The organism is Pantoea rwandensis (genome assembly GCF_002095475.1).
GTDB lineage: Bacteria > Pseudomonadota > Gammaproteobacteria > Enterobacterales > Enterobacteriaceae > Pantoea > Pantoea rwandensis.
Genome location: NZ_MLFR01000003.1, coordinates 1 through 57,671, shown reverse-complemented (window position 1 = coordinate 57,671; position 57,671 = coordinate 1). Strand labels below are relative to the sequence as shown.

Here is a 57,671-nt window from a genome sequence, read left to right as displayed (position 1 = left end):
GCGCTCACACAACTCCGCTTCGGCGGGCAACGCAGCACCTGGCACATACTTCCCTGCGACAATTTCTTCACCCAGCGTAAGGATGATGCGCTCGGTTTTGCTTAATTGTTCTTGCGTCATGATGTTCCATTCAGTGAAAGACGGTAGCTCACCAGATTACTGCTTTCGACACGTGAAAACTAACCGCCACCTCACGCCATGACGCAGATTGTAGTACTAACAATATAAGTTGTACTACAATCTGGATCACATAATAGACAATTCGTGGGCGCATGAATGCGCACCCGGCAAAATCGAGCCGATTATGGGGTGGTGCATCACTTAGGGTGTATGAATAAACACTCGCGGAAACGGGAACGATCATTCCGTAGTGTTGCTGTTGATGTCGACCAATGGACACAACTCAGAGAGACGGACAGCAGTGCGCTGCCCGCAGAGTAGAGGATTACAGCACTAACTCTTCAATAGCGTGCGCGACACCATCTTCCATATTGGTTTTCGTCACGAACTGCGCAATGCTTTTTACCGAATCAATCGCATTACCCATCGCTACGCCGGTTCCGGCATATTCAATCATCGCCAGATCGTTTTCCTGATCACCAATCGCCATCACTTCCGACTGCTGCAGACCCAGTTTATCGGCCAGCATTTTCACGCCGTAGCCTTTATTGACCAGCGGATTAAGAATTTCCAGGTAATAAGGTGCGCTTTTCAGGATGGTGTAGCTATCACGGGCGCGCGCAGGCAGATCAGCAATCGCCTTATCCAGCAGATGTGGCTTGTCGATCATCATCAGTTTCGGGAAGCGCGTGGCGGGGTCCATCTCTTCCACCGCACGGTAACGCACCGGAATGCCGGTCAAACTGGCTTCGTGAATGGTGTATTCGCTGATGTCTTTGTTTGGCGTGTAGAGGAAGGATTTGTCGAACGCCTGGAAATGCACGCCGAGGTCGCGCGCCAGCTGCTCAATATAAAGATAGTCATCAAAACTGAGCGTCTGTTCGGCCACGACATCACCGTTAACCGCGTTGTGCACCAAAGCCCCGTTGTTGCTGATGCAATACTGGCCGGGCTGCTGCATATCCAGTTCCATCAGATAGCGCTCAATGCCGACCAACGGGCGACCGGTTGCCAGCACAATCGACACACCTTTATCGCGTGCACGACCAATGGCCGATTTTACTGCCGCCGTCACTTCGTGCTGCGGGTTGAGCAGCGTGCCGTCCATATCGATCGCAATCAATTTAATCGCCATAACATCCTCGGTTAAGTCAGAGTTTGTTTAATGCTAGCGCGATTCAGCTCACATTGACCAGTTAATCGACGATAGACGGCACTTCAGGCTATTTTACGGCAAGTGGCTTACGCACAAACAAGCCATAGCTCAACGCGCCGAGCATCAGCAAACCCGCCCCCAGCAAGAATACATTGGTAAATTTGCCGGTGGTATCGAGAATAATACCCGTGACGATCGGTGCCATTGCCGCGCCAAGGAAACCGCCAAAGTTCTGGATCGCGCCCAGAGAGGCGACCTGAGATTTGGGTGCGATATCACTGGCCAGCGTCCAAAGCGCGCCTTGTGGCATCTGCGAGCAGAAGTACCCCATGGCCAGCAACGCAATGGCTAATGGCGTGCTATCCACAAACGGAATTGGTGCCACAAAGCAGGCCGCCAGCGCTGCGCCGGTGACAATCGGCACTTTACGCGCAGTAATCGCACGGACACCGCGGCGCACCAAGCGATCGGACAGCATACCGCCCACCAGCACCCCTAAAATCCCGGCGAAGAAGGGAATGGAGGCGATCCACCCTGTTGCCTTCAGACTGAAGCCCAAGGATTTTTCCAGATAGCCCGGCAGCCAGGTGAGATACACCCAGATTGTAAACATGATGGAGAAGTTGCCGATCACCATAAACCACGTGGTGCTGTGGCGGAACAAGGCACCCCAACTGGACTGCGCTTTCTCATCCGGCGAGGCCACGCTGCGATGGCCCGCATGCAACAGCGCATCTTCACGCGCATTCGGGTCGCGGTAAAACTTCCACCATGCCAGCAGCAAAGGGATCCCCATTAAACCAATCGCAACAAACATGCCGCGCCAGCCCAATGTCAGCAGCAGTACGGTGAGAATCGGTGGCGCAATCGCATTGGCGATTTGCGAACCAGTATTGATGATTGCCGTGGGTAATCCGCGTTCGTTATCACCAAACCAGCGATGGGTGATCTTGATGCCTGAGGTGAAAAAGGGTGATTCGGCAATACCCAACATCATGCGTAAGCCATAGAAGAAGCTGTAGCTATTCACAAACGATGCCAGCACGGTAAAGGTGGACCATAATCCCAGCGCCCATGAAAACATTCTTTTCGGGCCAAACTTATCGACTAACCAGCCAGCAGGGAGGTTCGCCAGCGCATAAGGCCAGAGAAACGCCGACAGTAACATTCCCATTTCGGTTTGCGAGAAGCCAAACTCGGCAGCAATGGTGGTATTGGCGATACTGAGGTTGGCGCGATCAAGGTAGTTAACCACCGCCGCCAACAGTAAAAGCAACACAATGCCCCAACGCAGTTTGCTTACTACCGGGGTTGGCGCGAGGGTCGCATCGGATAACGTATGCGCGGAGGGTTTCATGACGCCTCCTGCGGGGCAGAGAACAAGTCGAGATGGATTTTCATCACCGCTTTGCGAATCCGCTGTACTTCGGGCGCGGCACAACACGGACGATGGACATCGTGCGGGAAAAACAGCGCAAACTGGCCCGGCGTCAGCGTAATCATCGACTCATCAATGGTGTCCTGATAAAACACAACGTCGCGCTCACTGCGCAGATCTTCAGTAATGACGTGCTGCGGATGGGCACGCGCCACGCCAATATTCTCACGCCCTTCCAGTAAATACTGGATATCAACATAGTTAAAATGCGACTCCGCACGGCGTGCGCTTGCCGGCTCAGTCTCCATTTCCTGCACCAGACAGAACATCTGGTTGTTGGGCAATAAATCGTATTTCCCTGCTTCCAGCTGGCTGAAATCAGTATCCGCAATCCAGCGAATAGCCTGGTCAACTATGGGATGAAAAGCGTGGCGCTCGCGCGGCCAGTCCAGTCGATCGCATACAATCATGATGTTTTCCCGTGTCGTTATCGTTAGTGGGTTCAGGTACAGCGGGAGGATAAATATCCTCCCTTCAGAGGATTTATTTGGCTACGCGCGGCTGCCATAACGCGGTGCCATCACGGATTTGATCGAGCAGTACGCTTAGGCCCCAGAATTTTTCCAGCACGTCATCTTTGTTCACGCGGCAGTGCTCGCTAGCAAAAGTCCCGAGGCGCTGGTGATAGATTTTGGCGTTTTTCGGATAGCCGAGGGTCTCGGTCACCGCGCTCAGTGACAGGAACAGAGACAGCTCATGGGCTTTATCCGGCTGCTGTGCACCTTGGTGGTACAGCCAGTGATACAGGCCCGGATGGAAATTGGTGAACACGCCACTGAAACCTTTTGAACCTGCCTGCATCGCCGGCCAGGCAATCGCGGCATTCGCATTGATGATCGCCAGTGGCGTGCCCTCTGCCAGCTTGACGCGACGCTCAACGGTGGGCAGATCACAACTCACATCTTTCAGAACCACGAAACGACCGCTGTTAGCACAGAAGCTGAACTCGTCATCGGTTAACAGACGGCGATAAGGTGCCGGGCACTCATACAGACCCAACGGTAAATCGGCTGGCAATGCCTCCAGCAGATGGTTGATGTGAGCATAAAATGTTTCACTGCCCTGATTCTTCGGATCAAGATGATTGGTTACTAACACCAGCGCATCAATGCCCGTTTTGGCCATGGCTTGCAGCTCGGTAGTCTGTTCGGTCAGGTCGTCGCTAATATGACCAGAGGCGATCACCGGGACACGGCCCTGCACTTTTTCTACTACAAAGCGTGCCAGCTCAACGCGTTCCTCAAGGCTGAGATACTGCATCTCACTCGACTGACACACCGCGAACAGTGCATCGACGCCCTCTTGCAAATACCAGCCGATCAACTTTTCCAGGCCGGGATAATCAATCTGGTTATCCGGGGTAAACGGGGTCAACATGACCGGTACAATGCCTTCAATCTTTTTCATCATCTCTCCTGCCAGCGGAATACCGCTGTGATTCATTATTGGATTTATCGTTGTTGAAGTCGGGTCAGCACCTGCTGACGGTCGGGCATGTTGCTGGCCCCTTCTCGCTCTACTGCCAGCGAAGCAAAGGCCGATGCCCAGGTTGCGGCCTGTAGCAGACTTTGTCCCTGGGCTAATGCCGCAGCCAGCGCGCCATTGAAGGCATCCCCTGCGCCCGTGGTATCAACACTGAGCGCTGGAAAAGCCGGAATGTGGTGGAATTGTTGGTTATCAAACAGCAGCGCGCCGCGCGATCCCATGGTGATGATCACGCGCCTGGCACCCAGTGCGACAATCGCCTGCGCGGCCGCACGCGCACTCGGCAGGTCAAGGATTTCAATCCCCGACAGGCGCGAAGCTTCCGTTTCGTTCGGCGTGAGGACATCAATCATCGCCAAGCAGCTCACCACGTCAGCGGAAAACGGTGCAGGGTTCATGATGACGCGAACGCCTAAGGTGTGCGCGAGACGGATGGCGCTGCGGGTGGCCTCAAAGTTGTTCTCCAGTTGCAGCAACATCACATCCGCATCGGTTAATTCGTGCGTGAGTTCGGCAATCTCTTCATCAGTGACGGTTTTATTGGCACCCGAGTAGATCGCAATCATGTTCTCGCCATTTTCCTGCGAGACATAAATGATGGCGCTGCCAGTGGGTTCGGTGTCTGTTTGGTAAAGACGGAAAGAGTGAATGTCGGATGCAGACAGGTGATCGAACGCGAACTGGCTGAACTGGTCAGTCCCCACCTTGGCCACAAAATGGACGCGAGTGCCGGCACAGCTGGCCGCCATCGCCTGGTTTGCCCCTTTGCCGCCCGGTCCCAGGGTGCTTCCGAGGGCCATCAGCGATTCGCCACTTTGCGGAAAGCGCGCCACTTTCGCCACGATATCAACGTTAAATGCACCAAGGATGCAGACTTTCCCCTGCTTTCCTGACGACTTTCCCGATGCTTTGCGTGACTGAAGGCGCTGCAATAACACTTCAAAATTACCGCTTTCGCTGATCAGTTTTTCCTGCATATTGCGGCGCAACGCAATAGCACCGCCATAGCAGCGCTGCACTAATCCCTGTTGCGCCAATGCGCTGAGATCGGTGCGAATGGTTTCCCGTGTCACACCAAGCTGGCTAGCCAGTCCATTCACCGTGACGCGTTCGTGTTCATCCAGCCACTGCAAAATCTGGCTACGTCGTTCTTCCAAAAACATGCGCTCTCCTCCGCTTCGCACGCAAGCGTAAGGGAGACGGCGATTTATGAAAGTGATACGGATCTCAGCACTCGGGGAAAAACGGAAGCAAACAAAAACTAACGCAGATGTTTTTTAAGGAAAAAGAAGATTGTCAGGCGAATAGCAAAATGCGGGGAATTAAAAACCCTTCCCGGTTGGGAAGGGTTGAACAGATTAGATATCGATGTTGGCCGCTTTCAGCGCGTTCTCTTCAATGAAGGCACGGCGTGGTTCAACCGCATCGCCCATCAGCGTGGTGAACAGCTGGTCAGCCGCGATGGCATCTTTAATGGTGACGCGCAGCATGCGGCGGCTGTCTGGATCCATGGTGGTTTCCCACAGCTGCTCTGGGTTCATTTCGCCCAGACCTTTGTAACGCTGGACTGACAAACCACGACGCGACTCTTTCACCAGCCACTCAATTGCCTGCTCGAAGCTGGTCACTGGCTGACGGCGATCACCACGTTCGATAAACGCATCTTCTTCAATCAGGCCGCGCAGTTGCTCGCCCAGACCACAGATTTTGCGATACTCCGGTCCATCGATGAACTCGTTATCCATTGGATAGTCGGTATCAACACCGTGCGTACGCACACGTAATACCGGTTCGAACACGTTCAGTTCGCTATTGGTGCGCACGTGCGCCATATAGCTGCTGCCGTGCGCTTCACGCTCGGTCAGGTATGCAACTAAACCTTCAATCCAGCCTTTAACCGCGGCTTCATTGCTGAGATCGCTCAGGGTTGGATGATAGATCAGGCCACGCAGCATTGCCGTTGGGAAACGGCGTTCCATACGCTTGATCATGCGCTGGGTGCTGTTGAAATCACCCACCAGATTTTCCAGCGGCTGGCCACCCAGCGCCGGAGCACTGGCGTTGGTGTGCAGCGTTGCACCATCAAGCGCGATAGCGATCTGGTACTGATCCATCGCTTCGTCATCTTTAATGTACTGTTCTTGCTTGCCTTTCTTCACTTTATACAGTGGCGGCTGAGCAATATAAACATGACCACGTTCGACGATTTCCGGCATCTGACGATAGAAGAAGGTCAACAGCAGCGTACGAATGTGCGAACCATCGACGTCAGCATCGGTCATGATGATGATGCTGTGATAACGCAGTTTGTCCGGGTTATATTCGTCGCGTCCGATACCACAACCGAGTGCGGTGATAAGCGTAGCCACTTCCTGAGAAGAGAGCATCTTATCGAAACGCGCTTTCTCAACGTTGAGGATTTTACCTTTCAACGGCAGGATCGCCTGGTTCTTACGGTTACGTCCCTGCTTCGCAGAGCCGCCCGCTGAGTCCCCTTCCACTAAGTAGATTTCAGACAGTGCAGGGTCGCGTTCCTGGCAATCTGCCAGCTTGCCCGGCAGACCAGCCAAATCCAGTGCGCCTTTACGGCGAGTCATTTCACGTGCGCGGCGTGCCGCTTCACGTGCACGCGCAGCATCAATAATTTTGCCAACCACGATTTTCGCGTCTGACGGGTTTTCCAGCAGGTATTCGCTCAGCAGTTCGTTCATCTGCTGCTCAACCGCCGATTTAACCTCAGAGGAGACCAGCTTGTCTTTGGTCTGTGAAGAGAACTTCGGATCCGGCACTTTCACCGAAACCACGGCAATCAGGCCTTCACGCGCATCATCACCGGTGGCGCTAACTTTGGCTTTTTTGCTGTAGCCTTCTTTATCCATGTAAGCATTCAGCGTACGCGTCATTGCCGCACGGAAACCGGCCAGGTGCGTACCGCCATCGCGCTGTGGAATATTGTTGGTGAAGCAGTAAATGTTTTCCTGGAAACCATCGTTCCACTGCAGCGCCACTTCTACGCCGATACCGTCTTTCTCGGTAGAGAAATAGAACACGGTTGGGTGAATCGGGGTTTTGTTCTTGTTGAGATACTCAACAAACGCACGAATCCCCCCTTCGTAGTGATAATGGTCGCTCCTGCCATCACGTTTATCTTCCAGACGAATCGACACGCCCGAGTTCAGGAACGACAGTTCACGCAGGCGTTTTGCCAGGATGTCGTATTCGAATTCGATGACGTTGGTGAAGGTTTCATAGCTCGGCCAGAAGCGGACACGCGTACCGGTGGCTTCGGTATCACCGGATACGGCAAGCGGTGCCTGCGGCACACCGTGCTGGTAAATCTGCTGATGCACTTTACCTTCGCGGCGAATCGTCAGCTCCAGTTTCTGCGACAAGGCGTTAACCACTGAAACACCCACGCCGTGCAGACCACCGGACACTTTATACGAGTTATCGTCGAATTTACCGCCGGCGTGCAGGACGGTCATGATCACTTCCGCCGCAGACACACCCTCTTCCGGGTGAATGCCGGTCGGAATACCACGGCCATCATCTTGAACAGACACAGAATTGTCCGCATGGATGGTCACTACAATGTCACTACAGTGACCCGCGAGCGCTTCGTCGATTGCGTTATCCACGACCTCGAATACCATGTGATGCAGACCGGTGCCGTCATCCGTATCGCCGATGTACATGCCCGGGCGTTTGCGTACCGCATCAAGCCCTTTAAGAACTTTGATACTTGAGGAGTCATAAGAATTCGACATCAACGTTTCTCGCTCATTTAATCTTCAGGTTGAACCGCTATTTTACCCTGTTCCACGCGGAACATCTTGCCCTTTTCGTCACTCATGTCGATTACATGTTCGACACCAATGGCACTGACAAACACCTGAGCCTGCGTGGCTTTCAGGCGCTCGGCAAGCAGCCGACGACGTGAATCGTCCAGCTCCGAAGCAAAGTCATCAATCAGGTACAAACAGCGACGTCCGCTGCTGCGCGTCAGATATTCGCCCTGCGCTAAACGCAGTGCACACATCAGCAGCTTTAATTGACCGCGTGAGAGTAAATCTTCCACCGGCGTGCCTTCTGCACGAATGCGAAAATCGGCTTTGTGCGGGCCGCTGGCGGTATAGGTGAGCGCGCGATCGCGCTCGAAATTGCGTTCCAGCAGTTCGGCAAAGTCGCTCTCTTTATCCCAACCACGTTGGAACGAAAACGACAGCTCAAACTCTGGTAAAAATTGACCACAGGTGGCGATAATCTCTTTCGAGATCGCCGCACTGTACTCGGCGCGCCATTGGCTAATTTGTTCGGCCAAAGGCACTAATTCTTGATCCCATGGGCGGATCTGGCTGTAGCGCGAAACTTGTCGCAATGCAGCATTGCGCTGTTTCATCAAGCGTCGCAAATTGTTCCAGGCATTGAAAAAACCTGGCGCAGAGTGGAAACAGCCCCAATCAACATAGGCCCTACGGTATTTGGGGCCGCCGTTGAGCAAAGTAAACCCCTCGGGGGTAATCAACTGCATCGGCAACAGCTGCGCTAATTCCGCGACTTTATGGCCATCACTGCCGTCGATGCGTACTTTACTGTCGCCTGCACGGTTTTTGGTGAGCCCCACGGCCAATTCGCGCTCGCTGCCTTCAATACGGCCGTGCAGGACAAATGCATCCTGATCGTGGCGGATCACGCGCCCGGCCTGCAAACTGCGAAACGCACGACCATGTCCGAGGGTGTAAATCGCCTCGAGCACACTGGTTTTACCGCTGCCGTTAGCACCCACCAGGAAATTAAAGCCCGGTGCCAACGTGAGATCGGCCTGCTCAATATTACGGAAATCTTTAATCAGGAGGCGGGTTAAAGCCATGACGTGTTCCGGGGATCAACGTAGGGGAGCCATTAATGGCTCCCGAAGTGGTGCAAAAATCAGCCAGGTCGCATAAATGCCGACCCTACAATCTCATAGGCATAACGACGTAGGCCGCTGCTGGGCTGGCGACATCTTCAATTTGCACACTGGAAACCGAATCGGTCAGCAGCAAACGCACGTTCTCGCACTTCAGCGCATTGAGCACATCCAGCACGTAACTGACGTTGAAACCAATCTCCAGCTCGGTGCCGCTGTACGATACATCCAGCATCTCTTCCGCTTCTTCCTGTTCAGGGTTATTAGCAGTGATCTTGAGCTGATTTTCGGTGATATAGATGCGAACACCGCGGAACTTCTCATTAGAGAGGATCGCTGCACGGGCAAACGCCTGCTTCAGCAAATCGCAACCAGCTTCCAACGCTTTGTCTGGGTTTTTCGGCAATACGCGACGATAATCCGGGAAACGGCCATCAACCAGCTTAGACGTGAAGATAAAGTCACCGACGTGCGCGCGAATGTTGCTGCTGCCAATTTGCACTTGCAACGGGGTTTCGCCACCATCTAGCAGACGTACCAGCTCAATCACACCTTTACGTGGCACGATCACCGAATGGTTAGGCAGTGCTTGACCAATCGGCATAGAACACACGGCCAGGCGGTGCCCATCGGTGGCGACGGTACGCAATTCTTCACCTTCGGTCTCAAACAGCATGCCGTTAAGGTAATAACGCACATCCTGATGTGCCATGGAGAACTGAGTCGCTTCGATCAGACGTTTCAGCGTGGCCTGCGGCAAGGTGAATTCGACCTCGCTCTGCCAGTCATCCAGATTCGGGAAGTCAGTGGCGGGCAGCGTCGATAATGAAAAACGACTGCGGCCAGAACGCACCAGCATTCTGTCACCTTCCAGCGTCAGGCTGATTTCAGCGCCTTCCGGAAGGCCGCGGCAAATATCCAGGAATTTGCGGGCAGGAACGGTTGTCGCACCGGGCTCATGCGGCTGCGTCAATGCAACGCGCGCCACCATCTCCATTTCCAAGTCGGTGCCCGTCAGCCTCAGCGAACCTTCACTGACCTGCAGCAGTAAATTTCCTAGGATGGGTAAAGTGGGTCGTCCGCCAAGCGGGCCACTCACCTGTTGCAGTGGTTTCAGCAACTGCTCACGTTCTACAATAAATTTCATATGCGTCAGGAAGATAAGGTTCGAATGAGGTTAGAAAAATCTTCTTTGATGTCGTGGCTCTCTTCGCGCAACTGCTCGATTTTACGGCAGGCGTGGAGCACGGTGGTATGGTCGCGGCCACCAAACGCATCACCAATTTCAGGCAGACTATGGTTGGTTAGCTCTTTTGCCATTGCCATCGCCATCTGACGCGGACGTGCCACTGAGCGCGAACGACGCTTCGACAGCAAATCCGCCACTTTAATCTTGTAGTACTCGGCCACCGTTTTCTGAATATTGTCGATAGTGACGAGCTTTTCCTGTAACGCCAGCAGATCGCGCAGCGCTTCACGGACGAAATCAATGGTAATGGCGCGGCCAGTAAAATTGGCATTGGCGATAACGCGGTTCAGCGCCCCTTCCAACTCACGCACATTAGAACGCAGACGCTTAGCAATAAAGAAGGCGACTTCACCTGGCAGACGAATATCATTTTCGTCGGCTTTCTTCATTAGGATCGCCACGCGCGTTTCCAGCTCAGGCGGCTCGATCGCGACAGTTAAGCCCCAGCCAAAGCGGGACTTCAGGCGATCTTCCACGCCGTTGATCTCTTTCGGGTAGCGATCCGAGGTCAGAATGATCTGTTGGTTGCCTTCCAGCAGCGCATTAAAGGTATGGAAAAACTCCTCCTGCGAGCGCTCTTTATTGGCAAAGAATTGAATGTCATCGATTAACAGCGCATCGACGGAGCGGTAGTAACGCTTAAACTCTTCAATGGCATTGTTTTGCAGCGCTTTTACCATGTCCTGCACAAAGCGCTCGGAGTGCATGTAAACCACTTTGGCATTCGGCTTGCGCGCAATAATGCCATTACCCACCGCGTGCAATAGGTGAGTTTTACCCAAACCTGTGCCGCCATAAAGGAAGAGTGGGTTATAAGCGCCGCCGGGATTATCCGCCACCTGACGTGCCGCCGCGCGTGCCAACTGGTTAGATTTACCTTCAACAAAGTTGTCGAAGTTATGGCGGTTATTCACATTGGAACGGTAAGTCACGTCTGCGGGTGCTGGCACCGAATCCCAACTTGGACGCAGAATTTGCGCCGGAGCAGGACGATTTTCAACCGGTGCAGGCGTGCTGTAGCTCGCCATTACAGGCTGAGTGGTTGCCATTTGCGCAGCCGGGCGCGTGCCCACTTCAAAACGCAGCAAAGGCACATTCGGACCGCAGAATTCATTCAGCAGCCCATTGATACTATTGAGATATTTATCCCGAACCCAGTCGAGTACAAACCGATTTGGTGCATACAAGGTCAGCGTATTGTCGTTTAATTCAGCCTGCAGCGGACGAATCCACATGCTGAATTCGGTGGCAGGAAGCTCATCCTGCAAACGGGCAAGACACTGTTGCCAAAGCGTAAGTGACACGGCGGACTCCACTCGTACAAAATCGATAAGAATTTCAGGCGCTAAAATATTAGAAACTGTCTTTTTTGACACAGGCGGTCAGAAAGCGCCTGCGACCGCTATGCGCGGTAGTCATCCCCGGCGATCGCAGTTGAGGATCGTCAGCGGAAGGGCGGATCATAGCGCAAAGCGGCACAGAGATCTTCCCTTTCTACACAGTTTTGATCCAATTTATCCACAGGCTACTGAAGCGCTAATGAGTTTACGCTTTCTGCGGAAAAAGCGAGCGGTGATCTCGCTGAAAGCTGCAATTTTTCTGGTCGCCTCTCGTTTCCGCGCAATAAATCTGCAAATTGATCGCAAGAAGATCCTGCGCGATCCTTGCGCTTTACCCCATAGCCCGTATAATTCCCCACCCGGCATTATTGCGTGAAGCCTTGATGCCCGGAATCAGCGGGCTGTATCTGGGTTTCCAGGTGCCGCGAACTGCGAAGTAAATTGACTCCGGACTGTACAATTATTACAATCCCGCCTCTTTATTAAAGACACATTGAGGCGTTGGTCGATTTACTGGCCCGAAAACGCGTCACCCAGTGAAAATTTTCAAGTTTAGGTAGAAATCGCCATGAAACGCACTTTTCAACCGTCCGTACTGAAGCGCAACCGTTCACACGGTTTCCGTGCTCGTATGGCAACAAAAAATGGTCGTCAGGTTCTGGCACGTCGTCGTGCTAAAGGCCGTTCTCGTCTGACCGTTTCTAAGTAATAAAGCTAACCCTAGTGGTTAAGCTCGCATTTCCCAGGGAGTTACGTTTGTTAACTCCCACTCATTTCACTTTCGTCTTCCAGCAGCCACAAAGAGCCGGTACGCCGCAAATCACCATCCTCGGCCGACTTAATTCGCTGGGGCATCCCCGCATCGGTCTTACCGTCGCTAAAAAGCATGTGAAACGCGCCCATGAACGCAACCGGATCAAGCGATTGACCCGCGAAAGCTTTCGTCTGCGCCAACACGAGCTGCCTGCGATGGATTTTGTCATCGTGGCGAAAAAAGGGATTGCTGACCTCGATAACCGTGCGTTAACGGAAGCGTTGGAGAAACTATGGCGTCGTCACTGTCGCCTGGCTCGCGGCTCCTGATCGCCCTGATACGCGTTTATCAACGCGCCATCAGCCCACTGCTGGGACCTCATTGTCGGTTCCATCCCACCTGCTCGCAGTATGGGATTGAGGCTTTACGACGCTTTGGTGTTGTAAAAGGCAGTTGGTTGACGATTAAACGCGTATTAAAATGCCACCCTTTGAACCCGGGTGGTGACGATCCTGTGCCGCCAAAAACCTTTGATACCAGAGAACATTAACGATGGATTCGCAACGTAATCTCTTTCTCATCGCTTTTCTGTTCGTGTCTTTTATGATCTGGCAAGCTTGGCAGACGGACCACGCTCCGCAGCCACAGCAGACTCAGACCACGCAGAACACAAGCAGCGCAGCGGGTGATGCCGCCACTTCCGGCGTGCCGGCTAGCGGTCAGGGCCAAACGATCACCGTTAAGACTGATGTCCTGTCACTCAACATCAATACTCGCGGTGGCGATATTGAGCAGGCACTGCTGCTGACCTACCCGGACAAACTGGGTTCTGACGCACCGTTCCAGCTGCTGGAAACCACTCCAGCCTTCGTTTATCAGGCGCAAAGTGGCTTAACCGGCCGTAACGGTCCGGATAACCCGAACAATGGCGCACGTCCGCTGTTCACCACTACACAAGATCATTTCGAGATGGCCGATGGCCAGACCGAACTGCGCGTGCCGCTCACCTGGACTGACGAAAAAGGTGTGGTTTACACCAAAACCTTCGTCTTCAAGCGTGGCGAATTCGCGGTTAACGTTGACTACAACATCAATAACGCCTCTCAGCAGCCGCTGGAAGTGTCGATGTTTGGTCAGCTGAAGCAGACTATTGATCTGCCGAAGCACCGTGATACGGGCAGCAATAACTTTGCACTGCACACCTTCCGTGGCGCAGCGTACTCGACCAGCGAAGCGAAATACGAAAAGTATAAATTCGATACTATCGCGGAAAACGAGAACCTGAACGCGACCACCAGCAATGGTTGGGTTGCGATGCTGCAGCAATATTTCGCTACGGCTTGGGTGCCACGTACTCAGGGCAACAACACCCTGTACACCAGCAACCTGGGCAACGGCATTGCGGCAATCGGTTATAAATCTTCACCGGTCACCGTCGCAGCAGGCGCACAGCAAGATCTCGGCGCGACCCTGTGGTTAGGCCCGGAAATCCAGGACAAAATGGCGGCTATCGCGCCTCACCTGGATCTGACCGTGGACTACGGATGGTTGTGGTTCATCTCTCAGCCACTGTTTAAGCTGCTGAAGTTCATTCACAGCTTTATCGGTAACTGGGGCTTCTCGATTATCGTTATCACCTTCATCGTTCGTGGCATCATGTACCCGCTGACTAAAGCGCAGTACACCTCCATGGCGAAGATGCGTATGCTGCAGCCGAAGATTCAGGCGATGCGTGAGCGTCTGGGCGATGACAAGCAGAAGCAGAGCCAGGAAATGATGGCGCTGTATAAAGCAGAGAAAGTGAACCCACTGGGTGGCTGCTTACCGCTGGTTATCCAGATGCCAATCTTCCTGGCCTTGTACTACATGCTGTCAGGTTCGATTGAACTGCGTCATGCACCGTTCATTCTGTGGATTCATGACCTGTCCGCGCAGGACCCGTACTACATCCTGCCGGTTATCATGGGTATCACCATGTTCTTCATTCAGAAGATGTCACCGACCACCGTGACCGATCCGATGCAGCAGAAGATCATGACCTACATGCCGGTTATCTTTACCGTGTTCTTCCTGTGGTTCCCTGCGGGTCTGGTGCTGTACTACATCGTTAGTAACCTGGTGACCATTCTCCAGCAGCAGCTGATTTATCGCGGTCTGGAAAAACGTGGCCTGCACAGCCGCGACAAGAAGAAAGCGTAACTTCTGACTGCAACAGCAGCAGCGTATACTCAAGGGGCGGCATTTATGTCGCCCTGTTTTTTTTCAAAATTTGTACCCTAAATAATTCGAGCTGCAGCAACGAGGCAAGCGAAAGAATCTTCAGGAGCTTACTCAAGTAAGTAACTGAGATGAATGAGCGCAGCCAATGCCGCTGCGGCTTGAAGTCTGACGGATAAGAGAGAGAATCATGAGCCACAGCGATACCATCGTTGCCCAGGCGACGCCTCCCGGTCGTGGCGGCGTCGGCATTCTGCGTATTTCAGGCGCCAAAGCCGCAGACGTCGCGCAAGCCGTGCTCGGTAAATTGCCGAAACCGCGCTATGCCGACTATTTGCCGTTCAACGATGCGGATGGCAGCGTACTGGATCAAGGGATTGCGCTGTGGTTTCCCGGCCCTAACTCCTTTACAGGCGAAGACGTACTGGAGCTGCAAGGTCACGGCGGTCCGGTGATTCTTGATCTGCTGCTCAAGCGTATTGTTGCCCTTTCAGGTGTGCGTATCGCGCAGCCGGGTGAATTCTCTGAACGCGCCTTCCTAAACGATAAACTCGATCTGGCGCAGGCAGAAGCTATTGCCGACCTAATCGATGCCAGTTCAGAGCAGGCGGCGCGTTCCGCAGTGAACTCACTACAAGGCGCATTTTCCCTGCGCATCAATACGCTTGTGGAAGCACTGACTCACCTGCGCATCTATGTGGAAGCCGCCATCGACTTCCCGGATGAGGAGATCGACTTCCTGTCTGACGGCAAAATCGAAGGCCAGCTGAATGTGGTGATCGGTGACCTTGATAACGTGCGCGCCGAAGCGCGTCAGGGCAGCCTGCTGCGTGAAGGAATGAAAGTGGTGATTGCCGGTCGCCCTAACGCCGGTAAATCCAGCTTGCTTAACGCCCTTGCCGGTCGTGAAGCCGCGATTGTCACCGATATCGCCGGTACTACCCGCGACGTGCTGCGCGAGCACATTCATATCGACGGCATGCCGCTACACATCATTGATACCGCCGGTTTACGTGAAGCCAGTGATGAAGTCGAACGTATTGGGATTGAACGTGCGTGGCAGGAAATCGAACAGGCTGACCGGGTGCTGTTCATGGTAGATGGTACCACCACCGATGCCACCGAAGCCGCCGCTATCTGGCCTGATTTCGTGGCACGTTTACCGGACCAATTGCCGATTACCGTAGTGCGTAACAAAGCCGATATGACCGGCGAAGTGCTGGGCCTGACAGAAGTGAATGATCACTCACTGATTCGCCTCTCTGCACGTACCGGCGAAGGCGTGGATGCACTGCGCGATCATCTGAAACAGAGCATGGGCTTCTCCGGCAATATGGAAGGTGGCTTCCTGGCACGTCGACGCCATCTGCAGGCATTGGAGTTGGCGGCCACTCACTTACAGCAGGGTAAAGACCAGCTTCTGGGTGCCTGGGCGGGTGAACTGCTGGCGGAAGAGTTGCGCCTGGCACAACAGGCACTGAGTGAAATCACTGGGGAGTTCACCTCCGACGATCTGCTCGGCAGGATTTTCTCCAGCTTCTGCATTGGTAAATAGTACCGACTTTGGTCGCCATCAATGGCGCCCCTACAATCTGTCTACGCGATTCTGTAGGGTGCGCATTGATGCGCACTGGGTTCGCTGTAAACATGCATCTTTGTTATTTGGCACCCCCTCTCCTTTGCAGTATAACGATCGCTGGCACGTGCTAAAGCGCACCGGCCACATCGACTATTCATGCTAAAAATCAGGCGCGACTGGCCGCCTGAACAGGAGAGACACATGAGTATACCGCTCGACAGCGTGGCGCTGAACGCGCTGTTTAATGACGCTCGCACGCACAGCTATTGGCAGGACAAACCCCTTTCCCACGACGTGCTGCAGCAGCTCTACAGCCTGACCGCACTCGGCCCAACTTCAGCCAACTGCTCACCGGGACGTTTCGTGTTTGTCACTTCTCAGGAAGGCAAAGAAAAGCTGAAGCCCGCGCTCTCCTCTGGCAACGTGGATAAAACCATGGCGGCACCCGCGACGGTGATTGTGGCGTGGGACCCAGAATTTTATGAGGCATTACCAAAACTCTTCCCACACGGTGATGCGCGCAGCTGGTTCACCAGCAGTCCAGATTTGGCTAAAGAGACCGCATTCCGCAACAGCAGCCTGCAAGCAGGCTACCTGATCCTGGCAGCACGCTCATTGGGCCTGGATGCCGGTCCAATGTCTGGCTTTGATCCAGCAAAAGTGAACGAAGCTTTCTTTAGCGAAAGCAAATGGCAGGTGAATTTACTGATTAACCTTGGCTACGGTGAAGCCAGCAAACTGCATGAGCGTTTGCCGCGTTTAGGCTTCGACGAAGCCAGCAAATTTGCCTGATTGAAAACGGGCGTCGCGATGAATACTCGACGCCTGCTCTTCTCGCTTAACCCAGCGAGTGAAAACCGCTGTTAAAGTACACCATCGGCTCTGCGGCTTCGCCCGGTAAGGCGATACCGACAATACGCGCCAGCAGGACGCTGTGCGTATTCCACTCCACCACTTTTTCCAGCTGGCAGTCAAAGCTCACTAGTGCATCGGCCAATACCGGAGCACCGGTATTCAGCGTGTGCCATTCACCGCTCTGAAAACGTTCTGCACGACGCGCAGACTGGCTAAACTGGGCGCATAAATCATCATGCTGCTCACGCAAGACGTTAACGGCAAAGTGGCCCGCGTTAACGAAAGCATCGTGGCTGGACGCGCTACGATTGACGCACACCAACAGGCTTGGCGGCTCAGCAGCCAGTGAGCTAACCGAGGTGGCAATCAGCCCCAGCTTTTCGCCCTGGAACTCAGTGGTCACCAATGAAACACCTGCAGTTAAGCGGCGCATGCCATGACGAAATTCATCCAGAGAGATCGATTCCTGGCGAGTAAGTGAGGTTACTGACATAAGAAACTCCAACGTGCATGCAACGGCGATGGGCACGATTTCTTGAGGTGGATTGTTTGCGCACTTCGATGTGCTGTTTTGCTGCCCAAATCCTACACCACATCACGCTTCACGACACCCTTTCTGGGCAGAATCCGCAAAAGCGTTATATACAAAGTTGCGGAGTGGGATAAGACATCGCTTCGGCGTTATCTGAAATTTCTCACAATCAATGTTATGGCGGATGCAAACCCATGAGAAAATTCTTACAATAGACTTGATGATTATCTGACCATTTTCACGGAGCGACAGATGGCTAGTCATTTTGTACGTTGGATGGGAAATTCGCGGCTCTCTCCAGAGTCACCGCGAGTTTCACAGGATGTGATTAACAGCGCTGAGCACTTCCCTGATAAGCGCCGCAGTCGTTTTCTTGCTGCTCGTGAGTTGCTGGCACAACTGTTGCTGCGCGTCTACGGCATTCGAGAACTGCCGCCACTCGTCACCACCAGCAGTGGACGCCCCTGTTTTGCCGATCCTAACCTCCCTGATTTCAGCATTGCTTATGCAGGCAATATGGTGGGCGTACTGCTGGCAGAAGAGGGTGGTCGTGCAGGGTTGGATATGGAGATCGTGCGGGCCCATAGTCGTCAAACACAGGATATGCTGACACAGGATCTCTCATCTGGAGAGAAAGCCTGGATCAATGCACAGCAAGACTTTATGGAAGCCGTGACGCAGATATGGACGCTACGCCAAAGCATTCTCAAACTCACGGGTGAGGCGAGTGGCATTGGTTCATTGCAGCTGCACCCAGCCGCAGGTCGCCTGCGTTCGAGCGTATTCCCGGATATTCAAGCAGTATGCGATGCGGAGCCTATGTTGGTATGGTCTTGCGCCCTGTCACCCGGCACCGAACGCTTATGTCTGTGGGAGATTGATGCACAGCAACAGTGGCAGCCGCTGCGCGATGTCGAGATGAGTAAGCCGAATATTGGCCCACGTTCACTGCGGCTGACTAGCCTGGCCAGCGCACCACAGGAAATCGGGCATCTGTAATAAAACAGGCCGCAATCGCGGCCTGTTCTTTTAGTGCGCGTCGATAAACGCGATTTTCAGTACAAACAGCAGTGCGACGACCACTACGCACGGGCTGATTTCGCGCCAGCGTCCGGTGCCGAGTTTCATCACACAATAAGAGATAAAGCCCAGTGCAATCCCTTCGGTGATCGAGAAGCTAAACGGCATCATCGCTGCCGTGACAAACGCGGGTACCGCTTCGGTGAGGTCGTCCCAACGCACGCGCGACAGCGACGCCGTCATCAGTACACCCACATAGATCAGCGCACCTGCTGCCGCATAAGAAGGCACCATGGCAGCCAGCGGTGACAGGAACATCACCAGCAGGAAGAGAATACCGGTGATCACCGCCATCAGACCCGTACGGCCACCAATGGCTACTCCCGACGAACTCTCAATGTATGCCGTGACAGAGGAGGTTCCGATCAGCGAGCCGGTGACTGAGCTAATGCTATCCACATACAGTGCCTGCTTCATGCGCGGGAAAGTGCCCTTCTCATCGGTTAATCCCGCTTTATCGGTGACGCCGATCAGTGTGCCGGAGGAGTCAAACAGGTTCACCAGCATAAAGGAGAAGATGACGCCCGCCATGCCGATGTTAAATGCGCCTTTGATATCGACCTGGCCCACCACCGAGGTGATGGCGGGCGGAGCGGCAAACACGCCACTGAACTTTACATCGCCAATCGCTAAGCCGATCACCGTAGTGACCACAATCGACACCAGCACTGCGGCATGAATATTACGTGAGGCCAAAATCGCGATGATGAAGAAACCCAGTGCGCCAAGCAATACGCTATGCGAAGTCAGGTTGCCCACCGTCACGATGGTATCGGCATTTGGCACAATAATACCGGCGTTCTTTAGTCCCATCATGGCGATAAACAGACCGATACCGGCAGTAATGCCGACACGCAGACTCATCGGGATATTGGCAATCATCCAATAGCGGACACGCAGCAGGGTCAAGATCAGCAGACCCAGCGCCCCCCAGAAGATCGCGCCCATGCCGATCTGCCACGAATAACCCATTGCGCCCACTACCACAAAGGCAAAGAAAGCATTCAAGCCCATCGCCGGTGCCAGCGCGACCGGCAGATTTGCCACCAGCCCCATCATGATGCTGCCAAAAGCGGCGATCAAACAGGTGGTGACAAACACCGCCTGCGTATCCATGCCCGCTACGCCAAGGATCTGCGGGTTTACAAAGACGATGTACACCATCGTCAGGAAAGTCGTGAAACCGGCTATCACTTCAGTGCGCGCGGTTGTGCCGTGTTCCTGCAGCTTAAACATGCGCTGCAACAAGCCCTGATTGTTCATTCAACTGTCCCGGAAAAAAATTTATCGCCGCGTATCCTATAGATTTTAGCGCAGCAAAACACTGATTATTCGCAACCGGTTGCTCAGGGTCGCTTTCTGCGCTCAGTGCGTTAGAGTGTCAGCTGGTTGTTTAACAAAAGGATGATGTGCGATGTCAGTTGAATGTGTTTTTTCGATTGCGACGGTACGCTGGTCGACAGTGAAGTGATCTGTACGCAATCTTACGTCAACACCTTTGCCCAATACGGTATTGAGCTCTCTTTGCAGCAGATGTTTGAGCAGTACAAAGGGGTAAAGCTTTATGACATCGTGCGGGATGTACTGGCACAGCATCAGAAAGAGGTGCCCATCGAAGAGTTCGAAACCGCCTATCGTGCTGATGTCGCCCGCCTGTTTGACCTTGACCTGAAGCCAATTGCCGGTGCTAAAGCGCTGGTGGAGAGCGTGAAAGTGCCGATGTGCGTAGTCTCAAACGGTACAGTGAAGAAGATGCAGCACTCGCTGGGATTAACCGGCATGCTGCCGTATCTTGATGGTCGGCTGTACAGCGGTTACGACATTAACCACTGGAAGCCCGATCCCGAGCTGATGTACCACGCGGCAGAACAAATGCAGGTGCCGATTGAGAAATGCATTCTGGTGGATGATTCCGAAGCAGGCGCCCGCGCGGGAATCGCAGCAGGTATTCCGGTATTTTACTACTGTGCCGATGCGCACAATCCAGAATTGGATCACCCACTGGTGACGCGTTTTGATGATATGGCGCAACTGCCGGCGCTGTGGCGCGCCAGAGGGTGGGATTTGGTGTAAACCAGGGCGGCATGAATGCCGCCCCTACAGAAACCGGCGCATGATGACCGGACAATCTATCATCCGAATCGACTGACCATAATGGTGTTACCTATGTGGTCGGTCTGATCTGTTACCTGTGTGCCAGGGCGGCATGAATGCCGCCCCTACAGAAACCGAGGCATGGTGACCGGACAATCTATCATCCGAATCGACTGACCATAATAGTGTTACCTATGTGGTCGGTCTGATCTGTTACCTGTGTGCCAGGGCGGCATGAATGCCGCCATTACAGAGAGCGACGTACGATTTTGATCAGCACGCAGATAAGATCCACACATGTTTTCGTAGGGTGCGCATTTATGCGCACCAGGTAACCCAAACGCTTTAACCAATCGCGCCCAGTGAATCCTCGTTGCTCTGTTTCTTCGGCAACAGGAACAGCGTCGCAACGATATCCAGTAGATAAATCAGCGCCAGCAGCGTGATCGCCGCGGTAAACGAAATTTTCGCCGCCAGCAGGCCGATCACTAGCGGACCAAAGCCACCCACGCCGCGCCCAAGGTTGAACAACACATTCTGCGCGGTCGCACGCGCCTGCGGTGGAAAGGTGTCAGAGATCAGCGCACCGTAGCCACCAATCATACCGTTCACAAACATCCCCATGATCGCCCCGGTAAACAGCATTACTGTGGGATCGCGCAGCTGTGCATACACCACCACCATCACCACAGCACCAAACTGGTACAGCAGGAAAATCTTCCAGCGCGCGAAGCGATCGGCCAATACCCCAAACAACCAGATACCAAAGGTCATGCCGACCACGGTGACGGCTGTCCACAAGCCGGACTTAGTGAGGCTAAAGCCAAAATTCGATGACAGATAGCTCGGCATCCAAATCATCAGACCGTAATAACCAAAGTTCTGCACGGAGCAGAGGATGAAAATCCCGAGACTGGCTTTGCTGGTGGCACGGTCAGCGAACAGCAGTTTGATGCGCGCGGTAAATGACAATTGCGGCGTTTTTTCCACATGCTGAGTAAAGCCTTCCGGTTCGCCCATGCTACGACGGATCACAAACGACACCAGCGCAGGCAGCAGGCCCACCAGGAACATGCCGCGCCAGCCGATCACGCTAAGCAACGGCGGAGTGATAAATGCCGCCAGCAGCACGCCAAGCTGCCAACCCATGCCGACCCATGCCGATGCGCGATTGCGCTTCTCTTTCGGCCAGGCTTCAGCAATCAACGCCATGCCGATACCAAATTCACCGCCCAAACCCACACCCGCTAAGGTGCGGTAAGCCAATAAATCCCAGTAACCTTGCGCCACGGCGCACAGTCCGGTGAAGATGGAGAACATCAGGATGGTGACGGTGAGAATGCGGATACGGCCATAGCGATCGCTGAGATGGCCAAACACGATGCCACCGATCACCGCGCCAATCAGCGTCCAGGTGACCAGCGAACCGGCCTGAGAAGGATCGAGCGCCAGCGAGACGCTGATTGCCGGTAACATAAAGCCCAGAATTAACAGATCAAATCCGTCCATCGCGTAGCCACTGATGGCGGCCAGCATCGCTTTAGCCGGCGTGACGGCATTTTTTTTAGGTTTTGCGGAAGACATGTAACAGCACCTGGCAGTAAAAAGTGCGCCAAGTATAAAGAGAGGGAATCGCGGAGACCAATCAGAAATGAGGATGGCTGCCTGTGTGCCTCAGTGGCAACAGGCAGCCGAAACAGCAATTAAGAGGGTTTATTGCTGCCGTCATCACCTGACAGCAGTTCATCCAACTTGTCGCCGCCAACGTGACGGAAATCCTGACCTTTAACGAAATAGAAGATAATTTCGCAGATGTTTTGGCAGCGGTCACCGATACGCTCAATGGCGCGAGCACAGAACAGGGCCGTCAGTACGCTTGGGATGGTGCGTGGATCTTCCATCATGTAGGTCATCAGCTGACGCACAATGCCTTCGTACTCTTTATCAACCTTTTTGTCTTCGCGGTAGATCTTAATCGCTTCATTAAGGTCCATACGCGCGAAGGCATCCAGCACGTCATGCAGCATCTGCACGGTGTGGCGGCCGAGAGATTCAAGGCTGACCAGCAAAGGCAGGTGCTGCTGGCTGAACTTCTCGAGTGCGGTGCGGCTTATTTTCTCCGCAACGTCACCGATACGTTCCAGCTCAGAGATGGTTTTGATAATCGCCATCACCAGACGCAAATCAATCGCGGTGGGCTGGCGTTTGGCGATGATGCGCACGCAGGCTTCATCAATCTCCACTTCCATCATGTTGACCTTCTGGTCGCCGTCGATCACGCGACGTGCCAGCTCGCCATCTTGGTTATGCATCGCGGTAATGGCGTCGGTGAGCTGCTGCTCCACCATGCCACCCATGATCATGACCTGAGTGCGAATGTGTTCCAGCTCCGCGTTGAACTGACCGGAGATGTGTTTATTCAGATTCAAATTGTCCATGTGCGTCTCCTGAATCAGCCGTAACGGCCGGTGATGTAATCTTCGGTCTGTTTCTGCGCGGGCTTGGTAAACAGTGTATCGGTATCGCTGAATTCAATCAGCTCACCCAGATACATGAACGCGGTATGATCAGAACAACGAGCAGCCTGCTGCATGTTGTGCGTCACGATCACCACGGTGTAATCCTGCTTCAGCTCGGTGATCAGCTCTTCGATACGACCCGTAGAGATCGGGTCGAGTGCTGAACATGGCTCATCCAGCAACAGCACTTCCGGGCGAATGGCGATGCCGCGTGCAATGCACAGACGCTGCTGCTGACCACCAGAGAGACTGTAACCGCTCTGATGCAGCTTGTCTTTGGTTTCATTCCACAGCGCCGCTTTGGTCAGCGCCCACTGCACACGCTCGTCCATATCAGCACGGGACAGTTTTTCAAACAGACGCACGCCGAATGCGATGTTGTCATAAATCGACATCGGGAACGGCGTTGGCTTCTGGAACACCATGCCAACGCGCGCGCGCAGCAGGGCGATATCCTGATGGGAAGCCAGAATATTGTCGCCATCCAACAGAATGTCACCTTCAGCACGCTGCTCTGGATAGAGCGAGTACATTTTGTTGAAGGTGCGCAGCAGGGTGGATTTACCACAACCTGATGGTCCGATGAAGGCGGTCACCTGGTTCTTAGCGATATCCAGGTTAATGTTCTTCAGAGCGTGAAACTTTCCGTAATAGAAGTTCAGATTGCGAACCTGAATTTTACCGGCAGAAGTCGTTGCCATACTCATTGCTCATCTCTCATGTGCAGCGCCGCCGAAGCCGCGCCGGGAAATTAATGTTTGCCCTTGGCGAAAACCACTCGCGCGACAATGTTCAGCAGCAGCACGCACAGGGTAATGATCAACACACCCGCCCATGCCAGGCTTTGCCACTCGGCAAATGGACTCATGGCGAATTTGAAAATCGTCACCGGCAAGTTCGCGATTGGCTGCATCATGTCGGTGCTCCAGAACTGGTTCGACAGCGCCGTAAACAGCAGCGGTGCGGTTTCGCCCGCGATACGTGCCACAGCCAGCAATACACCGGTAATGATGCCGGAGACCGAGGCTTTTAGCGTAATGGCCGAAATCATCTTCCATTTCGGCGTACCCAGCGCATAAGCCGCTTCACGCATGCTGTCTGGTACCAGACGCAGCATGTTTTCTGAGGTACGAATCACGATGGGAATCTGCAACAGTGCCAGCGCCACTACCCCGGCCCAGCCAGAGAAGTGCTGCATTTGTGCGACCACAATGGTGTAGACAAATAGACCGACCACAATGGAGGGTGCAGAAAGCAGGATGTCGTTGATAAAACGAATCACTTCCGCCAGCCAGTGCTTACGACCATATTCTGCCAGGTAAATGCCCGCCATGATGCCCAGCGGCGTACCGATTACCGTTGACCACAGAATCAATAATCCACTGCCCACCAGGGCGTTGGCTAAACCACCGCCCGCGGTGTTCGGCGGCGGCGTGGATTCAGTGAACAGTGACCAGCTCAGACCATCAATGCCTTTGGTGACGGTGGTGAACAGAATCCACACCAGCCAGAACAGGCCAAAGGCCATGGTCAGCATCGATAAGGTCAGCGCGATTTTGTTTTTGGTACTGCGCCACGCCTGCATTTTGCGGCGAGAGGCTTCCAGCTCAGCACGAGCCTGCATTTCAATAGCTGTCATGAACGGGCTCCTTCACTCTTCGCCAGGCGCAGGATCATCAGTTTAGAGATCGCCAGCACGATAAAGGTAATCACGAACAGGATCAGGCCCAGCTCCATCAGCGCCGCCACATGGACACCTGATTCGGCTTCAGCGAACTCGTTCGCCAGCGCAGAAGTGATACTGTTGCCCGGCATAAACAGCGAGGCGCTGTCGAGCTGGTAGGTGTTACCGATGATGAAAGTCACTGCCATGGTTTCACCCAGCGCACGGCCCAGACCCAACATCACACCACCGATCACACCGTTTTTGGTGAACGGCAGTACGATGCGCCAGATCACTTCCCACGTGGTGCAACCAATGCCGTAAGCGGACTCTTTCATCATCACCGGCGTCTGCTCAAACACATCACGCATCACCGAAGCGATGTAAGGGATGATCATGATGGCGAGGATAACGCCCGCGGCCAGGATACCGATACCGAATGCCGGGCCTGAGAACAGGGTGCCCACAATCGGAATGTTCGACATCACGTTGCCGACCGGTGTTTGGAAGTACTCTGCAAACAGTGGCGCGAAGATAAACAGGCCCCACATGCCGTAAACGATACTCGGGATCGCAGCCAGCAGTTCAATCGCGGTACCCAGCGGGCGACGTAGCCAGTTAGGCGACAGCTCCGTCAGGAACAGCGCAATGCCAAAGCTCACCGGCACAGCGATGATCAGAGCAATAATCGAGGTGACGAGGGTGCCGTAAATCGGTACCAGCGCACCAAATTGTTCGTTTGGCGCATCCCAGGTTTTGGTCCATAAGAAGGAAAAACCAAATTTCTGGATGCTAGGCCAAGAGGAGAAAATCAGGGAGACGATAATGCCACCCATCAACAACAACACGATAAGCGCGGACAGTTTAACCAGCGCGCCGAAAATCATGTCGCCTTGTTTGCCAGGGGCTTTGAACGTCGGCTTAGTGGCAGCCATAGAATTCTCGGTTCTCAGAGGGAGTTCAGGGCGGCATCAAATGCCGCCCATCGGGTTGGTCAGTCAGGTAGGCTGACCGGGTTATTCACTTACTTGTAAATCGCTTTGCCGGCGCTGTCTTTGATGTTCGCTTTCCAGGCAGTACGAATCTGGTTAGCAACGCTTTCTGGCAGCGCGGCGTAATCCAGTGCGGTTGCAGTTTTGCTGCCACCTTTATAAGCCCAGTCGAAGAACTTCATCACTTCTGCACCTTTAGCCGCATCAGCCTGCTCTTTGTAGATCAGGATGAAGGTGGTAGAAGAGATTGGCCATGCATCTGCACCTTTCTGGAAGGTCAGGTCTTGAGCGAAAGATTTGCTCCAGTCTGCGCCTTTAGCAGAGTTTGAGAAGCTGGTTTCGCTCGGAGCAACTGGCTTGCCATCTGCATCCATCAGTTTGGTGTAGGTCAGGTTGTTCTGCTTAGCGTACGCATACTCTACGTAGCCGATTGAACCTGGCAGACGCTGCACGAAGGCTGCTACGCCATCGTTACCTTTACCGCCCAGACCGGTTGGCCAGTTAACGGTGTTACCTTTACCAATTTTGCTGTTCCAGTCTGCGTTTACTTTAGACAGGTAGCTGGTGAACACGAAAGAAGTACCTGAACCATCAGCACGGCGAACCACGTTGATGTTGGTGTCTGGCAGTTTCACGCCTGGGTTCAGTTTAGTGATCGCCGGGTCGTTCCACTTTTTGATGTTACCCAGGTAGATGTCGCCAACGGTTTTGCCGTCCAGCGTCAGTTCGCCTGATTTCACGCCTGGGATGTTAACGGCCAGCACCACGCCACCGATAACGGTAGGGAACTGGAACAGGCCATTTTTTTCCAAATCGGCATCAGCCATCGGCGCATCTGACGCACCGAAATCAACGGTTTTAGCGATGATCTGCTTAACGCCGCCTGAAGAACCAATACCCTGATAGTTCACTTTGCTACCGGTGGCTTGCTGGTATTCTGCTGCCCACTTGGCATAAACCGGTGCCGGGAATGTACCGCCAGCGCCAGTCAGGTCGGTCGCTGCAAATGCAGATACCGCGCTTACTGCGAAGGTGGCGGCGAGGATTCGGGCTACGGATGTACGCATCAGTGTCATGTTCCCTCCAGGGGATTTAAAGAAAATCAGGCTCATTGCCTTTTTTAGTAGGAGTCAGTGATTGCTGCTGGAGGGAAAATAGGACAGTTTGATGACAGTGAAATGTACGAAATATGACAGTTATATGACACCGATTAAAATCTAAGCGGGCCCCTTGCAGGCCCGCCATTTTTACTGATTATTCAACGGTAACCGATTTTGCCAGGTTACGTGGCTGGTCAACATCTGTCCCTTTAATCAGCGCAACGTGATACGAAAGCAGCTGTAACGGTACGGTGTAGAAGATCGGTGCAATGACTTCTTCAACGTGTGGCAGAGAGATGATTTTCATGCCATCGCTGTCGGTGAAACCCGCATCCTGGTCGGCAAACACATACAGCAGACCGCCGCGTGCACGTACCTCTTCGATGTTGGATTTTAGCTTCTCCAGCAGCTCGTTATTTGGCGCCACCACGATGACCGGCATATCGGCATCAATCAGCGCCAGCGGACCGTGTTTCAGCTCTCCGGCGGCGTAGGCTTCAGCGTGGATATAGGAGATCTCCTTCAGCTTCAGCGCGCCTTCCATCGCGATCGGATACTGATCGCCACGACCCAGGAACAACGCATGATGCTTGTCCGAGAAACCTTCGGCCAGGCTTTCAATCACTTTATCCTGCGCCAACATCTGCTCAATGCGGCTTGGCAATGCCTGCAGCGCATGCACGATCTCATGCTCTGTTTCCGGCTTCATACCGTGCAGACGGCCGAGTTTTGCCACCAGCATCAGCAACACCGCCAACTGGGTGGTAAAGGCTTTGGTCGAGGCCACACCAATTTCGGTGCCGGCTTTGGTCATCAGCGCCAGATCGGATTCACGCACCAGCGAAGAGCCGGCAACGTTACAGATAGCCAGCGAACCGAGATAACCCAGTTCTTTTGACAGACGCAGCGCGGCCAGCGTATCGGCAGTTTCACCCGATTGCGACAGAGTGATCAGCAAGCTGTTTTTACGCACAGCGGATTTGCGATAGCGGAATTCAGAGGCGATTTCCACATCGCAAGGAAGGTTGGCCAGCGACTCAAACCAGTAGCGTGACACCATCCCAGAGTTATACGAAGTGCCGCAGGCGATAATCTGGATGTGCTCAACCTTGCTCAGCAAGGCTTCTGCATTGGCACCCAGTTCGCTGAGATCGATTTGCCCATGATTAAAACGACCGCTAATGGTGTTTTTAATCGCGTTTGGCTGCTCGTAGATCTCTTTCTGCATGTAGTGGCGATAAGTCCCCTTATCACCGGCATCGTACTGCGCCGTTGACTCGATTTCCGCGCGTTTTGCTGGCTTGCCATCACGATCGATGATGGTGACTTCACGGCGAGTAATCTCCGCAATATCGCCCTCTTCAAGGTACATAAAGCGGCGGGTCACCGGCAATAGCGCCAGTTGGTCAGAAGCGATAAAGTTCTCGCCCACGCCACGGCCAATCACCAAGGGGCTACCTGAACGGGCGGCCACCAGCACGGACGGATCGCGACTGTCCATGATCACCATGCCATAAGCACCACGCAGTTGCGGGATCACGCGCAGCACCACTTCGCGCAACGTGCCTCCCTGCTTCTGCTCCCAATGCACCAGATGCGCCACCACTTCGGTGTCGGTTTCTGAGGCAAAGCGGTAGCCGCGTTCGATCATCTGCGCACGCAATGGCTCATGATTTTCGATAATACCGTTGTGCACAATAATGATGTGCTCAGAGATATGCGGGTGCGCATTGGCTTCTGACGGCTCACCATGAGTGGCCCAACGCGTATGAGCAATACCCGTTCCGCCCACCAGCGGCTGCTGCTCTGCCGCTTCTGCCAGATTTGCCACTTTCCCCAGACGACGCAGACGCGTCATATGGCCCTGCGCGTCAACCACTGCGAGACCGGCAGAGTCATAACCGCGATATTCAAGACGACGCAGACCTTCCAGCAGAATTTCTGCGATGTCACGCTGCGCTACTGCACCAACAATTCCACACATAATAGTTTCCTGACTTCATGGCTTTCGGCCATTGCGTTGTCATCTGACCTGATTTCCCCCGAGCCTTGTAGAGAGTGGGGGGATCTACCCTTCATACTTCAAATTTCAGGTACATGGGCTACATGCATTCACCTCAGTCACTTGCTTCAGTAAACTCCTGAGGATTCATGTAGCTGCCACCTTCCTGCAACTCGAATTATTTTGGGTAGTTTTTTCCTACGAGCCGATCTTTGCCGACCCTTAAAATTTATTTTTTCTTAACCGGACGTTGCCAGCCAGACTTCTGATTTTGTTCTTTACGGTTATAGACCAGATCGTCAGCCAGGACGTCTTTCATTACCGTGGTGCCTGCTGCAATAGTGGCGCCCGCCGCGACCGTAACCGGTGCGACCAATTGCGTATCGGACCCAACAAACACGTTATCGCCGATGATAGTTTTGAATTTGTTGGCGCCATCGTAGTTGCAGGTAATGGTGCCCGCTCCTATGTTCACGCCCGCACCAATTTCAGCATCGCCAAGATAGGAGAGATGGCCGGCTTTAGATCCTTTGCCCAGCGTGGCTTTTTTCATCTCAACGAAATTGCCCACGTGCGCCTCTTCCGCCAGCTCACTGCCCGGGCGCAGACGCGCGAACGGCCCAACGGTACAAGCTGCAGCCAATGTGGCATCTTCGATCACTGAATAAGGGCTGATTTCACAATCATCAGCTATCACGCTGTTTTTGATGATGCAACCAGCGCCTATCTTCACGCGGTTGCCCAATGACACCGTGCCTTCAATGATAACGTTGGTATCGATCTCAACGTCACGTCCATGTTGCAGCGTACCGCGCAGGTCGAAACGTGCAGGATCGCGCAGCATGACACCCGCCAGCAGCAGTTGTTCTGCCCGCTCGCTCTGATATGCGCGCTCAAGCGTGGCCAACTGCAGACGATTGTTCACGCCATCGGTTTCGCTGTTACGCGCCGGGTGCACCGCGTTGATGACGCGACCTTCGTGGTGCGCCATGGCAATGATGTCGGTGATGTAGAATTCACCCTGCGCATTATTGTTGTTGAGCTGTGCCAGCCAGCGTTTCAAATCGCCGCCGTTGGCAATCAGAATACCGGTGTTGATCTCCGGGATTGTCAGCTGTTCAGCTGATGCATCTTTCTGCTCGATGATGCCGGTCACGGTGCCGTTCTCACGCACGATGCGACCATAGCCGGTTGGATTGTCTAGCACTACGGTCAGGAGGCCGATTCCGCCTTCCGGTTTGGCATCACGCAGGCGTTGCAATGTCGGTTGGGAGATCAGCGGCACATCGCCGTACAGCATCAGAATATCTTCGTCATCGGCAAAGAACAGTGCCGCCTGCTGCATCGCATGGCCGGTACCCAGTTGCTCGGACTGCAAAACCCAGTTCAGGGTGTTGTGGGCCAGTTTCTCTTGCAGCAGATCGCCGCCGTGACCGTACACCAGATGCACCTGTTGGGCTCCGAGGCCAGTCGCTGCATCGATCACATGCTGAACCATCGGTTTGCATGCCAGGGTATGCAGAACTTTTGGCAGATCGGAATACATTCGGGTGCCTTTGCCAGCGGCCAGGATCACCACACTCATCGCGCTTGTAGACATAACTATCCAGACTCAATTTAACTTTCGAAAGTGTAAGGTTTACCCCTGAGATTACTACATTTTTCTCGGAACGAAATTAGCGGATAAAGATGAAAGGATGATCGGAGATAAAACGACGCGCCGACTTAGACGTCGAGCAATAAATTGCGCGCAAAAAAATGCCAACCCAATGGGCTGGCATTTCGTGACGCATAAAGCCTGATTACATCGCTTTCTTGGTCAGCTCGATTACACGCAGTTTCGCGATAGCTTTCGCCAGTTCCGCAGAGGCCTGAGCATAGTCCACGTCACCGTGGCTGCTGTTCATGTGCTCTTCTGCTTTACGTTTCGCTTCCAGCGCGCGCGCTTCGTCGAGGTCTTCACCGCGAATCGCAGTGTCGGCCAGAACGGTCGTGCTGCCCGGCTGTACTTCCAGCACGCCGCCAGAGAGGTAGATATACTCCTCTTCGCCGTGCTGTTTCACGATGCGAATCATACCAGGCTTGATGGCTGTCAGCAGTGGGGCGTGGCCAGGATGAATACCCAGCTCACCTTCACTACCTGACACCTGGATACGCTGAACCAGACCGGAGAACATTTGCTGCTCCGCGCTGACAACATCCAGATGATAAGTCATAGCCATACTATTCCTCCTGGGAAACCGTTATTACAGTTTCTTCGCTTTTTCTACGGCTTCTTCGATAGCGCCGACCATGTAGAACGCCTGCTCTGGCAGGTGGTCGAATTCGCCTTCCATGATGCCTTTGAAGCCACGAATCGTGTCTTTCAGGGTCACGTACTTACCTGGAGAACCGGTGAAGACTTCAGCAACGAAGAACGGCTGAGACAGGAAGCGCTGAATCTTACGCGCACGTGCCACCAACAGTTTGTCTTCTTCAGACAGTTCGTCCATACCAAGGATGGCGATGATGTCTTTCAGTTCCTGGTAACGCTGCAGCAGAGACTGCACGCCACGTGCAACGTCATAGTGCTCCTGACCCACGATGAGTGGATCCAGCTGACGGCTGGTTGAATCCAGCGGGTCAACGGCTGGGTAGATACCCAGAGAGGCGATCTGACGGCTCAGCGTAACGGTTGAGTCCAAGTGAGCAAAGGTGGTTGCTGGTGACGGGTCAGTCAAGTCATCCGCAGGAACGTAAACGGCCTGAACAGAGGTGATTGAACCAGTCTTGGTGGAGGTAATACGCTCCTGCAACACACCCATCTCTTCTGCCAGCGTTGGCTGGTAGCCTACCGCAGATGGCATACGACCCAGCAGTGCTGATACTTCAGTACCGGCCAGGGTGTAACGATAGATGTTGTCGATGAACAGCAGAACGTCACGGCCTTCATCACGGAATTTCTCCGCCATGGTCAGACCGGTCAGTGCTACGCGCAGACGGTTACCCGGCGGCTCGTTCATCTGGCCATACACCAGCGCTACTTTATCGATAACGTTGGAGTCAGTCATTTCGTGGTAGAAGTCGTTACCCTCACGAGTACGTTCACCCACGCCAGCAAAGACCGAATAACCTGAGTGCTCAGCCGCGATGTTACGGATCAGCTCCATCATGTTTACGGTTTTACCTACACCCGCACCACCGAACAGACCGACTTTACCGCCCTTAGCGAACGGACACATCAGGTCGATAACCTTGATGCCGGTTTCCAGCAGCTCTTGCGAGTTAGACTGATCTTCATAAGAAGGCGCTGCACGGTGAATAGAGGAAACCTCTACAACACTGCCGTCTTCATTCTGCAGGTCGCCTTTCATGTCGATTGGTTCACCCAATACGTTCATGATACGGCCGAGGGTTGGTTTACCAACCGGTACCTGGATCGGTTTTTTCAGGTCGGCTACTTGCAGACCGCGCTTCAGGCCGTCAGAAGTACCCATGGCGATGGTACGTACCACGCCACCACCCAGCTGCTGCTGAACTTCCAGCACCAGACGAGCGTCACCATTTTGAACCTCAAGCGCGCTATATACCTGCGGTACCGCGTCCTGAGGGAATTCGACGTCAACTACGGCGCCGATAATCTGGACAATCTTTCCAGCTGCCATCTTGAATCCTCTACCTAATACGAGAATATCCGGCCGCGCTCGCGCGACAGGATATATGCCTGGTTAAACCGCGGAGGCTCCCGAGACGATCTCGGTAAGTTCCTGGGTGATGCTGGCCTGACGAGCTTTGTTGTAAACCAACTGCAGCTCTTTGATCAGGTTTCCGCCGTTATCGGTTGCAGCTTTCATTGCCACCATACGTGCGGCCTGCTCACTGGCCAGGTTTTCCACCACACCCTGATAAACCTGCGATTCGACATAACGGCGCAGCAGGGTATCCAGCAGCGCTTTCGGATCGGGTTCGTACAGGTAATCCCAGGTCTTCGCCTTCATCTCTTCTTCACCTTCCGCTGGCGGTAACGGCAGCAGTTGGGTAATGGTCGGAGTCTGAGACATGGTGTTATTAAACTTGTTGCCGACGATATACAGCTTGTCGATGCGGCCTTCATCATAGGCCTGCAACATCACTTTTACTGGGCCGATAAGATCAGACAGTGCAGGCTTATCGCCCATACCGGTAACCTGTGCCACGATGTTGCCACCTACAGAGCCGAAGAATGAATTGCCTTTAGAACCGATAATCGCCAGATCGCTCTGCACGCCTTTATCAGCCCAGCCTTTCATATCTGCCAGCAATTTCTTGAACAAGTTAATGTTCAAACCACCACAAAGCCCGCGGTCAGTCGAAACGACCAGGTAGCCGACGCGCTTAACGTCACGCTCATCCAGGTAAGGGTGCTTGTATTCCAGATTGCCAAGTGCAAGGTGACCAATCACTTTGCGCATGGTATCTGCATACGGACGGCTGGCCGCCATGCGTTCCTGCGTTTTACGCATTTTGGAGGCGGCGACCATTTCCATCGCTTTGGTGATCTTCTGCGTATTTTTTACGCTTCCGATCTTACTACGTATTTCTTTTGCGCCGGCCATTAGCTTCTCCTCAAAGCCTTGCGGCCTGCCTTTTCAGACAAGCCGCCAGACATTACCAGGACTGGGTTGCTTTAAACGTCTCGAGCAAGCTTTTCAGCTTCGCTTCGATATCGTTGTTAAAGTTGCCCGCTTGGTTGATTTCAGCCATCAGCTCAGCGTGGTCGCGATCCGCGAACGCCAGCAGAGCGGCTTCGAAGCTGCCGATTTTCGCCAGTTCAACGTCGTTCAGGAAGCCGCGCTCAGCAGCAAACAGCACCAGACCCTGTTGCGCGACTGACATCGGCGCATACTGTTTCTGTTTCAGCAACTCGGTCACTTTCTGACCGTGGCTCAGCTGTTTACGCGTTGCATCGTCCAGATCTGAAGCGAACTGCGAGAACGCAGCCAGTTCACGATACTGTGCCAAAGCGGTACGAATACCACCGGACAGTTTCTTGATGATCTTGGTCTGTGCAGCACCACCAACACGGGATACAGAGATACCCGGGTTAACGGCCGGACGAATACCGGAGTTGAACAGGTTTGATTCCAGGAAGATCTGACCATCAGTAATCGAGATTACGTTGGTCGGAACGAACGCAGAAACGTCACCCGCCTGAGTTTCGATGATTGGCAGCGCGGTCAGAGAACCGGTCTGGCCTTTCACTTCACCTTTGGTGAAGCGCTCAACGTAGTCAGCGCTAACGCGTGATGCACGCTCCAGCAGACGAGAGTGGAGATAGAACACGTCGCCTGGGAATGCTTCACGACCTGGTGGACGGCGCAGCAGCAGTGAAATCTGACGATAAGCAATAGCCTGCTTAGACAGGTCATCGTATACGATCAGCGCATCTTCACCGCGGTCACGGAAGTACTCACCCATCGCACAACCGGCGTAAGGTGACAGGTACTGCAGTGCTGCTGATTCAGAAGCAGAAGCAACAACCACGATGGTGTTAGACAGCGCACCGTGCTCTTCCAGCTTACGTACCACGTTAGAAATGGTTGACGCTTTCTGACCAATCGCAACGTAGACACACTTGATGCCTGAATCGCGCTGGTTGATGATGGCGTCGATTGCCATTGCGGTTTTACCGGTCTGACGGTCACCGATGATCAGCTCACGCTGGCCACGGCCGATTGGAATCATCGCATCGACAGATTTGTAACCGGTTTGAACAGGCTGGTCTACTGACTGACGGTCGATAACGCCCGGTGCAATCATTTCAACAGGCGAGAAGCCGTCGTTTTCGATTGCGCCTTTACCGTCGATCGGTGCACCCAGGGTGTTCACCACACGGCCCAGCAGGCCACGGCCAACTGGAACTTCAAGAATACGGCCAGTACATTTAACCTTCATGCCTTCGGCGAGGTCAGCGTACGGACCCATCACTACTGCACCAACCGAGTCACGCTCGAGGTTCAGTGCGATAGCGTAACGGTTACCCGGCAGGGCAATCATCTCACCCTGCATGACATCGGCCAGGCCGTGTACGCGGATGATACCGTCACTTACAGAAACAATAGTACCTTCGTTGTGAGCTTCGCTCACCACATTGAACTGAGCAATGCGCTGCTTGATCAGTTCGCTGATTTCGGTGGAATTCAGTTGCATATATGCTCCAGTCCCCTTAAGACTGCAAGACGTCTGCCAGACGGTCAAGACGGCCGCGGACGCTGCCATCAATAACCAGATCACCCGTACGGATGATCACACCTGCCATTACGGACTTGTCAATTTTGCAATTCAGCTTAACTTTGCGTGACAGACGTTTTTCCATCGCGGCGCTGATTTTATTCAGCTGACTGTCACTCAGCGTAAGGGCAGAAATCACATCAACTTCGGCTGTCGCTTCATAAGCGTCGCGTAGTTGAATGAACTGCTCCAGTACCGCTGGAAGCGCTGTCAAACGTCCGTTTTCCGCCATTACCTTAATCAGGTTTTGAGCGGGTTCATCAAGTTGATCGCCACATACCGCGTTGAAAGATGCAGATAACGCTTCCGGCGCAATAGCACCGGAAAGAAGATCTGCCATCTGTTCGTTGCGAGCCACTTCTGCGGCAAACGCCAGCATAGTCTGCCAGCGATCGATACTTTGATGCTCAACAGCAAAGTCAAAAGCTGCTTTGGCGTAGGGGCGAGCTACAGTAATCAGTTCAGACATCAGCCCCTCCCTCCTTACAGTTCAGCGACCAGTTTATCAACGATGTCGCTGTTAGCAGCTTCATCCACGGAACGTTCGATGATTTTCTCGGCGCCAGCTAATGCCAGCAACGCGACTTGCTTACGCAGCTCTTCACGGGCACGTGAACGCTCGGCTTCGATTTCTGCCTGCGCTTGTGCCACGATGCGGTTACGTTCAGTCTCAGCTTCAGTTTTCGCTTCGTCCAGAATCTGAGCGCGGCGTTTGTTCGCCTGCTCGATAATGACTTGAGCGTCTTCTTTGGCTTTTTTCAGCTGGTCGGTCGCATTGGCCTGCGCGAGATCTAAATCTTTCTTCGCGCGCTCAGCAGAAGCAAGGCCATCAGCAATTTCTTTCTGGCGCTTTTCGATGGCAGCCATAATCGGCGGCCATACGTACTTCATGCAGAACGCGACAAACAGAATGAACGCGATGGCCTGGCCGAGGATTGTTGCATTAATGTTCACAGCACAATGCCTCTTATTAAGTTAACTTGCTCTGCCGCTATCAGTGATAAACGGCAGAATCCGTTCCTCATCACACCGGGTGCCATGAGTGAACAAGGCTACCAGGTTTAGGCGACCGCAAACATCACGTACAGACCCAGACCTACAGCGATCATTGGGATTGCATCCACCAGACCCATTACAACAAAGAACTGCGTACGCAGCAGAGGAATCAGATCCGGCTGACGCGCTGCGCCTTCCAGGAATTTGCCCCCGAGGATGCCGATACCGATCGCAGCACCGATTGCCGCCAGGCCCATCATCACAGCGGCAGCCATGTACAGCAGATCCATATTCAGGTTTTCCATGACAGTCTCCAGTTTGTTTCAGTTAAAAGCTTAGTGTTGAGATAAAAAAATCAATGTTCTTCAGATGCCATCGACAGATAGACAATCGTGAGGACCATGAAAATGAAAGCCTGCAGCGAAATGATCAGGATGTGGAAAATGGCCCATGGCACATTCAACAACCACTGCGACCACCACGGCAGCAAGCCGGCAATCAGGATAAAGATCAGCTCACCCGCATACATGTTGCCGAACAGTCGCAGACCGAGTGAAACCGGTTTAGACAGCAGGCTAACACCTTCAAGAATCAGGTTGATTGGGATGAAGATCGGGTGATTAAAAGGCTGCAGCGTCAGTTCTTTGGTGAAGCCGCCAATGCCTTTCATTTTGATGCTGTAGAACAGAATCAAAATAAAGACGCCCAACGCCATAGACAGCGTGATGTTCACATCTGCAGACGGCACAACGCGCAGCGCTGGCAGGCCTAAATAGTGCTCACCGATAAACGGCAGCAGGTCAATAGGCAGCAGATCCATGAAGTTCATCAGGAAGACCCAGACAAAAATTGTCAGAGCCAGCGGGGCGATAAGTTTGCTTTTACCGTGGTACATGTCACGTACGTTGTTATCAACGAAACCGACAACCAGTTCGATAGCCGCTTGTAGTTTCCCTGGCACACCGCTGGTGGCGCTTTTTGCCACTTTACGGAACACAACCAGGAAAACCAGTCCCAGTAACACAGAGAAAAACATGGAATCGATATTTAATACCCAGAACGTCGCAGGAGCGTCGTGCGGATTCACCAACTCGAAAGTACGCAGGTCCAGCTGAAGGTTATTCAGGTGGTGACCTATGTATTCTTGCGGAGTAGAGATTTCCCCAGCAGCCATGATGCCTCTTACCCTTTGTTGTTAATTACAGCCGGCGCGACGATCTGCACCACCAGCACCGATAACCAAGTGATTGCGAGAGGCCAAAAGACCGCTCCAAACACACCTAACGCCACCATTAGGAAAATAACTGTCGTGAACACCTTCAACACTTCACCTAAGGCGAAGCTCCAGGCCACGCGACCTTTGGCAGGTGTTTGATCCTGCAGGCGCCAGGCTAAAAACATAAACAACACATTTGGCAGCCAGGCTGCCGCACCACCCGCGATGGCAGAGGCGCCCCAGGTGACATCTTTCAGCGTAAAGAGCGCTCCGATGATGACAAAAGTCACCAACTGGATAACCAGCAAGGTCCGGGCTAATTTCACACTGTAAAGTGACACTGACATGGCGTTGAACTCTCCTGCCCCGAACGGGGTATGTCGCGTGTCGTATAAGACTGCCTTTACTCATTTGAGTCAAGCAGCAAAAGCCGTGCAAATTATACGGGCGCCACCTGCGATTTCAATCGGTAAGTAGCGAAAAGGTGAACAATTATTTAAATTTCTTTCTGGAGGGCTATTTTTCAAAACATCACCTTCCGCGATGGCTTGACCAAAAGCCTGAAATTGCCGTGCTAGCTTGCTTTTAAAGCGTGCTTTAGATCACATTATAAGCAATGCATAGGCAGATGAATTTGTATTAAACATGAAATTTAAGATTTCAAAGTCCGTTAATAACATTTTAAATCATAAAGATAGAATTACTCGCCCACCATACTGTCATGATTTTCGATAAAAACACTCTATTGACATCGTAGGTCGCAATAAAAACGTAAAATTGATATTACGCACGCCGATTTATTGCAGAGTTATATTTTCTGGCGTGACTATTTGGTTAGGTAAATAAAGCCAATAAAGTGATCTAAGTGATAATGAAATGTGAATTATTCGTTAAATGTAACAGACCTTTTCAGATAATTTCCGTTGAGGTTGTTAACCCCTTCTCCCTGCCCTGCCGAATAAAAGCTTTTGACTAAAAGTGTTCAACCGCTGTTTTTTTATTCAATGCATTTTCAAAGATAAAGGGGACCGACTGACTTAAATCCACACTAATTTCATGTCTATTCGCGACGTATAATCACTAAGTGACGCTCACCATCCAATTCAGGAACGTGCAGTGCTTCCATTTTCTCTAGGGTAAAGCCTGCTGGCAAGGCCGTGATCTCATCATCAGGACGCACACCTTTCAAAGCATAGAAGCGACCTGAAGGGCCAGGCAGATGATGGCACCAGTTCAGCATATCTTCCAGCGAAGCAAATGCGCGGCTAATCACCCCATCAAAAGGCGGTTCAGCGGGGAATTCCTCAACGCGGCTTTGCACAGGTGAAATGTTAGTAAGTCCTAACTCATGCTGTACCTGACGTAAAAAGCGCACGCGTTTTCCTAAGCTATCCAGCAACGTGAAATGCGACTGTGGACGCACAATTGCCAGAGGAATACCAGGCAGACCCGGCCCAGTGCCGACATCAATAAAGCGTTCGCCTTGTAAGTGGGGTTCCACTACTACGCTGTCGAGAATATGACGCACCAGCATCTGTTGCGGATCGCGCACCGACGTCAGGTTATAAGCCTTATTCCACTTATGCAGTAATTCAACATAGCCGACCAGCTGCTGTTTTTGTTGATCGGTAAGGGAAATGTTTGCCGCTTTGAGCAGCTGGGAGAGTTTGTTAATCACAAGGAAAGTTCCGTTAACAGGGGCGAGTTGACTCGCCCCTAAGTCTATCAGGCGCTTTTACGCAGCAGACCCTGTTTTTTCAGGTAAATCAGCAGAATTGATATCGCAGCAGGTGTAATGCCAGAAATACGCGAAGCTTGACCAATGGATGTTGGCTTATGATCGTTGAGCTTCGCGATGACTTCATTGGAAAGTCCATTTACCTGACGATAGTCGAGATCCACTGGCAGCAAGGTGTTTTCATTACGCTGCTGGCGATCAATCTCTTCCTGCTGGCGCGCAATATAGCCTTCATACTTTACCTGGATTTCAACCTGCTCAGCAGATTCAGTATCAGCCAGCGCAGGGCCGTAACTCGGTAAAGTCATCAAAAGCTCGTAAGTCATTTCTGGACGACGCAAAAGATCTTCAGCGCTGGCTTCTTTCGTCAGTGGCGCACTGATCACGCTGTTCACTTCGTCAACGTTGCTGGATTTCGGATGCACCCAAAGATCACGCAGACGCTGACGCTCCAGCTCAATCGCTTCCAGCTTCTGGTTATAACGTGCCCAACGCGCGTCATCGACCAAGCCTAACTCACGGCCTGTTTCTGTCAGGCGCAGGTCAGCATTATCTTCGCGCAGCATCAAACGATATTCTGCACGTGAGGTAAACATGCGATACGGTTCTTTGGTGCCCAGAGTACAGAGGTCATCCACCAGCACCCCCAGATAAGCTTGATCGCGACGAGGCGCCCACCCTTCTTTGTCCGCTGATGCGCGGGCAGCGTTCAAGCCAGCCAGCAGACCTTGTGCTGCAGCTTCTTCGTAACCGGTCGTACCATTGATCTGGCCAGCAAAGAACAAGCCGTGAATGAATTTACTTTCCAGCGTGGGTTTCAGATCGCGCGGATCGAAGAAGTCGTACTCAATGGCATAACCAGGACGCACGATCTTCGCATTCTCCAGGCCTTTCATTGAACGGACGATCTGCATCTGCACATCAAACGGCAAGCTGGTCGAGATGCCGTTCGGGTAGATTTCGTTACTGGTTAAGCCTTCTGGCTCGAGGAAGATCTGATGTGCGTTACGATCGGCAAAACGCATCACTTTGTCTTCGATCGATGGGCAATAACGTGGGCCGATCCCTTCAATGATCCCAGCATACATTGGGCTACGATCGAGGTTGTTGCGGATCACATCATGTGTCTGCTCATTGGTGTAAGTGATCCAGCACGGCACTTGTTTTGGATGCTGAGATACGTTCCCCATGAACGAAAATACCGGCATTGGCGTATCGCCATGCTGTGGTGCCAACACGGAAAAATCGATTGAGCGCGCATCAATGCGCGGTGGCGTACCGGTTTTTAGGCGGTTGACGCGCAGCGGCAGTGCACGCAGGCGTTTAGCCAGCGGGATAGATGGCGGATCGCCAGCACGGCCACCGCTGTAATTATCCAGACCAATATGAATTTTGCCGTCGAGGAAAGTGCCAACCGTCAACACGACGGTTTTAGCTCGGAATTTCAGACCCATTTGCGTCACAGCACCGACGACGCGATCGTTTTCCACAATCAGATCGTCAACCGCCTGCTGGAAGATCATCAGGTTTGGCTGATTCTCTAACGCAGTGCGTACCGCTTGGCGATACAGCACGCGGTCTGCCTGTGCACGGGTTGCTCGTACGGCAGGCCCTTTGCTCGCGTTTAGTATCCTAAACTGAATGCCCGCTTGGTCAATTGCGGTAGCCATCAAGCCGCCTAAGGCATCCACTTCCTTTACCAGATGTCCCTTGCCGATACCACCGATCGCCGGGTTGCAGGACATTTGTCCAAGCGTATCAATGTTATGGGTGAGTAACAGCGTTTGCTGACCCATTCGAGCAGCGGCCATAGCGGCTTCTGTGCCCGCATGACCACCACCGATTACGATGACGTCAAAAGGATCTGGATAAAACATGAAGTGGGTCCTCGTTAGTGTTCGGACAGGGATCATTGCCCTGGGCGGTGGATTCTACTGAAATTCTGTCTGCTGCGAAAGCCGGGGATCCTACGGTTTAAAAAAAAGGATCTTTATTCTTTTGTATGATCTCTCTGTTAGATCTCTTATTAGGATCGCAGGTTTCTGTTGATAACCCGGAAAAACATTTCTTAAACAGAGGATTAGCGAGGATCACTTACTGTGAATGATCGGTGATCCTGATCCGTATAAGCTGGGATCAAAAGTGCTACTTATGCACAGCTGAAAAAAGCATCAAGGGTTATTCTTTGGATAACTACCGGTTATACGCATGATTAAGGCTATGTTATCCACAGAGTAAGGCGAAAAAAAAAGAGAAAAATAGCGAAATAAACTGGGGATCGCCCTGTTTTCCCGATCCCCAACCGGCTGGGATCGTTTTAAATCTGCGTTTTCCAAGACTCAACCCACACTTCTGCGGGATCTTCAGGAATCTCATGCTCGAGAACGTCGATCTCAAGACGATCGCCAATGCGTTTTGCACCGAGCTGATTGAGTTGTTCTTCTATTAACTTGATTGCGCCACAAAAGAGATCGTATTCGTGATTGCCAATCCCTACTGCGCCATAACGCACGCCGGAAAGGTCCGGTTGTGTCTCTTGCAATGCTTCATATAAAGGAAGCAAGTTGTCTGGCAGTTCACCCGCACCGTGCGTGGACGTCACAATCAGCCAGATCCCCTCTTGAGGCAGCTCTTCCAGCTCTGGCCCGTGCAGTACCTCGGTTGAAAAGCCCGCTTCCTGCAGTTTTGCTTCCAGATGTTCGGCGACGTATTCGGCGCTGCCAAGGGTACTGCCACTGATTAAGGTAATATCGGCCATGATGCTCTCCCGCACTAAAGGCGAGCATTGTACGCTGTGATCAAGCCGTGATCCACCTGTGGAAAACAGGGTTAATAACAGAAAGCATCAGGCGACAAGGCGCATCACTCGTGTGATCCGCCTGGGATAAGATTGTGCACAGGAAGGAGGGAATTACGGCTTGATCGTACGCATGATTGGATTTTGTAATGAGATCAGGGTTTCGGTGGACTGGATTTCATCAATGGTCTGGATCTTATTGATCAGCACCTGTTGTAGCGCATCGATGGATCGGCACATCACTTTAATAAAGATGCTGTAGTGACCGGTGGTGTACCAGGCTTCTACCACTTCATCCAGCGCTTCCAGTTTGCTGAGGGCAGCGGGATAGTCGCGCGCACTTTTCAGGATAATGCCGATAAAGCAGCACACATCAAAGCCAAGCTGGCGGGGATCGATTTCAACGCGCGTCCCTAAAATAATGCCCGCCTGTCTCATCTTTTCGACACGCACATGAATGGTACCCGGGCTGACGTTGAACTGTTTAGCGAGCTCGGCATAAGCGGTTCGCGCATTCTCAAGTAGAGCATTGAGAATACCGCGATCAAGGTTATCCAGTTGCAGTTGTTCCGCCATCATCCATCCTCTTAAGGTTCTTCTTCTATGAACAGTGGAGAATGTGCAGCAAATTAGCATTGCAGGCAAGGTGCAGACTGCGCGGGTGCCGCAGTCTGCACGCTTTTTTAACGCTTACGCCAGAGTGTGAGCTGTGCTTGAGTATGCTGAAACTTGCGTGCCGTCTCGCGGATCACAAAGGGCACATCCTGCGGTGCGGCAACTTCTTCGAAATCCTCACGCAGTAATCGCTGCAACGCCTGATAAGTGGTCAGTGCTTCACCGTTCTCGCGCACGCCGCCCAGCCAGTTCTCTTTTGGCGTGAACTCTTCCAGCCAGGTATAAGGCGAAGAGAGCACCAGCAATCCGCCAGCTTTGATCATCGGCGTGATGTCCTGCAGGAAACGCTGCGGCTGACGCAGACGGTCTATCAGGTTGGAAGCCAGTACCAGATCGTAGCGATCTGGCTGCGGTTTAAGATTACAGGCATCGCCTTGCAAAAATTGAATGCGTTTTGCCTGCTCGTCGCTGAGATCAAAATCTTTCAACCGCACCTGGCGATACTCCACCAGCTCACCCTCTTCCGGTATCACATAACGGAAGTCTTCTCCGGAAGTTAGTTGCAGTGCCACATCAATGAAACGCGCGGAGTAATCCATACCGGTCACGGTATCGAAATAGCGGGCTAGCTCAAAGCTGGCGCGACCGGTGGCACAACCGATATCCAGAGCTGTGCTGCGCGCATGACAGTGCGGCAGCACTTTTTCCACCAGCGCAGCGGCGTAATTCGGCACGTCGTAATAGCTTGGCCCATATTGAAAATCGAGATATTGCGACACCATGCTATCGGTTTCGTACGGATTCAGTGCCATGGTCTCTTCATGCGAGGAAACCACATAGCGGAAACCGGCATGCTGGAAGAAATGACGGCGGAAAGCATAGCGAGCCGATTTCAACGCCTCGTTACCGGTGGAAATCCAGCTGCCGCCTTTGATCAGCGCGTGTTTACCATCAAAGGTCGGCGTCGAGAAGTCGTCGTATAACGGGTGCACTTTGAAACCTTCGAACCCGTTGGTTGGCGTGGTGGTCCACTGCCAGACATTGCCGACGATGTCGAAAAACTCGCCCTGCGCAAAGCGATCCACCGGGCTTGATGAAGCCCAATAGGCCAAATTGATATTGCCGGGCGCGTCGATCCAGTCGGGTTGATCGCCGCTTACCTGCTCGCGTAACTGCATCCATTCGGCTTCACAAGGTAGCTGAATGGATTTCCCGGTCTCTTCTGCCAACCAGCGACAGAAGGCCGCCGCTTCGAGCTGATTGACTTCAGCTGGCCAATCCCATGGCATGGCCACTTCTTCGGTCATCAAGCGCAGTTTTAGCTGATCGGGTTGCGATAATTCACCCACCCAAAATGTCGGCATTTGTGCGCCAGAAAATTCGCGCCAGCCCCAGCCTTCGTTATCCCACCAGCGTTGGTCCTGATAACCGTTGGCAGCGATAAAACGGTAAAACTCGGCGTTGCTGACCAACATTTTGCTGGCCTTGAAAGGCTTAAGCTCGCTTACCTGATGACCGTATTCATTGTCCCAGCCGTAGGTATCGTCCGTTTTACCCTGCTGTACGCGGCCTCCTGGCATGTTGATCAGGCTGTTAACCGGTACGGATGCTCGGTCATGTCGCGCCTGCGTACACATTGGCCAATGCGGCTGCGGTTTGACCCAAGCAATAGGCAGTTGGCGCATCAATACACTGGAGGTCTCCAGATGAATACGCTCATGTTCGATACCCATTAAGATCACCCACGCAGGACTTTCCCATGTAATGGGGAGTTCCAAGGGCATGGTGCGAATGATTTCACTCACCAGGCTTTTCACTTTGCCGCGATAATCACGCACTTCTTCAATGGTCGGCCATGCATAGTGGCTGTCATTAAGATCATCCCAGCTCATTTCATCCACACCTATCGCCATCATTGCTTCGATGCGGTCGTCTACGCGGTGCTCCAGATAGCGGCCGGCCATCAACTTATTGATGTAGAACGTGGCGGTGTGGCCAAAATAGAAGATTAACGGATGGCGTAATGAGATGGCTTTGTCGAAATAAGCGCGTTCATCGGCCAGGCAGTCAAACAGGCTTTCGTATAGTTCCCATGTTTGGGTGAAATAGGCCAGCAGCTCGCTCCGTTTTTGTTCGGCGTTTTGGCCGGAGAGCTGCAAAGTGCGGGTCGGTGCAGGAAGTTGGGCGGTAGTCACAAGATGCTCCAAATGCTCAGTGTGCGAACTAATCACTATAGCAAATAAGCATTTCTGTCAGATGAATTAGCGCTTCCAGCGGCGCAGCAAGCGGCTTTTCAGACCCGTATCGAAACGCCAGATGTGATCGAAGATGCGTAAAATGCCTGGCTTACCGTGCAGCGACATCGCCACGGCGTGGAAGCGCTGTTGATGCTGGCGCTGACGTTGCTTGATGGTGCTAACGAGATCATCAGGCAGGCGTTGAGCGATAAAATCTGACACGATCACCGCATCCGCTTCCTGCCACAGACTGCCTTCCATACGCTGCACCACTGCGGCAAGACAGGCCGCGAGGTCGGTGCCACCGCGAAAACGCTGACTAAGGAAGCGGATGGCCTGCTCAATGCCACTCTCTGCTGTGAGTTCATAACCGATGACTTCGTGGGCGAAGAGCATAATATAGCAGCGACGTTTATCGGCTAAGGCCACCTTCAACAGCGCAAGGCAGAAGGCTTTGGCGCAGCGTTCGTTGAATCCTCCCATTGAACCAGAAGTATCGACGCAGACGATAAAGGGACCACGCGGCTGCTCTTCGTGCTGCTGGTGGCTGACGGGGCGCAGTGTGACTTTTTCATGCCATGCATCACCTTGCAATTGGTATGTCAGCAGGCGTTTTTCCACCAAGCGGCGATAAAATTCCAGTTCCAGTTCACTGATGCTCAGCGCTGCCAACTCTGGCGGCAACAGACGCAGTACGTCATCGCTCTGATGGATGCCGCTGACCTCTTCCGGCACATGATCCGGCTCGCGTACCAATTGGCGAAAGGCCTCTAAAGGCGCATCCTGCGACGGCACCGATTTGGCTTCACGGCTGCGGCCCAGTTGCTGCGCCAGTTTCATTAATTCCGGCTGCTGTGCGAGGAAATCGCCATATTGCACGATCAGCTCGTAATCACCGCGCTGTAACGGGGCTTTGCTCATGTCCCATAAGCGACCGGCAGCGGCTTCATCATCGTCGGTCAGAATCGGTGCCAGCTGTCCGCTGATCGCCATCCGTTGTTGCAGCTCGGCCATCAGACGTTCGCGCTGCTCTTCCAGAATGGTTTCGTTCAGCGTCAGGGTTTGCAGCGTCAGGCTGAGTCTCCAGCGTTGTAAAAACAGGGTGTGTTGCGCACTGCTGAGTTGCTCAGTTTCATTACGCAGCAGCAGTTTGCTGGCTTCTTCAATGAACGGCGATGGCAAGCTTTTCAGCTGCGACATGATGAGGGGAAGCTGGCGGCTGAAGTCCTGTGTGCTGATTAACTGCATCTGCTGAAACAGTTGAAACTCCTGCGCCAGCGCTTCTGGCACCGGCGTGGCTTTCATCTGTTCAGCGATTTCGGAACGCCAGCGAGGTAAATCGCGCATTAAGGCTTGTTTCATGCGCGGAAATTTTTCAAAGAACAGCGCCAGCTGTGGCGACGCGAGCAGGGCCAAAATCAACTCTTCGATTAACTCCGTTTCGCCAATCGATAACAGCGTGCTTAGCGTCTCCAGCGAGATCATTTACGCGCCTGTTTCAGCTGTTCTGCCACGTCCTGCAAGCTGGTTTCAATGCGTGCCAGCCAGTCATCGCTAATAAAAAGACAGCGCTGGTGTTGGCTGAAGAGCGTGCGCTGGGCGCGCAATTGCGTATCCAGTTCGTCGTATTCATCCATGATTTCCTGCGGCATTTCGCTGCTGCTGCTGGCACCCGGTAAGGTTAATCGTGTGGACTGAAGGCTCACGTCACGCAATGTCAGGCAGTGATGTGCGTCGACCAGCAGATCAAGTGTCTGACCGAAGCCGATGCCGTTCAGCTTACCGCGGATTTCACCGCCTTTGAGCAGCCACTGATTGAGCGCCTCGTGGCCAATCAGCACATGCGTCACTTGCATATCGTGCAGCGTTAGCGGCTGTTGCAGCATAAGCGTCAGTTGTTCGTCGGTGATGGCAGCAGGCAGTTCGTAGTGCGGTTTGCGGCTGAACATACCGCTGTGTTTTTCCAAAGTGAGTGCTTGCGCCACGCTTTGCTGCTGTTGCAGTGCCAGACGACGGCCTTTGATCTGCTGCAGCTTATGCAGCAAAGGCTGCTGCTGCCAGGCGTGTTGCGTCATCAGCACATCGATTTCACGATCGAGTAGCTTCATCGAGGTGACATCGTGCCACAGGCAATCTTTCAATAAGATGATATCAATGGGCGCAATGGTTACGCGGCCACTGTAAAACGCACTGGCTTGCAGCAGGTGAATGGCTTTTTTCCAGCGCCGATCGGAAATGTAAGGCGCGTCAGGCAGCGTTTCCAGCTGCTGGCGCAGCTGATAAATCAGCTCAAACACATGATCGGGCAAACTCACCTGACTGATGCCTTTCTGCCACTGGTGATACTCTTCATCACTGATGCGCAGCGCTTCCGTCACCGGATTATCGTTTTCATCTTGCTGGTGGGTGAGCATGCTGCGGAAGTTCTGCTTCTCATGCACGTTGTCCAGCCACAGCCGGATCAACATGCGGTCATACAGCGCTTCCAGCCCGCTGTCCGCTTCCGGCAATTCGTTGGAAGCCGTCACCAGCAAGCGCATTGGGATCTTTTCTTCACTGTCTCCATTACGGAAGCGGCGTTCGTTGATGGCGGTCAGTAAGGTGTTCAGAATAGCCGGGCCGGCTTTCCAGATTTCATCAAGGAAGACGATTTCGGCATCCGGCAGGTAGCCTTTGGTTAATCGCTGATAGCGCCCTTCGTCTTTCAGCGCCTGAATCGACAGCGGGCCAAATACTTCTTCGGGGGTGGAAAAACGGGTCATCAGGTATTCAAAGGCGCGGGCGTTTTGGAAGGCGTATTTCAGGCGGCGGGCAATCAGACTTTTGGCAATGCCCGGCGGCCCCAGCAAAAATACGCTCTCGCCACTTAATGCAGCCAGTAAGCACAGGCGTATCGCATGATGCCGTTCATACAGCCCTTTCTCCAGGGCGTTGCTCAGGCGAGAAATTCTTTCTGCCAAAAGATGGGGTTGAGCCATAATCACATCATTGTCCTTCTGATCCTGGAGCCGTCATATTCTGGCGAGCGCAATACTCTACTGGTTATCATGCTTGATTGCGTTGATAGCCGTCAGCTTTTTTGTTTCAGAAGGTTGAGGCGAGAGAACTCGCTGCTTCAGGCGGTTTTCGGCGTCGAATTTCGGCGAAAAACCGCGTCGCTGACGTCATGATGACATGTTGTAAGAGTAGGTTTTTTTGGGAATATGTGCATACTGTGCGCTTTTTGATGGCTTGAGCGGTAGGCAAATGCCTTATCGGCTCCAACAAAAGACAACTTATGAGCTCGGATAAGAAGCAGTCCCTTGGCGCAGTTACACTCGCCGCGATTGGCGTGGTGTATGGCGATATCGGTACCAGCCCGCTCTATACATTACGTGAATGTCTCTCTGGCCAGTTCGGCTTTGGGGTAGAACGTGAAGCCGTTTTTGGCTTTTTATCGCTGATCTTCTGGCTGTTGATTCTCGTCGTGTCGCTGAAATACATCAGCTACGTGATGCGTGCCGATAACGCCGGCGAAGGCGGTATCCTGACCCTAATGTCACTGGCGGGCCGCAATACTGGCGCCAGAGCCACGGCAATTCTTGTCATTATGGGTTTGATTGGCGGCAGTTTCTTCTATGGTGAAGTGGTGATCACCCCAGCCGTTTCGGTGCTATCGGCGATTGAGGGTCTGGAAATCGCCGCCCCAAGCTTGGATACCTATATCGTCCCTCTGGCGATTGCGGTGTTGACGCTGCTGTTTGTGATTCAGAAACACGGTACCGGCATGGTAGGAAAGCTGTTCGCCCCGGTAATGTTGTTGTGGTTTATCATCCTGGCGGTATTGGGTGCGCGCAGTATTTTGGATAATCCTGATGTCCTGCATGCAATGAATCCGTACTGGGCGATGCACTTCTTCATCCAATACAAAACAGTGTCGTTTTTTGCACTGGGCGCCGTGGTGCTCGCCATCACGGGCGTGGAAGCGCTGTATGCGGACATGGGACACTTCGGCAAATTTCCGATTCGTCTCGCTTGGTTTATCGTCGTCTTACCTTCGCTGGTGCTTAACTACTTTGGTCAAGGCGCGCTGCTGCTTAAACATCCTGAAGCGATCAAAAACCCCTTCTTCCTGCTCGCGCCGGACTGGATGTTGATTCCGATGCTGATCCTGGCAACCTTAGCTACCGTCATTGCCTCGCAGGCGGTCATTTCTGGCGTGTTCTCGTTAACGCGTCAGGCGGTACGTTTGGGCTATTTGCCGCCAATGCGCATTGTGCATACCTCCGAGGAGGAGTCGGGCCAGATTTACATTCCGGTGATCAACTGGCTGCTCTACTTCTCCGTGGTGATCGTGATTGTCGGCTTTGAACACTCCAGCAACCTAGCAGCCGCTTACGGTATCGCGGTGACGGGCACCATGGTACTGACCGCGATTCTCTGTTCCACGGTGGCGATTCAAAACTGGCACTGGAATCGTTATCTGGTGATTGTGATCTTAATCGGCATGCTGTGTATCGACGTGTCGCTGTTCTCGGCTAACCTGGTCAAAGTGTTCTCTGGCGGTTGGTTGCCGCTGACGTTGGCGCTGATGATGTTTATCGTGATGACCACATGGAAAAGCGAGCGCTTCCGCCTGCTGCGCCGTATGCATGAGCACGGTAATTCACTTGAAGCGATGATCGCCTCACTGGAGAAATCGCCTCCTGTGCGTGTGCCGGGCACTGCGGTATACATGTCACGCGCCTTGAACGTGATTCCGTTTGCCATGCTGCATAACCTCAAACACAACAAGGTGCTGCATGAGCGCGTGGTCCTTCTAACGCTGCGTACGGAAGATGCGCCTTACGTGCACAACGTGCGTCGCGTCACCATCGAACAGTTGTCGCCCACTTTCTGGCGTGTGGTGGCGAGTTACGGCTGGCGTGAAACCCCAAATGTGGAAGAGATTTTCCACCGCTGTGGGTTGGAAGGTCTTAACTGCCGCATGATGGAAACCTCATTCTTTATGTCGCATGAATCGCTGATTATTGGCGATCGCCCATGGTATCTGCGCCTGCGCGGCAAGCTATTCCTCGCGCTGCAACGCAATGCGCTGCGCGCGCCGGATCAGTTTGAAATTCCGCCTAATCGCGTGATCGAGTTGGGCACCCAAGTCGAGATTTAACCTCTCTCCTTTTAAGGGCCGCAGATGCGGCCCTTTTTACGGCCAAACTCAAATTCCCCCCGGTACAAGCGAAACGTTTCGATGGCGATCACACTTCCGTGATGATGCCATTGAGTTGCCGCGTACATTTAATACACTCCCGGTCAGCGAAACGTTTCGCTGTGGAGTGGAAGAAATGAAAAAAGGTCGCTTGTTACACGCTGAACTCTCTCATGTGATTGCCCGCCTGGGACACACCGACTCGCTGACGATTGCTGATGCAGGCTTGCCGATTCCGGCCGGCCCACAGCGTATCGATTTAGCACTGACGCCGGGAACGCCCGAATTTTTACAGGTGGTTGATGTTGTCACCCAGGAGATGCAAGTCGAAAGCGCCCTGATGGCGGAGGAGATCAAGCAACACAACCCGCAGCTTCACAGCGCACTGCTCGCCGTGCTCGATGCCTTGCAACGGCACCAGGGGAATGTCATCACCATTAGTTACACCAGTCATGAACAGTTCAAACAAGAAACACAGCGTAGTCAGGCGGTCATTCGCAGCGGAGAGTGTTCTCCGTATGCGAATGTCATCCTTAGCGCTGGCGTGACCTTCTGAGGCCGTTATGCAACCGTTATTGCAACTCAAAGGGATTGAAAAGTCGTTTCCCGGCGTCAAGGCGCTGAACGGCGCTTCGCTTGCTGTCTATCCGGGCCGCGTGATGGCGCTGGTCGGTGAAAATGGCGCGGGCAAGTCCACCATGATGAAAGTGCTGACTGGCATTTACAGCATGGATGCCGGTTCGCTGCAGTGGCTCGGCAAGGATGTGGCTTTTTCTGGACCGAAAGCGTCGCAGGAAGCGGGCATTGGTATTATCCATCAGGAACTCAACCTGATTCCGCAACTGACCGTCGCGGAGAATATTTTTCTGGGTCGTGAATTCGTTAACCGCTTTGGCCGCATCGAATGGAACAGGATGTACGCCGAGGCGGATGCTTTATTGCATCGCCTGAACTTGCGCTTCAACAGCCACAAGCTGGTGGGCGATTTATCTATTGGCGATCAGCAAATGGTCGAGATTGCGAAAGTGCTCAGCTTCGAGTCGCAAGTCATCATTATGGATGAACCGACCGATGCGCTGACCGATACCGAAACCCTGTCGCTGTTCCGCGTGATTAATGAACTGAAAGCGCAGGGCTGCGGCATCGTTTATATCTCTCACCGCATGAAAGAGATCTTCGAGATTTGCGATGACGTCACCGTATTCCGTGACGGCCAGTTTATTGCCGAGCGTGCGGTCAGCGATCTCAGTGAAGAGAGCCTGATCGAGATGATGGTTGGTCGTAAGTTGGAGGATCAATATCCGCATATCGATCAAGCGCCGGGTGACATTCGTTTAACCGTTGAGCATCTCAGCGGACCGGGCGTGGATAACGTCAGCTTTAACCTGCGCAAAGGGGAAATCCTCGGCATTTCCGGTTTGATGGGCGCGGGACGCACGGAACTGATGAAAGTGCTGTACGGCGCATTGCCGCGCAGTAAGGGCACCGTGACGCTTAACGGCCGCGAAATTATGACTCGCTCGCCTCAGGATGGTCTGGCCAACGGCATCGTCTATATCTCAGAAGACCGCAAGCGCGATGGCCTGGTGCTCGGCATGTCGGTGAAAGAGAACATGTCATTAACCGCGCTGCGCTATTTCAGCCATGCCACCGGTAACCTCAAACACAGTGAAGAACAGCTGGCGGTAGGTGACTTCATCCGTTTGTTTAACGTCAAAACCCCGTCAATGGAGCAGCCAATCGGTCTGCTTTCGGGCGGCAATCAGCAGAAAGTGGCGATTGCGCGCGGATTAATGACGCGCCCGAACGTATTGATTCTGGATGAGCCGACGCGCGGCGTCGACGTGGGTGCGAAAAAAGAGATTTATCAGTTAATTAACCAGTTTAAAGCCGAAGGGCTGAGCATCATTTTGGTGTCGTCGGAAATGCCGGAAGTGCTGGGCATGAGCGATCGCATTCTGGTGATGCATGAAGGCCATCTGAGTGGCGAATTTTCCCGTGAGCAGGCTACCCAGGAATCCCTGATGGCGGCAGCAGTCGGTAAGCAACACAGCGAGGAGTTAGTTGTATGAGCACCCAAACCTTACCCGCCAGCCGTCGCTGGTTCAGCAAAGCCTGGCTGCTGGAGCAGAAGTCGCTGATTGCGCTGATTGTGCTGATCGCCGTGGTAGCAAGCCAAAGCCCGAACTTCTTCACCGTTGCCAACATGTTCAACATTCTGCAGCAGACCTCGGTCAACGCCATTATGGCCGTGGGGATGACGCTGGTGATTCTCACCTCGGGTATTGATCTGTCCGTAGGATCGCTGCTGGCGCTAACGGGTGCTGTCGCGGCATCGATTGTGGGCCTGGAAGTGAATGCGCTGGTGGCGGTCGTCGCTTCACTGGCACTCGGTGCGGCAATCGGCGGGATTACTGGGGTTATTGTGGCACGCGGCAAGGTGCAGGCCTTTATCGCCACCTTGGTCATGATGCTACTGCTGCGTGGTGTCACCATGGTGTACACCAACGGTAGCCCGATCAATACCGGTTTCAGTGATAACGCTGATCTGTTCGGCTGGTTTGGTATTGGCCGTCCGCTGGGTATTCCAACGCCGGTATGGCTGATGGCAGTCGTGTTTGCGCTGGCTTGGTACATGCTGCACCACACGCGTTTGGGTCGTTATATCTATGCGCTGGGCGGTAATGAAGCGGCGACTCGACTGTCAGGTATCAATGTTAACCGCGTCAAAATCATCGTCTATTCATTGTGTGGTCTGCTGGCAGCGCTGGCGGGCACCATTGAAGTGGCGCGTCTCTCTTCTGCGCAACCTACGGCGGGCACCGGTTATGAACTGGATGCTATCGCGGCGGTGGTGCTGGGCGGAACCAGCCTGGGAGGCGGTAAAGGTCGCATCATGGGCACGCTGATTGGTGCACTGATTCTTGGTTTCCTGAACAACGGGCTGAATCTGATGGGCGTGTCTTCTTACTACCAAATGATTGTTAAAGCCGTTGTCATTCTGCTGGCCGTGCTGGTGGATAACAAAAGCAGTAAATAACTCTGACCTTCACACAGGATTATATAAATGAAAAAGTTAACTGCATTGGCCGTCATCCTTGGCGCCACCCTCAGTGCTGGCGCGATGGCAAAGGACACCATTGCGCTGGTTGTATCGACGCTGAATAATCCGTTCTTTGTGTCACTGAAAGATGGCGCACAGAAAGAAGCCGACAAACTGGGTTATAACCTGGTGGTGTTAGATTCTCAGAACAACCCGGCGAAAGAGCTGGCGAACGTACAGGATCTGACTGTGCGCGGCACCAAACTGATGCTGATCAACCCAACGGATTCTGATGCTGTGGGTAACGCTGTGAAAATGGCCAACCAGGCCAACATTCCGGTGATCACCTTGGACCGCATGGCGGCACAGGGCACCGTAGTCAGCCACGTGGCTTCTGACAACCGTTTCGGCGGCAAAATGGCCGGTGACTTCATCGCGAAGAAACTGGGTGATGGCGCAAAAATTATTGAACTGCAAGGCATTGCCGGTACATCGGCAGCGCGTGAGCGTGGCGAAGGTTTCAAACAGGCAGCCGATGCACACAAATTTAATATTCTGGCGAGCCAGCCAGCAGATTTTGATCGTACTAAAGGTCTGAACGTGATGCAGAACCTGCTGCAGGCGCATCCAGATGTGCAGGCCGTATTCGCGCAGAATGACGAAATGGCGCTGGGTGCACTGCGTGCACTGCAAACTGCGGGCAAAACCGATGTGCTGGTGGTGGGTTTTGACGGCACTGCTGACGGTGTGAAAGCGGTAGAAGCCGGTAAGCTGACGGCTACCGTCGCGCAGATGCCCGATAAGATTGGCGTGATTGGTGTTGATATTGCAGATAAAGTGCTGAAAGGCGAGAAAGTACAGGCAGTAAACCCGGTTGACCTGAAGCTGGTAACCAAATAAAAAATAAAGAAAAGCATGGCAACGCGCCACCTTACCGGTGGCGCAACTTCTTGGATCAAACCCTATGAACACAAGTGCAAAACTGGCGGTACTCGGCAGCATCAATGCCGATCACATCCTTAACCTCACCCACTTTCCACGTCCGGGTGAAACGGTGATCGGAAAACAGTATCAGATTGCTTTTGGTGGCAAAGGGGCTAATCAGGCTGTGGCTGCGGGGCGTGCCGGTGCCGACATCGCTTTTATCGCCTGTGTCGGTGCAGATGACATTGGCGAGCGTATCCGCCAGCAATTACAGCAGGACCGTATTGATACCGCGCCAGTGGAAACCGTGGCGGATGAAGCCACCGGTGTGGCAATGATCTTCGTTAACGGCGAAGGTGAGAATAATATCGGCATTTACTCTGGTGCTAACGCGGCGCTGACGCCAGCTTGCGTGGAGCGCCATCAGCAGGTGATTGCCCAGGCGGACGCACTGCTGATGCAACTGGAGTCGCCGCTGGAAAGCGTGTTGGCTGCAGCAGAGATTGCTCGTGCCAATGCTACCCAGGTGATCCTGAACCCTGCTCCTGCGACCCAGCTCTCTGACGAGTTGCTGGCTTTAATTGATATCATCACGCCGAATGAAACCGAAGCCGAAATTTTAACAGGCATCGCGGTGAAAAGTGATGAAGACGCAGCGCGTGCAGCACAGGCGTTACATGAAAAAGGCATTCACACTGTACTGATCACCTTAGGGCGTCGCGGTGTGTGGCTAAGTGAACAAGGCAAAGGTGTACGCATTCCAGGCTTCAGCGTTCAGGCTATCGATACTATTGCGGCAGGTGATACGTTCAATGGCGCTTTTATTACTGCGCGTTTAGAAGGTGTGGCAATGCATGATGCGGTACGTTTTGCTCATGCCGCCGCTGCAATTGCAGTGACGCGCCCAGGTGCACAGCCCTCAGTACCGTGGCGTGCTGAGATCGACACCTTCCTGCAGCAACAGGGTTAAGCCTTTGGCGACCATGAAAGATGTCGCCCGCTTGGCGGGCGTCTCAACATCGACCGTTTCCCACGTCATCAATAACAATCGCTTTGTTAGCGAGCAGGTACGGGAAAAGGTTGAGCAAGCGATTCGTGAACTGAACTACGCGCCTTCCGCATTGGCGCGCAGTTTGAAGATCAATCAGACGCGCACCATCGGTATGCTGCTAACAGCCAGCAGTAACCCGTTCTATTCTGAAGTGGTGCGCGGCGTGGAGAATAGCTGCTATGAACGCGGCTATAGCTTGATTTTGTGTAACACCGAAGGTGATGAAGAGCGTATGAATCGCAGCCTCGAAACGCTGATGCAAAAACGCGTCGATGGATTGCTCATGATGTGCACTGAAACGCATCTTCCCTCTGCTGAGATCCTCAATCGTTATCCCTCTGTACCGATGGTGATGATGGACTGGGCGCCGTTTGAAGGGCGTGGCGACATTATTCAGGATAACGCGCTGTTAGGCGGTGAGCTGGCGACGCAGCATCTGATCGATCGCGGATACACACGTATCGCCTGTATTGCTGGCCCGCAGGATAAAACCCCGGCGCGTTTGCGTCTGGAGGGTTTCCACAAAGCTATGGCCAGCAGTGGATTGCCGGTGTTGCCGGGTTATGTGGTCGACGGTGATTTCGAATTTCAGGGTGGCTTTAATGCGATGAACCAACTGCTGACGTTAGAGTTATTGCCTGAAGCGGTTTTCACCAGTAATGATGCGATGGCAGTAGGCGTTTATCACGCGTTATTCCAGGCGGGATTAAGCGTGCCGCAAGATATTGCGGTGATGGGCTATGACAATATAGAACTGTCGCGTTATCTCACGCCGCCGCTCAGCACTATCCATCAGCCCAAAGATGAGCTGGGCGAGCTGGCGATTGATACGCTGATTCATCGTATGAGCGATCCTGACGCCAGCCAGCAAACGCTGGTTCTGACGCCGGAGCTGGTGGAGCGCGGTTCGGTTTAAGCGGTTTTTTTCTTTTTCTCGCGGTTAGCGATCAGATTACGGCCATCGCCTGGACGTAACATCAAGAAAGCAAACGCCGACAGCACGGTAATAACGCCCATCGTCACAAAGGTGGCGTGGAATTGCTGCACAGTGGTGCTTTCAATATCCTGCCAGAAGCGCAACACCGCAGCGCTGACGGCCACACCAAAGCTGATCGATACTTGTTGTGTCACCGACAGCACGCTGTTTCCTCCGCTGGCGTTCTCATCATTCAAATCGGCCAGAGTGATGGTGTTCATCGCGGTGAACTGCGTCGACATCGCCATTCCTAATACAAACAGCGCCGCCAACAACATCAATATACTTTCACCCGGTGTTTGCAGCGAGAAGCTGGCGACCAGAAAACCAATAATGATAGTGATGCCGACTAACGTTTTGCGATAACCGAAACGCCGTAAAATTTGCGTCACGGTGGATTTAGCCAGCAGTGAGCCAATCGCTGTGGGTCCCATCATGCAGCCTGCAATTAATGCGGGGTAACCAAAACCGACTTGTAACATCAATGGCATTAAAAACGGAATGCAGCCGGTGCCTAAGCGTGCTGCAATATTACCGATGATGCCAACCGAGAAGGTGCGGGTTTTAAACATCGGTAAGCTAATCAGCGGTGCGGGATGGCGGCGTGCATGCACTATATAAAGAAGCAACAGCGCGACACCGGCTAACAGCACCAGAACCGCTTGCCACGGTGACACAATACGCTCGCCAAAAAGTTCGATACCGACGGATATCAGCACCAGACCTAAACCAAACAGAATGAAGCCGCCAAAATCAAAGCGACGCTTAGGCGTGGTGAAATCCGGCATAAATTTACGTGCATAGAAGATGCCCGCGATGCCGATTGGAATGTTGATCAGGAATATCCAGTGCCAGCTGGCGTAGGTGACCAACAAGCCACCAAGCATCGGTCCCAGAATCGGTCCGACTAATCCCGGCATGGTTACAAAGTTAAGTACCGGCAGCAATTCACTTCGTGGATAAGCACGTAACAGTGCCAGACGTGCGACCGGCATCATCATCGCGCCGCCAACGCCCTGAATAATGCGCGAGACAACCAGCATGCTCAGCGAGCCAGACAGCGCACACGTCAATGAACCCAGCGTAAACAGTGAAACGGCAACGATAAAAACTTTGCGCGTGCCAAAGCGATCGGCCAGCCAGCCACTCACAGGAATCAGCATCGCTACGGTAAGCGTATAGCTGATAATGGCAGATTGCATGGCGAGGGGGGAACGTTCAAGACTGGTGGCGATAGCAGGGAGCGCAGTATTGAGGATGGTGGCATCGAGGGCTTGCATGAAAAACGCCATTGCGGCGATCCAGGGCAAGCCGGCCATACTGCGCGCGGAGCGAATCATTGAAAATCCTTCTTTAATAATTGTTCAGTCTGCAACAAAGAAAACGGCGTTGGGCTATCAGAATAGCATTGGTGCTTATATGCGTGACGCTGATTTGTGCCGCCAAATGGGCGGTTTTGACTGATTATTGATCGAGAAATGTCTGTTTTTAGCCTGTTCGGTTAAAAAAGTAGCGCTCAGTCAATTTTTTGTAATAAACCCTTGTCAGCCCCGAATAACT

At 53.2% G+C, this 57,671-nt stretch carries 52 protein-coding genes and 1 pseudogene (1 of these 53 running past the window's edge); 16 read left to right on the top strand and 37 right to left on the bottom strand.

Translation table 11 applies throughout. The features are described 5' to 3' along the window. From HA51_RS05420 to dnaA, 10 genes are all read right to left on the bottom strand, one after another. Positions 1 to 120 carry the 5' portion of a FadR/GntR family transcriptional regulator gene (locus HA51_RS05420; protein ID WP_084932865.1) on the bottom strand. 579 nt of this gene lie to the left of the window's left edge, so only the first 120 of its 699 coding nucleotides appear in the window; it begins with the start codon at positions 118 to 120; the stop codon falls past the left edge of the window. Positions 121 to 445: 325 nt separating this feature from the next. Next, complete coding sequence (gene yidA / locus HA51_RS05415) at positions 446 to 1,255, bottom strand: sugar-phosphatase (RefSeq protein WP_084932862.1); 810 nt, start codon at positions 1,253 to 1,255, stop codon at positions 446 to 448. An 88-nt stretch (positions 1,256 to 1,343) separates the two neighbouring features. After that, positions 1,344 to 2,633: an MFS transporter gene (locus tag HA51_RS05410; RefSeq protein ID WP_084932859.1), complete on the bottom strand. Its 1,290-nt coding sequence runs from the start codon at positions 2,631 to 2,633 to the stop codon at positions 1,344 to 1,346. Continuing rightward, positions 2,630 to 3,124, bottom strand: a complete 495-nt coding sequence (locus tag HA51_RS05405) for a NanQ anomerase/TabA/YiaL family protein (RefSeq protein ID WP_084932856.1) — start codon at positions 3,122 to 3,124, stop codon at positions 2,630 to 2,632. The genes HA51_RS05410 and HA51_RS05405 overlap by 4 nt, the downstream gene beginning before the upstream one ends. Before the next feature lie 73 nt (positions 3,125 to 3,197). Further along, positions 3,198 to 4,121, bottom strand: a complete 924-nt coding sequence (locus HA51_RS05400; RefSeq protein WP_084933302.1) for a dihydrodipicolinate synthase family protein — start codon at positions 4,119 to 4,121, stop codon at positions 3,198 to 3,200. A gap of 44 nt (positions 4,122 to 4,165) precedes the next feature. After that, on the bottom strand, positions 4,166 to 5,362 hold the full coding sequence (locus HA51_RS05395; RefSeq protein ID WP_084932853.1) for a PfkB family carbohydrate kinase: 1,197 nt from the start codon (positions 5,360 to 5,362) through the stop codon (positions 4,166 to 4,168). A gap of 195 nt (positions 5,363 to 5,557) precedes the next feature. Then, a complete protein-coding gene (gyrB, locus tag HA51_RS05390; RefSeq protein ID WP_084932850.1) occupies positions 5,558 to 7,966 on the bottom strand; it encodes a DNA topoisomerase (ATP-hydrolyzing) subunit B in 2,409 nt (802 codons plus the stop codon). Between the two features lie 17 nt (positions 7,967 to 7,983). After that, on the bottom strand, positions 7,984 to 9,069 hold the full coding sequence (gene recF / locus HA51_RS05385; RefSeq protein WP_084932848.1) for a DNA replication/repair protein RecF: 1,086 nt from the start codon (positions 9,067 to 9,069) through the stop codon (positions 7,984 to 7,986). 85 nt (positions 9,070 to 9,154) lie between these two features. Then, complete coding sequence (dnaN, locus tag HA51_RS05380; protein ID WP_084932845.1) at positions 9,155 to 10,255, bottom strand: DNA polymerase III subunit beta; 1,101 nt, start codon at positions 10,253 to 10,255, stop codon at positions 9,155 to 9,157. A gap of 5 nt (positions 10,256 to 10,260) precedes the next feature. Next, positions 10,261 to 11,661, bottom strand: a complete 1,401-nt coding sequence (gene dnaA, locus HA51_RS05375) for a chromosomal replication initiator protein DnaA (RefSeq protein WP_084932842.1) — start codon at positions 11,659 to 11,661, stop codon at positions 10,261 to 10,263. Between the two features lie 604 nt (positions 11,662 to 12,265). Between dnaA and rpmH the strand changes: the two genes are divergently transcribed. From rpmH to HA51_RS05345, 6 genes are all read left to right on the top strand, one after another. Next, positions 12,266 to 12,406 (top strand): 50S ribosomal protein L34, encoded by a 141-nt coding sequence (gene rpmH, locus HA51_RS05370; protein WP_003849659.1) that lies wholly within the window; start codon positions 12,266 to 12,268, stop codon positions 12,404 to 12,406. A 14-nt stretch (positions 12,407 to 12,420) separates the two neighbouring features. Continuing rightward, positions 12,421 to 12,780, top strand: a complete 360-nt coding sequence (gene rnpA, locus HA51_RS05365) for a ribonuclease P protein component (protein WP_034830013.1) — start codon at positions 12,421 to 12,423, stop codon at positions 12,778 to 12,780. Beyond that, a complete protein-coding gene (yidD, locus tag HA51_RS05360) occupies positions 12,744 to 13,001 on the top strand; it encodes a membrane protein insertion efficiency factor YidD (RefSeq protein WP_007893564.1) in 258 nt (85 codons plus the stop codon). Before rnpA ends, yidD begins: the two co-directional genes overlap by 37 nt. 2 nt (positions 13,002 to 13,003) lie before the next feature. Then, on the top strand, positions 13,004 to 14,650 hold the full coding sequence (gene yidC / locus HA51_RS05355) for a membrane protein insertase YidC (protein ID WP_084932840.1): 1,647 nt from the start codon (positions 13,004 to 13,006) through the stop codon (positions 14,648 to 14,650). Positions 14,651 to 14,858: 208 nt separating this feature from the next. Beyond that, positions 14,859 to 16,223 carry a tRNA uridine-5-carboxymethylaminomethyl(34) synthesis GTPase MnmE gene (mnmE, locus tag HA51_RS05350; protein ID WP_084932837.1) on the top strand — a complete coding sequence of 455 codons (1,365 nt, stop codon included), beginning with the start codon at positions 14,859 to 14,861 and terminating at the stop codon, positions 16,221 to 16,223. Positions 16,224 to 16,448: 225 nt separating this feature from the next. Beyond that, positions 16,449 to 17,039 carry a malonic semialdehyde reductase gene (locus tag HA51_RS05345; RefSeq protein WP_084932829.1) on the top strand — a complete coding sequence of 197 codons (591 nt, stop codon included), beginning with the start codon at positions 16,449 to 16,451 and terminating at the stop codon, positions 17,037 to 17,039. A gap of 46 nt (positions 17,040 to 17,085) precedes the next feature. Here the strand turns inward: HA51_RS05345 and HA51_RS05340 are convergent, their stop codons facing one another. Next, entirely contained in the window at positions 17,086 to 17,595 is a 510-nt protein-coding gene (locus HA51_RS05340; protein WP_084932826.1) for a flavin reductase family protein, read from the bottom strand. 291 nt (positions 17,596 to 17,886) lie between these two features. Here HA51_RS05340 and HA51_RS05335 point away from each other — a divergent pair, with 291 nt between their 5' ends. Then, positions 17,887 to 18,633 (top strand): 4'-phosphopantetheinyl transferase family protein, encoded by a 747-nt coding sequence (locus tag HA51_RS05335; protein ID WP_084932823.1) that lies wholly within the window; start codon positions 17,887 to 17,889, stop codon positions 18,631 to 18,633. 30 nt (positions 18,634 to 18,663) lie between these two features. Here the strand turns inward: HA51_RS05335 and HA51_RS05330 are convergent, their stop codons facing one another. Then, positions 18,664 to 19,977, bottom strand: a complete 1,314-nt coding sequence (locus tag HA51_RS05330; RefSeq protein WP_084932820.1) for an NCS2 family permease — start codon at positions 19,975 to 19,977, stop codon at positions 18,664 to 18,666. Between the two features lie 151 nt (positions 19,978 to 20,128). Here HA51_RS05330 and yieH point away from each other — a divergent pair. Beyond that, positions 20,129 to 20,787: pseudogene (gene yieH, locus HA51_RS05325) on the top strand (6-phosphogluconate phosphatase). A gap of 366 nt (positions 20,788 to 21,153) precedes the next feature. Here the strand turns inward: yieH and HA51_RS05320 are convergent. The 24 genes from HA51_RS05320 to ravA all read right to left on the bottom strand — a co-directional run bounded on the left by HA51_RS05320 (position 21,154) and on the right by ravA (position 47,910). Then, positions 21,154 to 22,392: an MFS transporter gene (locus HA51_RS05320; RefSeq protein ID WP_084932817.1), complete on the bottom strand. Its 1,239-nt coding sequence runs from the start codon at positions 22,390 to 22,392 to the stop codon at positions 21,154 to 21,156. A gap of 119 nt (positions 22,393 to 22,511) precedes the next feature. Further along, on the bottom strand, positions 22,512 to 23,246 hold the full coding sequence (phoU, locus tag HA51_RS05315) for a phosphate signaling complex protein PhoU (RefSeq protein WP_034830028.1): 735 nt from the start codon (positions 23,244 to 23,246) through the stop codon (positions 22,512 to 22,514). 14 nt (positions 23,247 to 23,260) lie between these two features. Then, a complete protein-coding gene (pstB, locus tag HA51_RS05310) occupies positions 23,261 to 24,034 on the bottom strand; it encodes a phosphate ABC transporter ATP-binding protein PstB (protein WP_034830029.1) in 774 nt (257 codons plus the stop codon). 44 nt (positions 24,035 to 24,078) lie between these two features. Next, complete coding sequence (gene pstA, locus HA51_RS05305) at positions 24,079 to 24,966, bottom strand: phosphate ABC transporter permease PstA (protein WP_084932812.1); 888 nt, start codon at positions 24,964 to 24,966, stop codon at positions 24,079 to 24,081. Continuing rightward, the gene (gene pstC, locus HA51_RS05300; RefSeq protein WP_084932810.1) at positions 24,963 to 25,925 is read right to left on the bottom strand and encodes a phosphate ABC transporter permease PstC; all 963 of its coding nucleotides are present in this window, start codon (positions 25,923 to 25,925) and stop codon (positions 24,963 to 24,965) included. The genes pstA and pstC overlap by 4 nt, the downstream gene beginning before the upstream one ends. Positions 25,926 to 26,014: 89 nt before the next feature. Then, positions 26,015 to 27,058, bottom strand: a complete 1,044-nt coding sequence (pstS, locus tag HA51_RS05295; RefSeq protein WP_084932808.1) for a phosphate ABC transporter substrate-binding protein PstS — start codon at positions 27,056 to 27,058, stop codon at positions 26,015 to 26,017. Between the two features lie 178 nt (positions 27,059 to 27,236). Further along, complete coding sequence (gene glmS / locus HA51_RS05290) at positions 27,237 to 29,066, bottom strand: glutamine--fructose-6-phosphate transaminase (isomerizing) (RefSeq protein ID WP_084932805.1); 1,830 nt, start codon at positions 29,064 to 29,066, stop codon at positions 27,237 to 27,239. Between the two features lie 247 nt (positions 29,067 to 29,313). Further along, the gene (glmU, locus tag HA51_RS05285) at positions 29,314 to 30,684 is read right to left on the bottom strand and encodes a bifunctional UDP-N-acetylglucosamine diphosphorylase/glucosamine-1-phosphate N-acetyltransferase GlmU (RefSeq protein ID WP_084932802.1); all 1,371 of its coding nucleotides are present in this window, start codon (positions 30,682 to 30,684) and stop codon (positions 29,314 to 29,316) included. A 202-nt stretch (positions 30,685 to 30,886) separates the two neighbouring features. Further along, positions 30,887 to 31,306, bottom strand: a complete 420-nt coding sequence (locus HA51_RS05280; RefSeq protein WP_084932800.1) for a F0F1 ATP synthase subunit epsilon — start codon at positions 31,304 to 31,306, stop codon at positions 30,887 to 30,889. 24 nt (positions 31,307 to 31,330) lie between these two features. Next, positions 31,331 to 32,728 carry a F0F1 ATP synthase subunit beta gene (gene atpD, locus HA51_RS05275; protein ID WP_084932797.1) on the bottom strand — a complete coding sequence of 466 codons (1,398 nt, stop codon included), beginning with the start codon at positions 32,726 to 32,728 and terminating at the stop codon, positions 31,331 to 31,333. Positions 32,729 to 32,791: 63 nt separating this feature from the next. Further along, on the bottom strand, positions 32,792 to 33,658 hold the full coding sequence (gene atpG / locus HA51_RS05270; protein ID WP_084932794.1) for a F0F1 ATP synthase subunit gamma: 867 nt from the start codon (positions 33,656 to 33,658) through the stop codon (positions 32,792 to 32,794). A 52-nt stretch (positions 33,659 to 33,710) separates the two neighbouring features. After that, entirely contained in the window at positions 33,711 to 35,252 is a 1,542-nt protein-coding gene (gene atpA, locus HA51_RS05265; RefSeq protein ID WP_084932791.1) for a F0F1 ATP synthase subunit alpha, read from the bottom strand. Positions 35,253 to 35,268: 16 nt separating this feature from the next. Next, positions 35,269 to 35,802, bottom strand: a complete 534-nt coding sequence (atpH, locus tag HA51_RS05260) for a F0F1 ATP synthase subunit delta (RefSeq protein WP_084932788.1) — start codon at positions 35,800 to 35,802, stop codon at positions 35,269 to 35,271. Between the two features lie 14 nt (positions 35,803 to 35,816). Next, entirely contained in the window at positions 35,817 to 36,287 is a 471-nt protein-coding gene (gene atpF, locus HA51_RS05255; protein WP_034830044.1) for a F0F1 ATP synthase subunit B, read from the bottom strand. A 107-nt stretch (positions 36,288 to 36,394) separates the two neighbouring features. Next, positions 36,395 to 36,634 carry a F0F1 ATP synthase subunit C gene (atpE, locus tag HA51_RS05250; protein ID WP_003849523.1) on the bottom strand — a complete coding sequence of 80 codons (240 nt, stop codon included), beginning with the start codon at positions 36,632 to 36,634 and terminating at the stop codon, positions 36,395 to 36,397. A 50-nt stretch (positions 36,635 to 36,684) separates the two neighbouring features. Continuing rightward, positions 36,685 to 37,503, bottom strand: coding sequence for a F0F1 ATP synthase subunit A (gene atpB / locus HA51_RS05245; RefSeq protein ID WP_084932785.1), 819 nt, complete (start codon positions 37,501 to 37,503; stop codon positions 36,685 to 36,687). Between the two features lie 8 nt (positions 37,504 to 37,511). Then, positions 37,512 to 37,892, bottom strand: a complete 381-nt coding sequence (atpI, locus tag HA51_RS05240; protein WP_084932778.1) for a F0F1 ATP synthase subunit I — start codon at positions 37,890 to 37,892, stop codon at positions 37,512 to 37,514. A gap of 713 nt (positions 37,893 to 38,605) precedes the next feature. Beyond that, entirely contained in the window at positions 38,606 to 39,223 is a 618-nt protein-coding gene (gene rsmG, locus HA51_RS05235; protein WP_084932772.1) for a 16S rRNA (guanine(527)-N(7))-methyltransferase RsmG, read from the bottom strand. A 47-nt stretch (positions 39,224 to 39,270) separates the two neighbouring features. Then, positions 39,271 to 41,160 carry a tRNA uridine-5-carboxymethylaminomethyl(34) synthesis enzyme MnmG gene (mnmG, locus tag HA51_RS05230; protein ID WP_084932769.1) on the bottom strand — a complete coding sequence of 630 codons (1,890 nt, stop codon included), beginning with the start codon at positions 41,158 to 41,160 and terminating at the stop codon, positions 39,271 to 39,273. A 440-nt stretch (positions 41,161 to 41,600) separates the two neighbouring features. Beyond that, positions 41,601 to 42,041 (bottom strand): FMN-binding protein MioC, encoded by a 441-nt coding sequence (gene mioC, locus HA51_RS05225; protein ID WP_084932765.1) that lies wholly within the window; start codon positions 42,039 to 42,041, stop codon positions 41,601 to 41,603. A gap of 153 nt (positions 42,042 to 42,194) precedes the next feature. Beyond that, on the bottom strand, positions 42,195 to 42,656 hold the full coding sequence (gene asnC / locus HA51_RS05220) for a transcriptional regulator AsnC (RefSeq protein ID WP_034830053.1): 462 nt from the start codon (positions 42,654 to 42,656) through the stop codon (positions 42,195 to 42,197). Positions 42,657 to 42,763: 107 nt separating this feature from the next. Next, complete coding sequence (gene ovoA, locus HA51_RS05215; protein WP_084932759.1) at positions 42,764 to 44,890, bottom strand: 5-histidylcysteine sulfoxide synthase; 2,127 nt, start codon at positions 44,888 to 44,890, stop codon at positions 42,764 to 42,766. Positions 44,891 to 44,956: 66 nt separating this feature from the next. Next, positions 44,957 to 46,417 carry an ATPase RavA stimulator ViaA gene (gene viaA, locus HA51_RS05210; RefSeq protein ID WP_084932756.1) on the bottom strand — a complete coding sequence of 487 codons (1,461 nt, stop codon included), beginning with the start codon at positions 46,415 to 46,417 and terminating at the stop codon, positions 44,957 to 44,959. Then, positions 46,414 to 47,910 (bottom strand): ATPase RavA, encoded by a 1,497-nt coding sequence (gene ravA, locus HA51_RS05205; RefSeq protein ID WP_084932753.1) that lies wholly within the window; start codon positions 47,908 to 47,910, stop codon positions 46,414 to 46,416. The genes viaA and ravA overlap by 4 nt, the downstream gene beginning before the upstream one ends. A 299-nt stretch (positions 47,911 to 48,209) precedes the next feature. Between ravA and kup the strand changes: the two genes are divergently transcribed. The 7 genes from kup to rbsR all read left to right on the top strand — a co-directional run bounded on the left by kup (position 48,210) and on the right by rbsR (position 56,051). Beyond that, positions 48,210 to 50,078, top strand: a complete 1,869-nt coding sequence (kup, locus tag HA51_RS05200) for a low affinity potassium transporter Kup (protein WP_084932751.1) — start codon at positions 48,210 to 48,212, stop codon at positions 50,076 to 50,078. A 175-nt stretch (positions 50,079 to 50,253) separates the two neighbouring features. Next, positions 50,254 to 50,673, top strand: coding sequence for a D-ribose pyranase (rbsD, locus tag HA51_RS05195; protein ID WP_084932746.1), 420 nt, complete (start codon positions 50,254 to 50,256; stop codon positions 50,671 to 50,673). A 7-nt stretch (positions 50,674 to 50,680) separates the two neighbouring features. Next, a complete protein-coding gene (rbsA, locus tag HA51_RS05190) occupies positions 50,681 to 52,189 on the top strand; it encodes a ribose ABC transporter ATP-binding protein RbsA (RefSeq protein WP_084932744.1) in 1,509 nt (502 codons plus the stop codon). Continuing rightward, entirely contained in the window at positions 52,186 to 53,157 is a 972-nt protein-coding gene (gene rbsC, locus HA51_RS05185) for a ribose ABC transporter permease (RefSeq protein ID WP_084932742.1), read from the top strand. The genes rbsA and rbsC overlap by 4 nt, the downstream gene beginning before the upstream one ends. A 27-nt stretch (positions 53,158 to 53,184) precedes the next feature. Next, positions 53,185 to 54,060 carry a ribose ABC transporter substrate-binding protein RbsB gene (rbsB, locus tag HA51_RS05180; RefSeq protein WP_084932739.1) on the top strand — a complete coding sequence of 292 codons (876 nt, stop codon included), beginning with the start codon at positions 53,185 to 53,187 and terminating at the stop codon, positions 54,058 to 54,060. 64 nt (positions 54,061 to 54,124) lie between these two features. Beyond that, positions 54,125 to 55,054, top strand: coding sequence for a ribokinase (gene rbsK, locus HA51_RS05175; protein ID WP_084932736.1), 930 nt, complete (start codon positions 54,125 to 54,127; stop codon positions 55,052 to 55,054). 13 nt (positions 55,055 to 55,067) lie between these two features. After that, on the top strand, positions 55,068 to 56,051 hold the full coding sequence (gene rbsR, locus HA51_RS05170; protein ID WP_084933300.1) for a ribose operon transcriptional repressor RbsR: 984 nt from the start codon (positions 55,068 to 55,070) through the stop codon (positions 56,049 to 56,051). Here rbsR and mdtD read toward each other — a convergent pair. Further along, complete coding sequence (mdtD, locus tag HA51_RS05165) at positions 56,048 to 57,451, bottom strand: multidrug transporter subunit MdtD (protein WP_084932734.1); 1,404 nt, start codon at positions 57,449 to 57,451, stop codon at positions 56,048 to 56,050. The genes rbsR and mdtD overlap by 4 nt on opposite strands. Between mdtD and HA51_RS27165 the strand changes: the two genes are divergently transcribed. Then, the gene (locus tag HA51_RS27165; RefSeq protein WP_162288392.1) at positions 57,390 to 57,575 is read left to right on the top strand and encodes a hypothetical protein; all 186 of its coding nucleotides are present in this window, start codon (positions 57,390 to 57,392) and stop codon (positions 57,573 to 57,575) included. The two genes, mdtD and HA51_RS27165, sit on opposite strands and share 62 nt — an antisense overlap. Positions 57,576 to 57,671: the final 96 nt, after the last annotated feature.

Bases quoted from the DNA above. Each gene is read 5' to 3' on its own strand.
- yidA (WP_084932862.1), bottom strand. From the start codon at position 1,255: ATGGCGATTAAATTGATTGCGATCGATATGGACGGCACGCTGCTCAAC.
- HA51_RS05410 (WP_084932859.1), bottom strand. From the start codon at position 2,633: ATGAAACCCTCCGCGCATACGTTATCCGATGCGACCCTCGCGCCAACC.
- HA51_RS05405 (WP_084932856.1), bottom strand. From the start codon at position 3,124: ATGATTGTATGCGATCGACTGGACTGGCCGCGCGAGCGCCACGCTTTT.
- HA51_RS05400 (WP_084933302.1), bottom strand. From the start codon at position 4,121: ATGAAAAAGATTGAAGGCATTGTACCGGTCATGTTGACCCCGTTTACC.
- HA51_RS05395 (WP_084932853.1), bottom strand. From the start codon at position 5,362: ATGTTTTTGGAAGAACGACGTAGCCAGATTTTGCAGTGGCTGGATGAA.
- gyrB (WP_084932850.1), bottom strand. From the start codon at position 7,966: ATGTCGAATTCTTATGACTCCTCAAGTATCAAAGTTCTTAAAGGGCTT.
- recF (WP_084932848.1), bottom strand. From the start codon at position 9,069: ATGGCTTTAACCCGCCTCCTGATTAAAGATTTCCGTAATATTGAGCAG.
- dnaN (WP_084932845.1), bottom strand. From the start codon at position 10,255: ATGAAATTTATTGTAGAACGTGAGCAGTTGCTGAAACCACTGCAACAG.
- rpmH (WP_003849659.1), top strand. From the start codon at position 12,266: ATGAAACGCACTTTTCAACCGTCCGTACTGAAGCGCAACCGTTCACAC.
- yidD (WP_007893564.1), top strand. From the start codon at position 12,744: ATGGCGTCGTCACTGTCGCCTGGCTCGCGGCTCCTGATCGCCCTGATA.
- yidC (WP_084932840.1), top strand. From the start codon at position 13,004: ATGGATTCGCAACGTAATCTCTTTCTCATCGCTTTTCTGTTCGTGTCT.
- mnmE (WP_084932837.1), top strand. From the start codon at position 14,859: ATGAGCCACAGCGATACCATCGTTGCCCAGGCGACGCCTCCCGGTCGT.
- HA51_RS05345 (WP_084932829.1), top strand. From the start codon at position 16,449: ATGAGTATACCGCTCGACAGCGTGGCGCTGAACGCGCTGTTTAATGAC.
- HA51_RS05340 (WP_084932826.1), bottom strand. From the start codon at position 17,595: ATGTCAGTAACCTCACTTACTCGCCAGGAATCGATCTCTCTGGATGAA.
- HA51_RS05335 (WP_084932823.1), top strand. From the start codon at position 17,887: ATGGCTAGTCATTTTGTACGTTGGATGGGAAATTCGCGGCTCTCTCCA.
- HA51_RS05330 (WP_084932820.1), bottom strand. From the start codon at position 19,977: ATGAACAATCAGGGCTTGTTGCAGCGCATGTTTAAGCTGCAGGAACAC.
- HA51_RS05320 (WP_084932817.1), bottom strand. From the start codon at position 22,392: ATGTCTTCCGCAAAACCTAAAAAAAATGCCGTCACGCCGGCTAAAGCG.
- phoU (WP_034830028.1), bottom strand. From the start codon at position 23,246: ATGGACAATTTGAATCTGAATAAACACATCTCCGGTCAGTTCAACGCG.
- pstB (WP_034830029.1), bottom strand. From the start codon at position 24,034: ATGAGTATGGCAACGACTTCTGCCGGTAAAATTCAGGTTCGCAATCTG.
- pstA (WP_084932812.1), bottom strand. From the start codon at position 24,966: ATGACAGCTATTGAAATGCAGGCTCGTGCTGAGCTGGAAGCCTCTCGC.
- pstC (WP_084932810.1), bottom strand. From the start codon at position 25,925: ATGGCTGCCACTAAGCCGACGTTCAAAGCCCCTGGCAAACAAGGCGAC.
- pstS (WP_084932808.1), bottom strand. From the start codon at position 27,058: ATGACACTGATGCGTACATCCGTAGCCCGAATCCTCGCCGCCACCTTC.
- glmS (WP_084932805.1), bottom strand. From the start codon at position 29,066: ATGTGTGGAATTGTTGGTGCAGTAGCGCAGCGTGACATCGCAGAAATT.
- glmU (WP_084932802.1), bottom strand. From the start codon at position 30,684: ATGTCTACAAGCGCGATGAGTGTGGTGATCCTGGCCGCTGGCAAAGGC.
- HA51_RS05280 (WP_084932800.1), bottom strand. From the start codon at position 31,306: ATGGCTATGACTTATCATCTGGATGTTGTCAGCGCGGAGCAGCAAATG.
- atpD (WP_084932797.1), bottom strand. From the start codon at position 32,728: ATGGCAGCTGGAAAGATTGTCCAGATTATCGGCGCCGTAGTTGACGTC.
- atpG (WP_084932794.1), bottom strand. From the start codon at position 33,658: ATGGCCGGCGCAAAAGAAATACGTAGTAAGATCGGAAGCGTAAAAAAT.
- atpA (WP_084932791.1), bottom strand. From the start codon at position 35,252: ATGCAACTGAATTCCACCGAAATCAGCGAACTGATCAAGCAGCGCATT.
- atpH (WP_084932788.1), bottom strand. From the start codon at position 35,802: ATGTCTGAACTGATTACTGTAGCTCGCCCCTACGCCAAAGCAGCTTTT.
- atpE (WP_003849523.1), bottom strand. From the start codon at position 36,634: ATGGAAAACCTGAATATGGATCTGCTGTACATGGCTGCCGCTGTGATG.
- atpB (WP_084932785.1), bottom strand. From the start codon at position 37,503: ATGGCTGCTGGGGAAATCTCTACTCCGCAAGAATACATAGGTCACCAC.
- atpI (WP_084932778.1), bottom strand. From the start codon at position 37,892: ATGTCAGTGTCACTTTACAGTGTGAAATTAGCCCGGACCTTGCTGGTT.
- mnmG (WP_084932769.1), bottom strand. From the start codon at position 41,160: ATGTTTTATCCAGATCCTTTTGACGTCATCGTAATCGGTGGTGGTCAT.
- mioC (WP_084932765.1), bottom strand. From the start codon at position 42,041: ATGGCCGATATTACCTTAATCAGTGGCAGTACCCTTGGCAGCGCCGAA.
- asnC (WP_034830053.1), bottom strand. From the start codon at position 42,656: ATGGCGGAACAACTGCAACTGGATAACCTTGATCGCGGTATTCTCAAT.
- viaA (WP_084932756.1), bottom strand. From the start codon at position 46,417: ATGATCTCGCTGGAGACGCTAAGCACGCTGTTATCGATTGGCGAAACG.
- ravA (WP_084932753.1), bottom strand. From the start codon at position 47,910: ATGGCTCAACCCCATCTTTTGGCAGAAAGAATTTCTCGCCTGAGCAAC.
- kup (WP_084932751.1), top strand. From the start codon at position 48,210: ATGAGCTCGGATAAGAAGCAGTCCCTTGGCGCAGTTACACTCGCCGCG.
- rbsD (WP_084932746.1), top strand. From the start codon at position 50,254: ATGAAAAAAGGTCGCTTGTTACACGCTGAACTCTCTCATGTGATTGCC.
- rbsA (WP_084932744.1), top strand. From the start codon at position 50,681: ATGCAACCGTTATTGCAACTCAAAGGGATTGAAAAGTCGTTTCCCGGC.
- rbsC (WP_084932742.1), top strand. From the start codon at position 52,186: ATGAGCACCCAAACCTTACCCGCCAGCCGTCGCTGGTTCAGCAAAGCC.
- rbsB (WP_084932739.1), top strand. From the start codon at position 53,185: ATGAAAAAGTTAACTGCATTGGCCGTCATCCTTGGCGCCACCCTCAGT.
- rbsK (WP_084932736.1), top strand. From the start codon at position 54,125: ATGAACACAAGTGCAAAACTGGCGGTACTCGGCAGCATCAATGCCGAT.
- rbsR (WP_084933300.1), top strand. From the start codon at position 55,068: ATGAAAGATGTCGCCCGCTTGGCGGGCGTCTCAACATCGACCGTTTCC.
- HA51_RS27165 (WP_162288392.1), top strand. From the start codon at position 57,390: ATGAAAAACGCCATTGCGGCGATCCAGGGCAAGCCGGCCATACTGCGC.
- mdtD (WP_084932734.1), bottom strand. From the start codon at position 57,451: ATGATTCGCTCCGCGCGCAGTATGGCCGGCTTGCCCTGGATCGCCGCA.